A 53,504-nucleotide genomic window follows, 5' to 3' on the forward strand; every position below is an offset into this window, starting at 1 on the left:
ATGGCCACCTGCCGGGTGAGCTGCGCAAGCAGCCGCACCGTGCGGCCGACGAGGTCGTCGATGTCGGCGGTGCCGTTCATGAAGCTCGTGATGGCGACGCGCTCGGCCTGCGAGAGGGGCTTGATCTGGGCCAGCCGGTCGACGAACAGCCGGTAGCCCTTGTCCGTGGGGATGCGGCCCGCGCTGGTGTGGGGCTGCGTGATGTAGCCCTCCTCCTCCAGCGCGGCCATGTCGTTGCGGACGGTCGCCGCGGAGACCTTCAGCCGGTGACGCTCCACCAGCGCCTTCGAGCCGACCGGCTCACGACTGGAGACGTAGTCGGTGACGATGGCCTTCAACACCTCGAGCTTGCGGTCGTCGAGCATGGTCACCTCCTCATCCCTGCTGCTGGCACTCACAACTGCCGAGTGCCAGTGTAGTCCCATCTAGGATGGAGTCCATGACGCCCGAATGGACCCCTGTCACCCCGTCGATCTTCGTCACCACCGTCGAGCCGCACGGAGTCAACGTCGGCCTCGTGGTCGGGAGCGAGGCCGCGCTGCTCGTCGACTCGGGCAACACTCCGGAACAGGGACGCGAGCTGCTCGCCTCGGCCAGGGCGCTGCTGAACGTCCCGTGACCCACGTCGTCGTCACCCACGACCATGACGACCACAGCGGAGGCGTCCCGGGCATGGAGGGCGTGGTCAGCATCGCGCACGAGAACCTCACCGCGTTCGCGCCGACCCGGCCCTTCTCGATGGCCCTGGCCATCGACCTGGGGGGCAGCGGGTGGAGTTCGTCAACTTCGGCGACGCACACACCCGGAGCGACCTGATCGTCTTCGTGCCCGGCGAACGGGTCGTCTTCGCGGGCGACCTGCTCGAGGAGGGGGCGACCCACAGGTCGATGGGACGAGCTCGCTCAGCAACTGGCCGACCGTGCTCGACGGGGTGCTGGGCGCCTCGACCGGCTCGACCCTGTTCGTGCCGGGCCACGGCAGGGTGGTGGACCGTGACTTCGCGTTCGTGCAGCGGGCGGAGATCGCCATGATCTACAGCCAGACCGAGATGCTGATCCAGCAGGGCACCCGCCTCGAGGACGCCGCCGCCGCCACCGAGTGGCCGTTCACCGCCGAGACCCTCGCCGTCGCGCTCCCCAAGGCGTACGCGGAGTTGAAGGCGAAGGGCATCGAGCCGAAGACGCAGCTGCCGATTCTCTCCCTCTGACACCCGGAGGCGACCCGTCACCAGGGAGACGGACGAACCCCGGCCGTGGCCGGGGTTCGGTCTCATTCAGCGGGTCAGCGGAGGCCGTCGGTGAACTTGTGGACGACAGCGTTGTAGCGCAGTTCGTTCATGAAGCCGCGCGTCGTGGTGTCGTTGTCGATCACCGCGAGCTCGATGTCGACGAGGTCGGCGAAGTCCCGGAACTCCTCCAGCCCCGCACCGGTCGACATGACGGTGTGGTGGGCGGCACCGGCCGCGATCCAGCATTCGGCTGAGGTCGGCAGGTTCGGCTGCGGCGTCCAGACGGCGCGGGCCACGGGCAGGTTCGGCAGCGGCTGGTCGGGCTCGACGATGTCGACCAGGTTGGCCGTCATGCGGAAGCGGTCGCGCAGGTCCGACAGGGCCACCACGATGCCGGGGCCGGAGTCGGTGTTGAACACCAGCCGCACCGGGTCCTCCCGGTCGCCGATGCCGAGCGGGTGGATCTCGAGCGTGGGCTTCGCCGTGGTGAGGGAGGGGCAGACCTCGAGCATGTGGGCGCCGAGGATCTTCTCGCTGCCGGGGTCAACTCGTAGGTGTAGTCCTCCATCAGCGACGCGCCGCCGGAGAGGCCGAAGCCCATCACCTTGGCGAGGCGCACGAGGACGGCCGTCTTCCAGTCGCCCTCCGCGCCGAAGCCGTAGCCGTCGGCCATCAGGCGCTGTACGGCGAGGCCGGGGAGCTGACGCAGCCCGCCGAGGTCCTCGAACGTCGTCGTGAAGGCCTTCGCGCCCACCTGGTCGAGGAAGGCGCGCAGCGCGAGCTCCTGGCGCGCGCCGTAGCGCAGCGACTCGTGGCGCTCCCCGCCGATCCGCAGCTCGGCCGCGACGTCGTAGAGCTCCTCGTACTGCGCGACGAGGGCGTCGATGTCGGCGTCCCGGACGGCCTCGACGGCGGCCACGAGCTCGTTGACGCCCCAGGTGTTCACGGAGACACCCAGCTTGTGCTCGGCCTCGGTCTTGTCGCCCTCGGTGACGGCGACATTGCGCATGTTGTCACCGAATCGGGTGAGCTTCAGCGTGCGGAGCTCGGCGTAGCCGGTGGTGGCGCGCGCCCAGACGGCGACCTTGTGGCGCACGTCGGCGTTGGTGGCGTGGCCGACCACGATCTTGCGCTGCTTGCCGAGGCGGCTGACGATGTAGCCGAACTCACGGTCGCCGTGGGCGGCCTGGTTCAGGTTCATGAAGTCCATGTCGATGGTGTCCCACGGCAGGGCCTGGTTGGCCTGCGTGTGGAGGTGCAGCATCGGCTTGGTGAGGGCGTCGAGCCCGAGGATCCACATCTTCGCGGGCGAGAAGGTGTGCATCCAGGTGATCACGCCGATCACGGAGGCATCGGCGTTGGCCTCGAGCATCGCGCGTTCGATGGAGGCGCGGTCCTTGAGGATGGGCGCCACTCGATCTCGACCGGGATCTCGGAAGCGGCGGACAGGTCGGCGACGACCTGCTTCGACTGCTCCTCGACCTGGGCGAGCACCTCGGGCCGTAGAGGTCCTGGGATCCGGTGAGGAACCAGATCCTGCGGTTGGCGAACGGGGATTCCATGATGGCTGAGTCCTTACTTCCTGGGCTGTCCGTAGACGTTCTGGTATCGGTCGAAGAGGGAGTCGACCAGCTCCTGTGCGATCGGGAGCGGTTCGCCGAGCTGGCGGAGATGTGCACCGTGCGGGCGACCTCCTCACACATGACGGCGGCCTTGACGGCGTCGCGGCCGTCCGTTCCGATGGTGAACGGGCCGTGGTTGCGCATCAGGACGGCGCGGCTGCGCGAGTCCTTCAGCGTGTCGACGATGCCGCGGCCGATGGAGTCGTCACCGATCAGCGCGAAGGGGCCGACCGGGATCGCGCCGCCGAACTCATCGGCCATCATCGTCAGGACGCAGGGGATCTCCTCGGCGCGGGCGGCCCATGCGGTCGCGTAGGTGGAGTGCGTGTGCACCACACCGCCGACGTGGTCCATGTGGCTGTAGACGTAGGCGTGGGCGGCGGTGTCGCTCGAGGGCTGCAACCGGTCGGGGGTGCCGTCGACGATCTTCCTGCCGTCGAGGGTGCACACGACCATCTGGGTGGGCCGAGCTGGTCGTAGGAGACCCCGAGGGCTTGATGACGAAGAGGTCCTCACCGATGACGTCGGCGCAGCGGATGCGCTGCGAGACGTTCCCTGCGGTCCAGACCACCAGTTCCCAGCGCGGCAGGTCGGCGTGCAGGTCGGCGACGATCCGGCGGGTCTTGGCCACTTCGTCCTGAATGTCGGCGGGCAGCTCGGTAAGCGTCAGCGTCATCGCATCCTCCATGGTTCGGGGCGCCGGGTTGCGCACCCCAATGTGACCGGTCACACAAGATTATGCCCGATGGGCACCGGTGTCAACGGCTCGGGCTCCCGATGCGCCCGGCGGACTCCCTCCAGATGAACTCCGGCAGCACCCCCTCTCGCCTGGCTTCCCGCCCTCGACGAGGTCGAACAACAACCCGATGGCCGCCGATCCGACGGCGGTGAAGGGCTGCCTCACCGAGGCGAGCGGCACGGCCAGGTACGGGGCGAACTCGGTGTCGTCGTACCCGACGAGGGCGACTTCGTCGGGTACCGCGACGCCCAACTCCCCAGCCTCCGCAGCGCCCCCATGGCGACCGCATCGTTTGCGGCGACGACGGCGTCGATGCCGGGATCCAGCTCGAGCAGCGGGTCGATCCCCCGGTATCCGCCGGGGGCGTCCCAACCGACGGTGACGACCGGCCCGCGGGCATCCCCGGCGGCAGCCTCCCACCCTGCCGTCGCACGCGGGCCTCCAGCCAGTCGTCCGGGCCCGCCAGGTGCGCGATCCTGCGTCTCCCCGACGTCAGAAGCGCCTCGACGGCCTGCCGTACTCCCCCTGCGTTGTCGCCGTGGGCCCGCGCGAGGCCGTCCGGCACGGGGCCCTCGGCCACCACCGCCGTCGGCAGTTCGGAGGCGAACTCGCGCGCGAGCCCCAATGAGGGCTCCGACCATGCGATGACGACCGCGCCGTCGACACCGAGGCCGAGCAGATGTTCCCGGGCCGCGTCGAGGGTGGCCTGCCGGTCGTCACGGACGGTCACCGTCGCGGTCGTGTACCCGCGGCTGACGGCCCCTCGTCGATGGCGAGCGAGGTCAGGTGCGGGCCGACCAGTGCCGCATGCACCCGGACGACGCCGATCATCATGGAGTCGTTGCGGGCCAACGATCTGGCGGCCCGGCTGGGTCGGTAGCCCAGTTCATCGATGGCGGCCAGTACGCGTCGGGCGGTCTCCGCCCGCACGAGCGACGGCTCGTTCAGGACGCGCGAAACGGTCTGGTAGGAGACGCCGGCCGCGGCCGCCACGTCCCGGATCGAGGGTCTGGCGTGTGCCCTCGGCATGTCAGGACACGGGCCAGGTCTGCTGGGCGGTCATCCAACTCATCGTGTCGCGCGCCACCAGCAGCCCGCGCGACCTCGACAGGAGCGTGTACCCGACGCCGTCGAGTGTCCGCGCGACGCCGCCGTTCTCGGTGACCATGAGCGATCCCGCCAGGTGGTCCCAGGGACGCACGTGGTTGTAGTAGATGAAGTCGAACTCGCCCTCCAGCACGGACGGGTAGTCGAAGGCGCAGCAGAAGTGGCTCTTCACGACGGGGCTCAGGCGCCCACCCGCGTCGAACCCGGTCAGCTTCGAGCGCGACGTCGCGCCGAGCGGCGGCCGGTCCACCCTCACCCTTCGGATGGGTTCTCCGTTGCAACGCACGCCCGCGCCGCGCTCCGCGACGTATCCGCGGCCCGTCATGGGCTGCCAGATCCATCCACGGGTGGTGACGCCGCCGCGCACCTCTGCAAGCATCACGCCGTGTTCATCCTTGCCGGAAACGAAGTTCCTGGTGCCGTCGATGGGATCGATGATGAAGGCGTGGTCGGCGTTGGCGACGCCCTTGAGCAGCGAAGGATCGGCGAACACACCCTCCTCACCGATGACAAGCGCGGAGGGGTGGGCAGCCTTGAGCAGCCGGGTGAGGAACGCCTCCGCCTCCCGGTCGGCCACGGTGACCAGATCACCCGGGCCCTTCTCCTCGATGTCACCACCGGACAACTGCCGGAACCTCGGCGTGATCACCTCGGCGGCGGTGAGCTGCAACAGGCCCAGGATGTCGTCGGTGTCCATGGCATCCACCTTAGTGGCGAACGTCGCGGAGCTCAGTCGTCGGGCAGGTGGTCCTGGGTGACGAAGTCGATCAGGGTCTCAACCTTGGTGTTGAGCTGCGGCTCCAGGTCGCGCCAGGAGGTCACCCGGGCCAGGATGGACTGCCAGCCGCGGGCGATGTCGGCCTGGTCGGCGTGCGGAAGCCCCAGCGCCTGCAGCGTGCCGAGCTTGAAGTCGACGTCACGCGGCACCGACGGCCACGCCTTCCTGCCGACGCGCTGGGGCGGACGGCCTGCCAGATGTCGATGAACTCGTGCCCCTCGATGAGTACCGTGTCGCGGTAGCCGGCCTGATAGACCTGCCTGGCGATGCGCGACTCCTTGCTGCCGGGAACGAGGTGGTCGACGAGCACACCGAGCCGGCGACCCGGCCCGGGAGCGAATTCCGCGACGATCGCGGGGAGGTCGTCGATGCCGCCGAGGAACTCGACGACAACCCCGACGTGGCGCAGGTCGTCACCCAGACCTTCTCGATCAGTTCGGCGTCGTGGCGGCCCTCGACGTAGATGCGGCTGGGAAGCGCCACCTTCGCCTTCACCGGCTGCTCGGACACCCGCGACCCGGAGGCTGTGTACCGCGGCTTGGCCGCACCGCCCGGAGCGGGGGCCGCAGCGCGACGGGCTCCCCTCCAGGAGGAAGCCGGCGCCGAGCGGCGCCCCCTGCGCTTCCCCTACGGTCCTCGAGGAGGACGATGCCGTTCTCCCAGCCGACGACCGCGCCGCAGAAGTCGTCGAACTCGACGACGAGGTCGAGTTCGACCGGCACGTCACGGGTCTGCTTGAGATGGGCCTTCTGCCAGCCGGCCGCCAGCACGTCCTTTGCGTATCGATCCACGGTCAGCGAACCTATCAGCGCAACTCGAGCTTCCGGCTGTACGACACCTGCGCCCAGCACATACCGGCGATCGCGACCGCGAACAGGGCCACGAACACGGCCAACGGCAGCACCGCGGCGTCGTTACCCATCGTGAAGATCGCGCCTAAGCCCCAGGTGAGGCTCACATCGGGGAACCGGCTGAGGTCGGCCATCGGCGGGATGAACAGAGCGATGACACCGATCACCTGCGTGGCGCCGTAGTACAGGAACCAGGTGAGCACCACACCCCGACGCCGGCCCGGTTGATCCAACTCTGGGAGCCGACGGTCGCGGCGAAGTAGAAGGGCGCGATCATCGAGAGCGGGTAGAGCAGGAGGGTGGCGACGATGAGCACGAGCAGCCAGGGGGCAGGGAGCCCAGAGCACGCAGGGCCTCCCCAGGGCGGCCATGGTCTCGGCCGGGGATGCGCCGCTGGTGGCGCCGGTGGCGATGTTGCCGGGGATCAGCAGCAGGAGCCCGAGCAGGACCCCAGCAGCGAGACCAGGTAGCTGTAGGTGGCCTTGACCCGGAAGATCGTGGCCGCCTTGACCGGCAGCGACGCCGTGAAGTATCCCGTGCGGGAGTAGCAGGAACGGTAGAAGTCGAGCGAGGTCAGCAGCGGCACGGCGAACATGAAGATCATCGCGGCCAGCACCGCCAGGACGGCCAGCACCATGTCGGTCGGCGCGGGCAGCAGCAGCGAGGCGCCGGTGAACGTGCCGACCAGCAGGGCGGCCCCAGCGTGAGCACGGCAGCCCAGCGCCAGGTGCGGAGCCATTCGTGCTTGAGGAGCATGGTGATCATCGGTAGACCTCCCGGAAGAGTGCGTCAATGGACAGGCCGTGCTCCGCGCGCAGGTCGTCGACCTCGCCGCTGAGCTGGATGCGGCCGTAGCGCATGAAGGCAACGCCGTCGAGGATGGGCTCCAGGTCGTGGATCAGGTGCGTGGAGATCACGACGAGGGCCTCGGGGTCGAGGTCGCGGATGATGGCCTGCAGCAGCACCTCGCGGGCCGCGGGGTCGACGCCCGAGATGGGCTCGTCGAGCAGGTACACCTTGGCGCGGCGCGACATGGCGAGCGCGATCTGCCCTTCTCCCGCATCCCCTTCGAGAGGGTCGAGAGCTTGCGCGCGGGATCGAGCCCGAAGAAGCCGATCAGGTCGCGGGCCTTGTCCTCCGAGAAGTCGGAGAAGAAGTCGCGGTACATGCCGATGCAGGCGTCGAGGCTGGCGCCGTCGGGGAGGAAACTGGCGTCGGCAGGAACGACACCTGCGCCTTCGTCTCCGGCCCAGGGGTCGACCCGTTGACTAGGACCGATCCCTGGTACCGGGTCAGCGCGCCGGCGATGACCTTGAGCAGGGTCGTCTTCCCGCAGCCGTTCTCGCCGAGCAGGCCGACGATCTGGCCGCCGCCGAGCTCAAGGTCGAGTCCGTTGAGGGCCCTGAACTTCCCGTAATCCTTCACGAGCCCGCTGATCGCGATCGCGCTCATGCGATTCCTCCTTCCGTGGCGGTGTGCCACTGCGTGCCAAGAAGTTCCCTGGCTGCGCCGAGGCTCATACCGAGCCCCTGTGCGCGACGTGCGTACTGGGTGGCGACCTCTGCCGCGAGGCTCGCCCGTGCCTCGTCGATGACGTCGGCCTCGTCTGTGACGAACCGCCCGGTGGTGCGTTCGGACCGGCTGAGGCCCATGCGGTCGAGTTCGGCGAGTGCCCGTTGGACCGTGTTGGGGTTGACCCTCAGGTCGAGGGCGAGGTCGCGGACGCCCGGGATGCGGACCCCGGGGGCCCAGTCCCCACGACGATGCGGCGCGTGAACTCGTCGACGAGCTGCAGCCAGATCGGACTGCTCGGATCGAACTCCATCCCACCGCCTCCTGTGTCGTTGTATTAGGTGCTTAATACATTAGGACAATAGGGGAGGCCGTCAAGGAGTCGGGAGCGACGGCGGAGGAGGGACCGCTCAGTCGAGCAGGTCGCGGATGACGCCGTCGGCGAGCAGCCTCGCGCCGGGGGTCACCCGGAGCCGGTCGCCGGCACGTTCGAGCATGCCCTCTGCGATGAGGCCGGGGACGCGACCGGCCTCCGACGCGGTGAGCACGTCCGCGGGCATCCCTCGCGTAGGCGCAACTCGAGCAGCACGCGCTCCACCCGCCGCTGATCGAGGTCCAGGACCTCGCGCGCCAGCGCGGGCGAGTGCCCCTCGGCCAGGGCGGCCGCATAGCTGCGGGGATGCTTGCGGTTCCAGAACCGCACCCCGCCGATGTGCGAGTGCGCTCCGGGCCGATCCCCCACCAGTCGGCTCCCCGCCAGTAGGCGAGGTTGTGCCTGCACTCCCCACCCGGGCGGGCCCAGTTGCTCACCTCATAGTTGTCGAACCCAGGGAGGCGAGCACCCTCTCCGCCATCAGGTACTTGTCGGCCAGGTCGTCGTCATCGGGCATCGGCACCTCACCTCGACGCACCTGCATGGCGAGCCGTGTGCCCTCCTCGACGATCAGGGAGTAGGCGCTGACATGGTCGACCGGGGTGCCGGTGACCGCGTCGAGGCTTGTGGCCCAGTCGTCGAGGCTCTCCCCGGTGTTCCGTAGATGAGATCGAGGCTGACGTGTTCGAAGCCCGCGTCGCGGGCCCAACCGGCGGCCGCCAGGCCGCGTTCGGGCTGTGTCCGCGTTCGAGGACCTGCAGCACGCGCGGCACCACCGATTGGAGGCCGAGCGAGATCCTGGTGAAGCCATGCTCACGCAGGGCAGTGAGGTAGGCGGGGTGACCGTCTCGGGGTTGGCCTCCGTGGTCACCTCCGCGCCGGGGGCCAACTCGAAGCGCTCGGAGATGGCGGCGAGGATGCCCGCGAGGTCGGGTTCGGGCAGCCACGTCGGGGTGCCTCCACCGAAGAACACGGTCTCGACAGGCCTCGAGCCGAGCTGCGCCGCGGCGAGGTCGAGCTCGGAGCGGACGGCCTGCAGGTATGAGGAGGAGGCCCCGTCTCCTGCCTCCCCGGGGTGTAGGTGTTGAAGTCGCAGTAGCCGCAACGGATGCGGCAGAACGGCACATGCACATAGAGGGACAACGGTGCCTCCGACACGAGCGCCTCCCGGGGAGGGCTCCGTCGAGGGGGCGGGTTCGCCGTCTGGAAGTTGGGCCACCCCGCAAGCTTACGGGGGCACCGGGGAAGGCGCCCCTCGCGTCGGGAGCCGGATCGTGCGAAGGTAAGGTCCATGAACGTATCGCGGCGCACGCTGCTGTGCACCGGCGGCGGCCTCGCTGCGGCGGCGACACTGGCCGCCTGCGGTACCGCGGGCCCGTCCCGGGTGCCGCGCCACTCGTGACGCCTTCGCCCGGCGTCGAGGTCGCGGCCGGGCAGGCCGCGGTGGGCAAGCTGGCCGCGTCGGCGCCGCTTCAGAGCTGGTACCACGAGTACGGCGAGGTGGGTGTCCGGGCCGCCGTCGAGCGCTACGCCGCCACCTACCCCGGTTGTGATGTGTCGGTGCGCTGGACCCGGGCGACTACGACTCGGTCCTCGCGGCCCAACTGCTCACAAACGAGGCGCCCGACGTGTTCGAGGTGGAGCAGGGCGGCACGCTCGACATGATCCGCTCCGGGCAACTGGCCGACCTGACCGAACTGATCGGCGACCGCGTCTCGGAGTTCAATCCGTCGGTGATGCAGCGGTTCACCTTCGAGGGCAGGATCTACGGGATCCCCCAGACGATCGACACCCAACTGCTCTACTACCGGCCTTCGCTGCTCGAGGCCGCCGGGGTTGCGCCCCCGTAACCTTCGAGCAGTTGGTGACGGCGGCGACCGCCGTGACCAGGTCGACCGGGGTGGGCGGTTTCTTCGCCGGGAACGACGGCGGTGTCGGCGCGCTCGGCCCGCTGCTCATCTGGGCCTCCGGGAGCGATCAGCTCACGGCCGACCGGAGCGCCGTCGCGTTCCTCGGCGACCCTTCTACGCGGCGCTGACGGCGTACCGCGACTTCCTCCAGTCGGGTGCGATGGTCCGCACCGCGTCGGGTGACTGGCACGAGGGCACCGCGTTTGCGGGCGGTGAGGCGGCCATGCAGTGGGGCGGCCTCTGGTCGCTTCCCGACATGCAGACCGCATGGGGAGACGACGTCGCGGTGCTGCCCTTCCCCGCGATCGGCCGCCACGGTAGGCCGGCCGTTCCGTTCGGCGCGTTCGGCGCATGCGTCGCAGCGAGCGGTACCAACCTCGAGGCGGCGAAGGACTACGTCCGCTGGCTCTGGATGGACCGCGAGGACTACCAACTCGACTTCTCCGATTCCTACGGCACCCACATTCCAGCCAAGCCCTCATTGGAGGCCGATGCGACGAAGCTCGCGGCGGGCCCGGGCAGGGCAGCGGCCCGATTCGTCTCCGATCACGGTTTCGCGAGCAACATCATGTGGTCGGGCGCGCTCGGCGACGCCTACGCGACTGCGGTGGGCGCCGTGCTCCTGGACGGCGCGGAGCCGGTGGCCGCGTTCGCCGAGTTCGAGGCGGCGGCCGGGATCGAGCTGGCACTCCTCAAGGGTTGACCCGCCCACGGGCGCCTCACGCTCCGATCGACGACGATGGCGACCGCCGCAGCGGTAGAGATTCATGGCCCGCGGAAGGCCGTCCCCGAAGAGCAGAAGACGCCTGACGCTGGGTCCTGTCATGTGCAGGGACATCGCTGACAGTTCTGGGGGTCTCGGTCCTGACGCTCGGGCTCGATCCTCTGGGTCGGGGTGATCGTCGGGAGGGCCACCTTCGGGCGCGTGCGGCAGACTTGGGTCGTGCCAGAACTCGGAGAGCTCGTCGCGGACGGCTGCGGCCTCCCCTTCGCCGCGGCGACCGGCGCGCTCCGGGAGGCTCTGCTCACGCGGGGCGTGGCCGTGGTCGAGGCGCCCCCGGAACGGGAAAGACCACCCTCGCCCCGCCGTTGGTGGCCGCCACCCTTCCCGGGCGTGTGATCGTCACCCAGCCGCGGCGGGTCGCCGCACGGGCCGCCGCCCGGCGGCTCGCGACCCTCACCCGGACCCGGCTCGGGGACGTGGTCGGGTTCACCGTGCGCGGCGAGCGGGTGCTGGGGCCCGACGCCCGGATCGAAATGGTGACCCCAGGCGTGCTGCTGCGTCGCCTCCTGCGCGACCCTGCCCTCGACGGCGTCGGCGCCGTCATCCTCGACGAGGTGCACGAACGCGGGCTGGACACCGATCTGCTGGTGGGGCTCCTGGGAGAGGTGCGGGAGCTCCGCGATGACCTGGCCGTCGTCGCGATGTCGGCCACCGCTGACGCGCAGCGTTTCGCCGCGCTGCTCGGCACCGCCGACGATCCGGCCCCGTGGTCGGGGTGCCGGCCGTGGCGCATCCGCTTGAGGAACGATTCTCCCCGGCCCGTTCCCCCTCGATGCCGGCGGCGTCACGCGACCCTTCCTCAGCCACGTCGCCGAGGTGGCCGCCGGGCCTTCGAGGAGCGGCCGGGCGACGGCGACGTGCTGGTGTTCCTGCCGGGCGTGCACGAGGTGCGCGTCGTGGCCGAGCGGCTCCGCGGGTCGGTGCCGGCCGAGGTACTCGAACTGCACGGTCAGGTTGGACCACGTGAGCAGGACCGCGCCATCGCGGGCCGCGGTGCGGGAGAGCGGCCACGGATTGTGGTGTCGACCAACCTGGCCGAATCGTCCGTCACCGTCGACGGGGTGCGGGTGGTCGTCGACTCGGGGCTGTCCAGGGAACCCGCCGCGATGCGGCACGCTCGATGACCGGCCTCGTGACGGTGCGGTGTGCCCGGTCCTCCGCCGACCAGCGGGCCGGTCGCGCCGCCCGCCAGAGCGCCGGAGTGGTGTGGCGCTGCTACGACGATCAGACCTACGCCGGGCTGCGCCCGCAGGTGACCCGGAGTTGCAGGCCGCCGACCTGACGGGGGCGCTGCTGACCCTTGCGGCATGGGGGCTCCGCGTGGAGAGGGCCTCGCTCTGCCCTCTCCACTGCCTGCGGCGGCGGTCCGGGACGACGAGGATGTGCTGCGCGCGCTCGGGGCCGTCGACGCGACTGGCCGGGTGACCGCCGCGGGCCGCCGGCTGGCCGACATCCCTGCCGCCCCGCGGTGGGCGAGGGCGCTGTTGGACGCCGCGCCCCTCGTCGGTGGTCGCGCCGCGGCCGAGGCTGTGGCGGCCGTCGAGCTGGGCATCCGGGGCGACCTGGCGCGCGAGCTCTCCACGCTCCGCCGGGGCGGCACGCCGGAAGCCCGACGCTGGCGTCGGGAGGCGGACCGGCTCGGGCGGCTCACCCCACCGGGCGGGGCCGCTCGGCCCCATCGGCGCGGTCGTCGTGCTCGCGCTTCCCGAGCGGGTCGCGAGGAGGGTCGGCAACGCGTACCTGTTGGCCTCGGGCACCCGCGCGGCCGCTCCGGCTGAGCTTGCCGACAGCGAATGGCTCGCGGTGGCGGAGGTGGGCAGGGCGTCCGGGAACTTGGCGGCCGGGACCGGCGCAGTGATCCGTTCGGGCGCCCCGATCGACGAGGCGACCGCGAGGCTCGCGTCCCACCTCCTCATCGATGAGGTGAGAGGCGAACTCGTCGACGGCAGGCTCCGCGCCCGTCGCGTCACCGCGCTCGGTGCCATCGAGTTGACCTCGACGCCCGTGCCCGCGCGGGAACTGGGCCCCGGCGCCGTGCGCGCGGTCGTCGACGAGCAGGGCCTCGGGGTGATCGGCTGGTCAACCGCCGCGGACGCCCTGCGCCGCAGGATGGCCCTGCTACACCGGGTGCTGGGAGTGCGCTGGCCCGACGTGTCCGACGGTGCCCTGCTGGCCCGCCTCGACGAGTGGCTCGGGCCCGAACTGGCGGCGGCAGCACTGAGCGGCCGGTTGGCTGGCATCGAGCTCACCACGCCGCTGCGCAGGCTGCTGCCCTGGCCGGAGGCGGGCCGCCTCGACGAGCTGGCACCCGAACGGCTCACCGTGCCGAGCGGCTCGCGGATCCGGCTCGACTACCCGCACCATGACGGGGACGGGCCGGTGGTCGTGGCGGTGAAGCTGCAGGAGTGCTTCGGGCTCGCGGCCTCGCCCGGCTGGCCGACGGAGCGGCCGAGGTGGTGTTCCACCTGCTCTCGCCCGCGGGCGGCCGTTGGCGATCACCGCAGACCTGGCGTCGTTCTGGTCGGGGCCGTACGCCCAGGTGCGCTCCGAGATGCGCGGACGCTACCCGAAGCACCCATGGCCGGAGGATCCGTGGACGGCACCCGCCACGGCGCGGACCAGGCCGCGCCGCTAGCACTACTTCTTGGGCGGCTCGTTGGTGGACAGCGCCGCGACGAAGGCCTCCTGCGGCACCTCGACCCGTCCGACCATCTTCATCCGCTTCTTGCCTTCCTTCTGCTTCTCGAGCAGCTTGCGCTTGCGGGAGATGTCGCCGCCGTAACACTTGGCGAGCACGTCCTTGCGGATGGCGCGGATGGTCTCGCGCGCGATGACGCGGGAGCCGATGGCGGCCTGGATGGGCACCTCGAAGTGCTGGCGCGGGATCAGTTCCTTGAGCTTGGCCGCCATCGACAGGCCGTAGGAGTAGGCCTTGTCCTTGTGCACGATGGCGGAGAACGCATCGACCGGCTCGCCGTGCAGAAGGATGTCGACCTTGACGAGGTCCCCGCCTCCTGGCCGTCTGCCTCGTAGTCGAGCGACGCGTAGCCCTTGGTGCGGGACTTGAGGGCATCGAAGAAGTCGAAGACGATCTCGGCCAGGGCAGCGTGTAGCGGATCTCGACCCGGTCCTCACTCAGGTAGTCGAGGCCGCGCTGGACGCCGCGGCGCGTCTGGCAGAGCTCGAGGATCGTGCCGATGTACTCGGCAGGCGCAAGGATCGTCGCCCGCACGACCGGCTCGCGCACCTCGGCGATCTTCCCTCCGGGTACTCGGACGGGTTGGTGACGTGGTGCTCCGACCCGTCCTCCATCAGGACGTCGTAGACGACGTTGGGCGCCGTCGAGATCAGGTCGAGGTTGAACTCGCGCTCGAGCCGCTCGCGGACGATCTCCATGTGGAGCAGGCCGAGGAACCCGATGCGGAAGCCGAAGCCCAGCGCGCTGGAGCTCTCCGGCTCGTAGGTGAGCGCCGCGTCGTTGAGCTGGAGCTTCTCGAGCGCCTCGCGCAGGTCGTTGAACTGGTCACCGTCGATCGGGTAGAGGCCGGCGTAGACCATCGGGTTGGGGTGCTGGTAGCCACCGAGGTCCTGCTCGGCGGGGCGGCTCTCGAGCGTGACGGTGTCGCCGACGCGGGACTGGCGCACGTCCTTCACGCCCGTGATGAGGTAGCCGACCTCGCCGACGCCGATCGCGGTCGACTTGACCGGCTCCGGCGAGATGACGCCGATCTCGAGCAGCTCGTGGGTGGCCTTGGTCGACATCATGCGGATGCGTTCGCGGTGGTTCAGTTCACCGTCGACGACGCGCACGTAGGTGACGACGCCACGGTAGGTGTCGTAGACCGAGTCGAAGATGAGCGCCCTGGCAGGGGCGTCCGGGTCGCCGACCGGAGCCGGGATCTGGTCGACGACGGCATCGAGCAGCTCGGACACGCCGACGCCGGTCTTGCCCGACACCCGCAGCACGTCGTCGGGGTCGCAGCCGATGATGCCCGCCAGTTCCTCGGCGTACTTCTCGGGGTTCGCCCGGGCAGGTCGATCTTGTTGAGCACCGGGATGATGTGGAGGTCGGCCGCCAGCGCGAGGTACAGGTTCGCCAGCGTCTGGGCCTCGATGCCCTGCGCCGCGTCGACGAGCAGCACCGCGCCCTCACAGGCCTGCAGCGAACGGGAGACCTCGTAGGTGAAGTCGACGTGCCCGGGGTGTCGATCATGTTGAGGACGTGGATGACCCCGTCCCTGGTCCAGGGCATCCGCACAGCCTGGGACTTGATGGTGATGCCGCGCTCACGCTCGATGTCCATCCGGTCGAGGTACTGGGCGCGCATCTGACGCGCGTCGACGACCTCGGTGAGTTGGAGCATGCGGTCGGCAAGGGTCGACTTGCCGTGATCGATGTGGGCGATGATGCAGAAGTTGCGGATGATCGCCGGATCGGTCTTACCTGGGCGGGGAGTGGGCATCGTGTCCTCGGGGCTGGCGCTGTCGACCCCAAGTCTCTCACGGATTTCAGGGCCGGGCTAACCCGTGGATTTGGACGCACCGGCCCGAACAGGTAAGGTTGATCGTCGCGTGCAAACGCATGACCGAGTCAACCAACTTTAGACAAAAGAGGCTTGCCCAGTGGCGAACATCAAGTCCCAGAAGAAGCGCAACAAGACCAACGAGATCGCGCGTCAGCGTAACAAGGCCGTGAAGTCTGGCCTTCGCACCCACGTCCGCGCCGTCCGCGTGGCCGTCTCCGCCGGCGACAACGCCAAGGCCGTCGAGGCTGCCCAGGTTGCCAATCGCGCTCTGGACAAGGCCGTGAGCAAGGGTGTCATCCACAAGAACCAGGCCGCGAACCGCAAGTCGGCCATCTCCGCCGCCGTCGCCGCTCTCTGAGCCGGTTGACGCAGCAGCTCCCACGCTTCAGGAAGCGGTAGCTTCCACGCTTCACGAGAACAGCGCCTTGGCCCTCGGTCGTCAAGGCGCTGTTTTCTGTGCCCTCGACCGGGATCACGCGCACCCACAGCTGGCCGGCTACGACGCCGTCAGCGGCGGGCCAGAGCCAGCACCCCAACACCATCCGCTCCAGCGCGAACGCCGGATCGGTCGCCGCACCCTTGACCTCGGCGTCACCGACGGCGATCAGCTGGATCGCCCCGGCGATCGACGCGGGCCCCCAATACCGCGACGTGCGGGCGTATTCCTTCATCTTCCACGGCGGAAGGCCGATCTGGCGGGCCAGATCGTTGCCGCTCATCCTGCTGCCCTGCGCGTCGACGTAGCGGCCCATCCCCGGAAGGCGCCGGCCATGGCGCTGGTGACGAGCACCGGGGCGGCCCCGTGCCGAGCGCCCACCGCAGCCGCTCCATCGCGAGGGTCGCATTGGCGGCCAGCACCGCGTCGGCGACTGCAAAGGACGTCACCTCGGCACGGCCCGCGAAGTAGCGGCGGATGAGATCCGCGTCGATCTGCCCCTGATCGGAGTCGGCCGCCAACTGTGCGACCGCCGCGGCCAGCGCACGCAGGTCATTCCCGACGGCCGCGACCAGTTCGCCTGCGGCATCCGCAGACATGCGGATCTTCAGCCGCCTCGCCTCCTCCGCCACGAACCTTGGCAGTTCCCACGGCTTGAGGCCGGCGACGGTCTCCGTGCGTACCTTCGCCTTCTTCAGCTTGTCGATCAGGCCCTTGCCCTTGTTGCCGCCCTGATGGACCAGAACGAGACAGAGGTCCGTCGGCGGGTTCTTCGCGACCTCGACGAGTTGGTCGACCACCCCAGCGGGGCAGGCGCCGACGTCTTCGATGACGGCGATGATGTCGGTGGAGAACAGCGAACCGCCCACCACCTCGGAGAGCATGGTGTCCTCCAACTCCCCGGCGGTGATCTCGTTGAAGTCGGCCTCCGGGCGCTCGGCGCGGGCCTCCGCGACGGTGGCCGTCACGATGCGCCGCGCGAGCAGGGTCTCGGGCCCGGTGATCAGGAGCGATGATCCGAAGGCAGGCATGGGGTCAAGCTTGCCAGCCATGGGGGACGGTGTGGTAGTCGGGAATATCCGCGCCCGATATTGGTTGAATGTTGCATCACCGAGGCCCGGGCAACGGGCCGGCCAAGGAAAGGAGCCGCAGGTGACCACCCTTCTGACCTACAACCTGGGAGTCCGGGCGTTCGAGGAGCGCGACTACCGCACGGCCGTCGAGCGCTTCGCCGAGGTGCTCGAGGAGCAGCCCGGCAACAGGTCGGTGCGCGAATACCTTGCGCGGGCACACTTCCACCGTGCCTCGTTGGGGCCGGCCGAGGAGCAGTGCCGCAGGATCCTCGATCAGGACCCGACCGACGAGTACGCCACCCTGCTGCTCGCGCGCACCCTCGAACGGCAGAACAAGATCGATGAGGCGGCCGGCGTGCGGCGCAGGCTGGCGGCCCTGACCGGCGACCCGGCGCACCTGCGCTCCGGGAGCCTGACCTGAATGCCACCTCCTGACCGGATTCGACCCCTGGGGCCCGGCGCCCCGGGGTCGCTCCGTTCCTCGGCGGGGATCGCGTCTGTAACCTTCTGCACACCTGGAAGGAGTTACAGGAGTAGGACATACGGGAAGGCGGCGCAGCCGTGGAGGCAGAGGGCATACCCACAGAGGGCGAGGACGTCCCGGTGGAGTCTCTGCTGCCCGGCGACACCCATTCGGTGGTCGAACGCTACGAGTCGATGGTCTACGGCATCGCCGTGACGCATACGCGGTGCCGCGGCGACGCAGACGACGTCTACCAGGAGGTCTTCCTCACGTACCACCGGCGTCAGCCGGAGGTCAACGATGAGCAGCACCGCAGGGCCTGGCTGATCACCACGGCGCTCACCTGCGCCCGACGGGTCCGGCTCAGCTCGTGGCGCACCCGCGTGGTGCCGCTCGACCCGGGCGACACCGCGGCCGCCCCGGAGGAATTCACTCTCGCCTCGGACGAGCAGAACGTGTTGTTCAGGGCGCTCCGCTCGCTCAGCGAGACCTACCGCACCGTGCTGTACCTGTTCTACTTCGAGGACCTGTCCATCGCGCAGATCGCCGACCTGCTCGACCTGGGTCCAGGCACCGTGAGGGTGCGGCTTTCCCGCGGCCGCGCCCAGATGCGAGAAAAGCTCCTGGGAGGGCTGTTTGATGAATGACAACGACATCTTCCGTGAGATCGCCGCCCAGTTGCGGCCCTCCCCGAGGTCAGGGCCGCGCTGGCGACCCGGATCGACGCGCAGCCGACCGCCTCGACCCCGAACCGGCTCCGGAGCCGCCGGTTCGGCGTCACCGTCGCCTGCCGGCCTGGGGTGCCGCCGTCGCGGCCGTGGCGCTCGCGGTGGCCGCCGCGTCCATGCCGGGTCTCCTCGGCCGGGAGGTGGGCAGCAGCGACCGGTCCCCCGGCCTGAGCGTCGCGTCCCCGCATGGGAGCCGGTACGTCGGTGGCTCGGGCGACTATGCCCGGTGTGCGGGCCGTGACCGCCGCCCCGCTGCAGAACCCGTGGGAGATCTCCTACCCGTTGAGCTTCGCGGCCGGACAGGGCAGGCTGACATCGCCGTCGGGATGCAGAGCGACAGTTGGGACACCAACGTGCAGGTCGAGGGAATCGACGAGGGCGACCTGGTCAAGAGCGACGGTCGCACGATCTTCATCGCCTCAGGCTCGACGGTCCGGCTCGTCTCGGCTGACGGCGCGGGCTCCCGGGAACTGTCGAGGATCGAGACCTCCGAACTGGCCGTGGCTAACACCGACGGCACCGTCCAGGGAGCAGTGTCCGACCTCATGCTCCACGGCACCACGCTGGTGGCACTCGTGACCGACTTCACCCCACGGCTGGAGGCCGGGACGCCGAACCATCGACCCTTCGGGTTCACGCCCTACCTCGCCAGGGAGACGAAGGCCCTGGTGTACGACGTCTCCGACCCTGCCGCGCCCCGCTTCCTGACCTGGCTCGGGCAGAGCGGGGCCCCGTCTCCTCGCGACTGAGCGGCGACATCGTCTACCTGGTGACCAGTTACATGGTCGACGACGCCGACGCCGTCCGGGCAGACGATCCGTCCACGTTCGTGCCGCTGGTGAGCGACGCGCTCGGGACCGCACCACTGAACGCTGCCGACATCATGCTGATGCCGGAGCCGCAGGCGGCCGCCTTCACGGTGATCAGCAGCATCGATCTCACCGACCGGCAGCGCATCGACGCCCAGACCGTGTTCGGAGGCGCGCAGGACGTCTACCTCACCCGGGACAGCCTCTTCCTGACCTCGCCGTCCCACGTCACCAGCCCGATCACCGACTTCCCCGACACGCGAACCCCCTTCACGAGCGTGGCGGCCACCACGGACCTGACGCGCATCGCGCTGGATGACGGCCAGCTCACCGCGGCGGCGCAGGCACGCATCCCGGCACCGTCCTGAACCAGTTCGCTCTCGACGAGTTCGGCTCACACCTGCGGGTCGCCGTCACCATGACCGGCCCCACTGCTTCCGGTTGGCTCACCAGCCCGGCGCTGCTCGTGCTCGACCAGACCCTGGAGACGGTGGGGATGCTGCCCCAGTTGGCGGTCAACGAGTCGATCCAGTCGGTGCGGTTCTCCGGCCCGACTGCCTACGTGGTGAGCTTCCGGCAGGTCGACCCACTGTTCGCGATCGACCTGAGCGACCCGACTGCCCCGGCCATCATGAGCGAGCTCAAAATCCCGGGCTTCAGCACCTACCTCCACCCGTGGTCCGACGGGCTCCTGCTCGGCCTGGGCATCGACGGCACCGAAACCGGCCCGACGTCCGACCTGAAGCTCACCATGTTCGACACCTCCGACCCCTTCGATGTCACGGAGACGGCCACCCTCAAGGTGTCACTGAACCAGGCTGAGGCCCTCCGCAACCACAAGGCGGTGCTGATCGATGAGAAGTCGGGACTCATCGGGTTCGCCGCTTCCTCGTACGATGCCGACGCCACGGGGTGCACTACCTGGTCTACCGCTGGGACGACGGCGCCTTCAGCCTCGTGGAGGACCTGTCCGTGGACAGGGTGACCAGGGACCAGATGACCGGCCAGGTGCAGGGCGTCCGGGGCCTCACCGTCGGCAACCACCTGTACGTGGCCTCCGGCTCCGGGGTCGACGTGTACGCCGCGGACTCCGCCCCGGCGGTGGCCTGGTGCGGGTGGCGGTCGAGCGGTTCGACGGGAGGTAGGGCCTCCGGGCCCGCGGGCCCCCGGCCCGGACGGGAACACTAGACTCTCCGAGGAGACGTACTCGAAGGAGAGCAATGACCACCCCAGTCCGCTTCGGCATCCTCGGAGCAGCAGGCATCACCCCCTCGTCACTGATCAGGCCCGCCGCCGCGAACCCGGAGGTCGAGTTGGTCGCGGTGGCCGCCAGGAGCCGTTCGCGGGCCGAGGCGTTCGCTAAGGCCCACCACATCGGCCGGGTGGAGGACAACTACGAGGCTCTCCTCGCCGCCGATGACATCGACGCCATCTACATTCCGCTGCCGAACTCGGAGCACGCCAGGTGGACGGTGGCCGCGTTGGACGCCGGCAAGCATGTCCTCGTCGAGAAGCCGTTCGCATCGAACGCCGAGGAGGCCATGCGGGTAGCCGCCCGGGCCGCGCTGTCCGACAAGGTGGTGATGGAGGCCTTCCACTACCGCCATCACCCGCTCATGGCCGAGGTGCTCGGGCTCATCTCCGATGGCGCGATCGGCGACCTCGTCGACGTCAGCGCGACATTCGACATCCAGCTGCCCGACCGAACCAACATCCGCTACATCCATGACCTCGCAGGCGGTGCAACCATGGACCTCGGCTGCTACTGCCTGCACTTCGTGCGCAGCATCGTCGGAGAGGAGCCCGAGGTCGTCTCCGGCAGTTTCCGACCCTCACCAGAGGATGACCGGATCGATGAGCGGCTCACCGCGGAGCTCCGCTTCCCGGGCGGGGTGACGGGCACCATCTCGAGCTCGCTGCTCGAGGAGGTGGAGCGCCAGTCGGCCACCATCACCGGCACCCTGGGCAGGATCAGGGTTGAGGGCTTCGTGAAGCCGCACGAGGGCAACAGCGTCACGCTGTTCACGGACGGCGACGCCACGGAGATCGAGGTGCCCCTGCACCCACGAGCTACGAATGCCAGCTCGGGGTGTTCGTCGAAGCCATCCGGGAGGGGTTGCCGGTGATCTCCGATCCTGCCGATTCGGTGCGCACCATGACCGCGATCGACGCCATGTACCGTGCGGCCGGGTTGTCGCCGCGGGTCTGACCGGCGAGTTCACCTCCTCTCGGTCGTCACCGTCAGCCCGTCATCGGTACGGGCGACGGCGACGGCCCCCTGCCGGTCGGTGCGCGCCACCGCCATGCCCAACCCGGTGGCCAGGTCGAGGGCCGCCTGCGCCGGATGGCCGTACCCGTTGTCCTGCCCCGCACTCGCGACCGCGAGGGAGGCTCCGCAGGCCCGGAAGAACCGCTCCTCCTGACGGGCCGAACCGTGATGGGGCAGCTTCAGCACCGCCACCGACAGGTCGAGCCCGAGGCGTCGGGCGGACCGCAGTGCGCGCGCCTGGCCCGACGGCTCCGCGTCCCCGGCCAGCATCACGCGCACCCCGCCGACCTCCGCGATCCCCACGACCGAGGCGTCGTTCTCGGGTGAGCCCTCCGCGTCCGTCAGCTCAGTGGCCCGGTTCTGTGGTTGCGGGGCCGACACCGTGACCCACCGTGCCTCGCCCGCCGCGACCTCCTCTCCCTCCACGGCAGAACGCAGTTCGCCTCCCACCCGCCTCACGGCATCGGCCAGCCAACGCGGCGGGTCACCGCCACGCACCAGTACCAGAGATGGGGAGAACCTGTCGATCAGCGCCGGCGCGCCACCCGTGTGGTCGGCGTGGTAGTGCGTCAGCACGAACATCGGCACCTCCCGGACGCCGAGGTCGGACAGGCAGCCAAGCAGATCCACGGCATCAGGCCCGGAGTCGACCACCACCGCGGCCCCGGCCCTGCCCGGATCACCGTCGCGTCGCCCTGCCCCACGTCGCAGAAGACCACCTCCCACGGGCCCGGCCAGCCGAGCGACACCGGCCGCACCAGCGCCGACGCCACCATCACCACCACGAACGCGACCCCACCGAGTGGGGTTCGCAGGAGCCACACCAGCCCGAACCCGAGCAGCACCACCGCCACCGTCAGCACCGTGACACCAACCGCTCCCGTGGGCCACCCCGGGTCGCAGAAGGCACCGCGGCCCCGGCCCGCGCCACCCACAGGATCGGCTGCGCACACCAGCCCGCCACCCACCCCGGCACGACCGCGACCACCGGCAGCCCACTCAGGACGGCGGCGCTCAGCCCGACCACCGTGGTCGGCCCCACGAACGGCGCCGCGACGACGTTGGCCGCGACCCCACGACCGAGACCTCCTCGCTGATGGCCGTCACGATCGGCTGCGTCGCGAGCTGGGCCGCCAACGTCACCGACAGGGCGTCCGCCACCCACCGCGGGCACCACCGGAGCAGGGCCGCGCGGAAGACGGGGCCGATCAGCACGATCCCCGCGCAGGCACACACCGACAGGGCGAAGCCGACCGATCGCGAGAGCCACGGATCGCACCACACCAGCAACGTCACCGCGAGGCACAGCGATCCCGTGCTCCTGCTCCCCGAGCCGATCCCGGTCGCCGCCAGCGCCACCAGCCCATCGCGGTGGCCCGCAACACCGAAGGCTCCTGGCCGCACACCAGCACGAACAGCCCCACACCACCGACCGCGGCCACCCTCACCCACCAACCCCGCACCCCCACCGCCCGCACGAACGCGAGCAGCACGCCGAGCATCAGCGTCAGATTCGCGCCGCTGACCGCCATCAGGTGGGTCAGGCCGGTGGCCCGGAAGTCGGCCTTCATGTCGTCGTCGACGCGGCTGGTGTCGCCGACAACGAGGGACGGCACCAGCGCGGCCTGATCGGGCGGCGAGTGGCTGACGGCATCGCGGAGCCCCGCCCGCATCGAGTTGGCCAGGGCACGGAGCGGGCCCGGGCCCCCGTGCGGCGGGCCACGGCCCGCAGTGACAACACGGCGGCCTCCGGATCCGCCGGGTCGGGCGTGCCGAGCCTGGCCCGCCCTCGTATCGGGATCCCGGTTCGAGGGCCGCCAACTGTCCGCCCAGGCTGCCGCTTGCCAGCACCACCACCGGCACCGCGGCCCGGACCTGGATCCCCGTGACTCCACCCGCAGCAGCCGCGCCGGCGCCACCACGACGCGGGCGCCGGGTACCGGCTCCGCGAGCACCTCGAACTCCACCGTCGCCACCGCTCCCGCGGCAGCGAGCCCCGCCACCGGAGACGTGTGGAGCTGCCAGGAGCGGGTTCCGGCGGCGAGCAGGGTGACGGCCAGGACGGCGAGCACCATGGCGACCCAGATCCGCCCGGCCCGCCAGGCGATGACGGCCAGCAGCGCGACCCCGACCAGGCCCGCCATCCAACCGGCCCGTTCCGGCGCCCAGCCGGAGGTTCCGATCCACGCGGCCGCCCACGCGGCGGCCGCGATGGGACGAGGCGGAGGTCGTGGCGTCTCATGTCGTCACCAGCGGGGCGAGCTTCTCGAGGGTCCTCGGGCCGATACCGGCGATCTCCTGCAACTCGTCGACCGCGGTGAACGGGCCGTTCTCCTCCCGCCAGGCGAGGATCGCCGCAGCGGTCACCGGCCCGATCCCAGGCAGCGCCTCGAGCTGCCCCTGGGTGGCGGTGTTGAGGTTCAGGGGCCGCCCGACCCCTCACCGGTCGCGCCCCCGACGGGCGTCGAGATTGTTCCCTCCGGCGCGTCCCCGACCCGATGAGGATCTGCATGCCGTCGCCGACCGGGCCGCCAGGTTCAGCTGGGCGGGGTCGGCGTCCGCCGCGAGCCCCCGGCTGCCGCGATCGCGTCGCGGACGATCGACCCGGCCGGAAGCACGACCACCCGGGGGACACGACCGACCCCGCCACGTGGACCCGCACCGTGGGCGCCGGCGTCGGGGACTCCGGGCGTGGTGGGGCCGACGTCACCGCCACGGGCGCGATGGGCACCTGGGTGGCGGAGCTCTGGCTGAGGGCGAACACCGTCACGGCGGCCGCCGCCACCAGCAGCACGGCCACGACGAGGGCGTGTTTCAGGGTGATCGCGTGGGCGGCACGGAGACCACGCGCGAGCGGCGGCTCCGCGGTGTCGGCCGGTGCCCCGGGAACGGTCGCGGCCGGGGCCCCTGCGCGGCGCCACCCTCCTCCCGGCGCGCCTCGGACGCCCGTCGCGGCGCACCCAGAGGGGCCGCCCGGCGCTGATGAACGCGAGCCGCGCCCTCGCCACTTCCTCGGACTCCTGCATGCCCGACACTTTCCGGCGGCGCGACGGGAAAGCTGCACGGAACCTCGACGCTGTGGAGAACCTCGACGCTGTGGAGAACCGCGGACAGGGGACGGGGCCCCGGACCGTCAGGTCCGGGGCCCCGTCGGCCCGGCTACTTCCCGGGCACCAGACTCAGCATCTTCGGCAGCCGGGCGATCACCTTGACCACCTCGCGGCCGGCGAGCGAGCGTTGCACGCCGTCGTCGGCAAGGGCGAGGGCCAGGGCCGCCTCCTCGTCGACGTCGGCGGGCACCTCGATCTTGGCGCGGATCTTGCCCTGGATCTGGACCACCATCGTCGCGGTGTCGTCAACGGTCAGAGAGGCGTCCCCCACCGGCCAGGCGCTGTTGGCCACCGACGGCGGGAGCCCGAGGGCCTCCCACATCTCCTCCGCCACGTACGGGGCGACCAGGCTCAGCGATTGCGCGACGAACATGACGGCCTCCCGCACCGCCGGGTCGGCGCCGCCCGCGGCACCGTCGATCGCCTTGCGCGTGGCGTTGACCAGCTCCATGGTGCGCGCCACGGCGACGTTGAAGCGACCCGAGTCGAGCAGCTGGCCCACCTCGATGATGGCCTTGTGGGTGGACTTCCGCAGGTCTGTATCGCCGGCCGCGAAGTCGGCGTCCGGGCCGGAGGTCACATCGGTGGCCAGCCGGTAGGCGCGCTGCAGGAACTTCAGGCTCGAGGCGGGCGACAGGTCGGCCCAGTCGATGTCGTCCTCAGGCGGGCCGGCGAAGATCATCGTCAGGCGGACGGCGTCCACCCCGAACTCGTCGATCTGCCTACCCAGATCGACGCCGTTGCCGAGCGACTTGCTCATGGCCTTGCCGCCGTTGATCACCTGGCCCTGGTTGAGCAGGCGCAGCATCGGCTCGTCGAAGTCGACCATGCCCATGTCGCGCAGCACCTTCGTGAAGAAGCGCATGTACAGCAGGTGCAGGATCGCATGTTCGACGCCGCCGACGTACTGGTCGACAGGCATCCAGCGGGCGACGTCGTCCAGGTTGAACGGGCCGTCCTGGTAGTCGGGCGAGCAGTAACGGAAGAAGTACCACGACGAGTCGACGAACGTGTCCATCGTGTCGGTGTCGCGCTTGGCGGGGCCGCCGCAGGTGGGCAGGTCGTGGCGACCCAGTCGGTCACGGACGCCAACGGTGAGGTGCCCTTGGGCGCCAGCTCCTGGCCGCGCAACTCGGGCAGCCGCACGGGCAGCTGCTCGTCGGGCACCGCCACCTCGCCGTGCACCTCACAGTGCACGATCGGGATGGGGCAGCCCCAGAAGCGCTGCCTGGACAGCAACCAGTCGCGCAGGCGGAACTGGATGGTCCCGGTGCCGAGGCCGTCAGCCTCCAGCTGCCCGGTGATCCTGGCCACACCGGATGCCTTGTCGGTCAGCCCGTCCAGTGCGCCGGAGTTGATGTAGGCGCCGTCGCCGCTGGTCGCGACGCCGGTCTCCGCCGGATCGGTGCCGTCGACGTCGAGGACGGTGCGCACCGGCAGATCGTAGGTGCGGGCGAAGTCGAGGTCACGCTGATCGTGCGCCGGCACGGCCATGATCGCACCGGTGCCGTAGTCGGCCAGCACGTAGTCGGCGGCCCAGACGGGCACACGCTCACCGTTGACCGGGTTGACGGCGTGACGCCCCAGCCAGACGCCCGTCTTCGCGTGCTCGGTCGACTGGCGCTCGATCTCGGTGGTCTTCTTGACCTCGGTCAGGTACGCGTCGAAGGCCTCGCGCTGCCCGTCGCTGACCAGTTCCTGGGCCAGGTCGGAGTCGGGGCCACCACCATGAAGGTGGCGCCGAACAGAGTGTCGGGGCGGGTGGTGAAGACCGTAACCGGCTCGTCACGGCCCTCGACGGCGAACTTCACGTTGGCGCCCTCGGAGCGGCCGATCCAGTTGCGCTGCATCGCCAGCACGTGATCGGGCCAACCACCCTCGAGCTGTGACATGTCGTCCAGCAGTTCCTGGGCGTAGTCGGTGATCTTGAAGTACCACTGGTTCAGCTTGCGCTTGGTGACCTCGCTCTTGCAGCGCTCACACAGGCCCCCGACGACCTGCTCGTTGGCCAGCACGGTCTGGTCCTTCGGACACCAGTTGACGTAGGAGTCCTTGCGGTAGGCCAGACCGCGCTCGAAGAAGCGCAGGAACAGCCACTGGGTCCAGCGGTAGTAGTCCTCGTCCGAGGTGTGCAGGCGTCGGCTCCAGTCGAGGCTCAGACCGTAGCGCTTGAAGGAGCGCACCTGCGTCTCGATGTTGGCGTAGGTCCAGTCGGACGGGTGACTGTCGGCCTTGATGGCCGCATTCTCGGCGGGCAGGCCGAACGAGTCCCAGCCGATGGGATGCATGACGTCGAAGCCCCGCAGGCGCCAGTAGCGCGACACGACATCGCCCATGGCGTAGGCCTCCGCGTGGCCCATGTGCAGGTCGCCCGACGGGTACGGGAACATGTCGAGGACGAAGCGGCGCTCGCGTGATCCGTCGTCGAGTGGCTTGAAGGTCTGGTCCTTCTCCCAGAAGGCCTGCCACTTCTCCTGGCCTGCACCTTGTCGTAGTGACCCGGCTCTTGGCTCACGCTCATTGAACTCCGCTTTCGATCCTTCCGTGCGCGACCGCGCACGGAAGGCCAAATATACCGCCCGCTGCAGTGGGGCCGCTCAGCCCCGAAGGCGTCCAGCTCGGCCCGCGTCGGCGGCTTCGCGCCCTTGCCGGTCACCACGACGGCTGCGGCAGCCGCGCCGCGCGCGAGCGCGGCTCGGAGGTCGGACGGATCGGCGGTGTAGGCGGAGAGGAAGCCCGCCATGAACGTGTCGCCCGCGCCGACGGTGTCCACCACGTCGACCTTGTGGCCCGCGACCTGCACCACGCTGCCGTCGCGGCGCACGGCCGCGACGCCGTCGGCCCCGAGCGTCACGATGAACAGCGACAGGTCGTACTCCTCGGCCCAGGTGGCCGCGTAGCCGAGGACGTTGTGCTCGTCGTCCACCAGCCACGCGATGTCCTCGTCGCTGGCCTTGACGACGCCACCGTTGCGGCCGACGGCCCGCATCAGGTCAGAGACGAGGGCGAAGTACTCGGCGCGGTCGGGCAGGCAGGATGGGCGCACGTTGATGTCGAAGCTCGTGACGGCCTCGGTGCGGTTGACGAAGTCCAGCACCTGCCGGGCTCCGGGGCCGATGACCGACCCGATCGACCCGAAGTGCAGCCAGTCGTCATCCTCGAGGGTGGGGAATTCGTCGGCGGCCCAGTTGAAGTTCGACGTCGAGTCGAAGTGGAACGTGTAGCTGGCCTTTCCCTCCTCATCCAGCGACACGACCGCGACCGAGGTGGGGTCGTCGGTGGTCACCGCCAGATCGAGGTCGACCCCGGCCGCCGCCAGATGGCTGCGGAGCTGGCGCCCGAACGAATCGGTGCTCAGCCGGCCGAGGAAGTGGGTGTCCTCGCCGAGCTTTGCCAGCGCGACGGCGGTGTTCATGGGTCCACCACCCGAACGGGCGATCCAACGGCTCTCCTCGGGGAGATCTCCTCTTCCGGCATCAGGTCGATCAGGGCCTCGCCGCACACAACAAAACGCATGACCGACACCCTAGGGCACGCCGGGCAGGAGGTTGCGCGCGGCCGTGCCTCAATCGTCCCACCGGCTGGGCGGAATGCCGAAGCTGTGGATGCGTTGGAGGAGCCCGACGACGGGGTGCTCCGGTGCGAGGGCCGTCAGCTGCTCGAGGCAGGCCGTCTGGGCCGCCCTCTCCCGCTCAGCCAGGACGCGACCGCGAGCAACGCCAGCACGTTGGGTTCGGCGTCGGCCGGGCAGATGGCACGGACCCTCACCAACCGTGACCAGTACCGCTCGGCGCTGGTGGTCCGCAACCGGGTCAGCACCTCGACGAAGCGTTCCTCGTCCTGCAACAGCACGGCCAGCAGCACGGCGTCGGCATCGGTGAGGGCGTCCGACCCGGCCAACTGCCCGGTGCGGCGCATGGCCGCGGAAGCCGTCATGCGGCCCGCCCGCCTCCGCTCGCGGACCACCGCCGCCCCGTCCGGCCGGGTGACCACCGTGACGGGGCTACAGCGGTCGCCCGGTCGGGGCTGACGTTGAGCCCCTGGTAGACGGCCTGTGCGGCGACGGCGCTCGTGTCGAAGCGGTAACCGACCGGGTCATCGGGCCTGAGGACGCTCCAGAACCGGTTGCCGTCGGAGACCAGGGCCTCGACGACGGAGGCCTCACCGAAGCCGGCGACCAGTGCGGCCACCGCACGCCGGGTGTCCTCCTCTTCCCGTACCCGACGAGCACGAACTCCCGGGCACCCGCGTTGAAGGCGGCGCGACGGATCATCGCGACGATCCGGTCGAGCTCGGTGGCAACCGCGGGGGTGTCGATGCGGATGCAGAAGCGGACGGTCCTGCCGTCCAGGGCGAGGGCGACGCACGAGTCGGTGGGGTGGAACCCCAGCATGATGGCGGGCAGCGCCAGCAGGTCGGCACGGGTTGTCCCGCGGATCAGTGGTGTCTTCATGCCCCATTCATCCGGCGGCCGGCCCCCGATGTTGCAGCCCCGCGGTGCCCTGTGGACAACCCGGTGGACCGGGCCCGGTGACGGCTCAGCCGGCCGGCACCCTCCGGTGTGCTCCGGAACCTCGGGCGGGACGCCGGTCGCTTCGCGCGTGACACTACGCTGGGACGCATCATGAGCAATCCGCAGTGGCCGCAGAACAACTCGCCGTGGGCCTCCCAGGACCCGAACTGGCATCCCACCCAGTTCCATGACGCCCAGGGCAGGAACCCGAACACGCCCTTCGGCCAGCAACCGCAGACCCCGCCGTCCTACCGGGATCTGGAGCCGCCGAAGCGCCCGAACCCGACGCTGTGGATCGTCGTGGGTGTCGTGGCGCTGGTTGCCGCCGTGATGCTCGGCATGATCTTCCTGGGCGGGAGCCCCGCCGAACCCGGCGCCACGTCGAGTCCCGGCGCGGTCGTCTCCGCCGAGCCGAGCCCCGAGCGGACAGGTAACTTCATCCCGTTCGAGGGCAACGGTGACGGGATCTTCGAGATCGTCAGCTACACGTGGTCGGGCGACACGCTGACCGCGCGGATCCGGGTCGAGGTGGAGGAGGGCGAGTACGGGTTCGCGGTGTTCGCGTTCGCGAACGAGACGCGCGCCGCCTACGATCCGGTCGATCCCTACGGCTTCACCGTGCGTGGGGCAAGCCGTACGAGGGCGATGTCGTGTTCCACATGCCCAACGCCGACTCCACGATCGTGCTGGCGACCCCGTCGGGCGCACCGCGCTCAACGCGCTGCCCGTGAAGGCGGGTTAGGCCTCCTCGGTCTCGGCCGCCCGTGCGGCCTCGGCCGCGGCCTTCTCGCGTTCCTCCACCGCGTCCGGGTGGTCCTTCGACAGGAGCACTACCCCGTAGACGGCGATGGCGCCGGTCACGGCCATGCCGAGCATGGGCAGGATGCCCATGTCGCCGCCCTCCCGAGGACGATCAGGCCGAACAGCACGGCGACGAACGGGTCGACGGTCGTCATCGTGCCGACCGTGATCTCTGCCGGGCCCGAGGCGTAGCCCTGCTGGATCATCCAGACACCCAGGCCGTAGCAGGCGAGCATCATGACGACCGAGGCCAGGAACGTGAAGTCGAGCAGGCCGGAGTCGTGCTTCTGCACGAGGTCCATGGCGTGCTTCATGAGCCCGGAGGCGAGGCCGTAGAACGTGGCTCCCACCGCCGACCACAGCGTGGCCTTGGCCCAGGGGCCGCCCGGTTCGCGAAGAACGACAGGATGGCACAGATGCCGCACACCACCACGAACGAGATGAGCACGGGCGTGAAGGTCACGAGGCGGTCGCCCTTGGCGAACAGGGACGAGAACACCGTGAAGCCGACCACGCCGGACACCGTGATCGCGACGGCCGTCCACACGTTGCGGGTGATGTGATGCTTATGGATCCGTGCCGCGAGCAGCACCGACCACGGCACCGCGAGGATGCCGACCGGCTGTACGACCGAGACAGGCGCGAAAGACAGCGCCGTCAGGTGGATGGCCGCCCGAAGAACACAAACAGGAGGCCGAGCAGCCACTTGCGGATCCGGAAGAGGCTGAGGAGCCCCTTGATCGTGAGCTGGTTCGACGAAGCGACCCCGCTGGGATCGAACGTCGACTTCACGCCGAGGCTCTGCAGGATCGCGCCACTGGCGAACAGGAACGACCCGACCACCTGCATGGCGATGGCGAGCGCGATTTCGAACGTCACGTGGATCCCTTCCGGAGCATCTTCGGGATGGAGCCTAACCTAGTCGCGGCGCGGGCCGCCTGCGACCCGGGTCGCTCCCTGGTCGGCCCCGGGTCAGGGTGTCCCCCGACCCGGGTGGCGACCCGTGTCATGTCATCCGGCGTAGACGACCACCTTGTCTCCCTCGCTGACGGCGTCGAACAGGCGGCGACCGCCTTCTTGTTCCGGACGTTGACGCAGCCGTGGGACGAGCCGTTGTAGCCCCGCGCCGCGAAGTCCGCCGAGTAGTGGACCGCCTGCCCGCCGCTGAAGAACAGCGCATAGGGCATCGGGGTGTTGTACAGCTTCGAGACGTGGTTGCGCGACTTCCAGTACACGGAGAAGACGCCGTTGCGGGTCGGGGTCAGCTCCGAGCCGAAGCGCACATCCATGGTCGACACGATCGTGCCGTCGACTACCAGAGCGAGCTTGCGCTGCGCCTTCGAGATGCAGATCACCCTGCCCTGCAGGCACCGGTCGTCGAGCGTCATCGTCGACGTCGCGGGCTTGGGCACCACGTTGTTCAGCTCATCGGTGGTCGGCTTGCGGGTCATCGACCGCAACCGGTCGAGGGTCCGCTGGTCGACCTCTCCGGTGACGGGGATCTGACGCTTGCCCTGGAAGCCCTTGACCGCCTCGACGGTCTTGGCGCCATAGAGGCCGTCGATCAGCGGTGAATACCAGTCGAGCTGCTTGAGGCGGGCCTGCAGGTCCTTGACCTCGGCGCCCTTGGCCCCTCGGCGAGCAGTGCCGGCCCGGGCACCATGATGTTGTGCATCTCGTCGGAGGTCGGCTGCCTTGTCATGTCCACCAGCCGGTCCCAGGTCGCCTGGTCCACCTCGCCGGTGGCGGGAGGCCGCGCTTGGCCTGGAAGCCCTCCACCGCGAGCCGCGTCGCGTCGTCGTAGTCGCTGTGGATCTTCCCCTCGAACCACTGCAGTTGCAGGAGTCGGTGCTGCAACTCCCGCACCCTCTCACTGTCGTCGCCCTGTTTCAGCAGGGCGGGCGGTCGGTTCGGGTTCGGGAACCTCCGTCTCGATGGGCCCAGCCGGAACCGAGGGTGCCTCGGACGGCTCGGGCAACGGCTCAGCCGAGGGCTCGGGTTCCGGGGTCGGTGGGAGCGACACGATCGGCGTCGCGGTCGGCCGCTCCGCGGTGGGCCGACGGCAAGGGACTCGGGTGCGCAGGCCCGAGTCCGAGGGTCGCGACGGCGAGCAGCGCGACGAGCGCGCGTCCGGCCTGGCTCATGGGCACGGGTGACCTCACAGGGGAAGGAGCGGTCTCGGTTCGCTTCCACCTTACGGCGGGGTGGAGCCGTGGGGTCTGGCGGTGCGGGGTGTCGCCTCATTGGGCCTCCTCTGGTCTCCTGTTCTACGCGCGGGAGGGCACTCCGGTTGCGCCGGAGACCGGGTGGGGCTTCCCGGCTCCGGCCGGCCTGTCACCGCCCCCCCTCACACAACCGTCGTTCCTTGTCACCCGACGTGGCAGACGGGTCACGTCGGTCGGGGCGGGAGTCGACGGCTACCGGCCCGGTTGACGCTCGAGCGCGTCGATGACGGCGATGAGCCCGGCGCGAAGAGGGGCGGCGCGCTCGGCGAAACCGCGCTGGTGCGCTGCGTACTCGGCGCGGCCGGTCGGCGTCTCGACCCGGATGGGCTCAAGGCCCCAGTCGGTCAGGTCGTAGGCGCTCGCCGCCATGTCGACCTCGCGGATCCGCCGTGCGAGCAGGAATGTGTCGAAGAGCAGGTCGGAGGGCACCGCCGGCGACAGCTTGCCCGCCCATCGGTAGAGGTCCATGTTCACGTGGAGACACCCGGGCTGGTCGAGTTCCACCTGCCGCTCCCTGGTCGGCTCGAGGAGGTTGAGCGGCCGTGCGGGTTCGGTGAAGAAGCGGAAGGCATCGAAGTGGGTGCAGCGGCAGCCGACGTCCAGGACGATGGCGGCCAGCTCGTCGGGAGGGAACCTCAGCCGCAGGTACGGGTGCCGGGTCTCGCCCTCCCTGAGCCGGTAGACCATGGCCCACTCATGCATCCCGAAGCAGCCGAACCTCGGGGCCGCCGCAGCGGCCGCCCGCAGAAGCGTGCCCGCGGTCCGCACCGTCGTGGCCCGCTTCGCCATGAAGGCCTGCGGGTCGAACCCGACCCGGCCTCCGTCGCGGCGTAGAACTGCAGGCTCCCGTATTCCGATGCGTCCTGCAGCTGCACCCCGATGCCGGGGTGCCACCTGGCGAGCCGACCGGGGCGGAGGTTGTAGTAGTGGAACAGGAAGTCGTCGATGGGGTGTCGGGCCCGCGAGCGCGCCGCCGCACGACGTCGGCGAGTTCCGCCTCGACCCGCCCGGTGTACGCCTCCGCCACCGGGGTCCAGACCTCACGGCCCAGCGTCGTCATGCCGCGCCCCGCAGTGCGGCCTTCCGGCTGCGCCAGTCGGGCAGGTGGGCATCCATCCGCGCAGTGAACGCCGGGCCGTGTCCCCGCTCCCAGAGGTGCACGAGTTCGTGCACGACCACGTACTCCAGCATTTCCGGCCGGTACTCGGCCAGCGCCACGTTCAGGGTGATCGCACCGGTGCGCGTGTTGCAGGTGCCCCAGCGCGTCGTCATCCGGCGGAGCCTCACCAGGGATGCCTCCCTGCCGATCCTGCCCTGCCACACGCCGAAGAGCCCTGGGATTGCGGCGTCGAGTTCGCGCCGCTTGAGCGCCTCGAGCGCCCCGCGCGGGAGGCGTCGTCACGGCCCCGAGGACGATGGTGTCGCCCTCCAGGCGCGCGGACGCCCTTGCCCCGTCCACCACCCGGAGTTCATGCCAGCGGCCCAGAGGCGTGTGCGGCCGCCGTCGACGATCGGCTCGACGACCGGCTGGGCCATCCGGACCTTCTGCTGCGTGGTGAGGATCCAGCCGGACTGGATCTCGATGAAGTCCCTGACGTGTCTCTCATCGACGCGCAACGGCACCGTCGCCGCGACCCGGCCCTCCGGCGCGAGCACCCGCAGACGCAGGTGTTTGACGTCCTTGTACGTCACCTCGACGGGGATCCCGACATGGGTGATCTCGTACCTGAGCGCTCTTCCTGCCACCCGATACATCGTAGACGCGACCACAGACAGGATCGCTGCCGTCCTTGTCAGAGTGATTCGGTGAGGTTTCCTCGGCGTTTGGTCGACCCCGATGATGCGTTTTCTGCCGGTTCAGAGCAGACTAGAGGGTGCCCCCGAACTGGTCGTGCTCTGTCTCGTCGTCGTCACCGCTCTGGCTTTCGACTTCACCAATGGTTTCCATGACACCGGCAATGCGATGGCTACGTCCATCGCCACCGGTGCGCTGAAACCCCGAACCGCGGTAACGCTGTCCGCCGTACTCAATCTCGTCGGTGCGTTCCTGTCGGTGGAGGTCGCGTTGACCGTGACCAACGCCGTGGTGAAGATCCAGGACGCCAATGGCGCCCCCGCCCCGAACTCGTCGCAGACGGCGGCTCCGCCCTACTGCTGATCATCCTGGCGGGCCTTGTCGGCGCCATCGTGTGGAACCTGCTGACCTGGCTTCTCGGGTTGCCGTCCAGTTCCTCGCATGCGCTGTTCGGTGGCCTGATCGGCGCCACCATGGCCGGTCTCGGCCCGTCCGGCGTGAAGTGGGTCGGTGACGGCACCAAGCTCGACGGCGTCGTGGGCAAGGTGATCCTCCCGCCCTGCTGTCGCCCGGCATCGCGATCGCCGTGGCGGCCGTCGGTACCTGGATCATCTACAAGATCACGCAGAACGTCGCCGCCAAGTACCGCGACTCCGGCTTCCGTTGGGGCCAGATCGGTTCCGCCTCGCTCGTCTCCCTGGCGCACGGCACCAACGACGCGCAGAAGACGATGGGGTCATCACCCTCGCACTCATCGCGACCGGCTCATGGACGAACCTGCACCAGGTGCCGTTCTGGGTGAAGCTCGCCTGCGCCCTCGCCATCGCGCTGGGCACCTACATCGGCGGCTGGCGCATCATCCGCACCCTCGGTAAGGGGCTCGTCGAGATCAGCTCGCCCCAGGGCATGGCCGCCGAGTCATCCTCCGCCGCGGTCATCCTGGCCTCCAGCCACCTCGGCTTCGCCCTGTCGACGACGCACGTCGCGACCGGGTCGATCCTCGGTTCCGGCATCGGCAAGCGCGGCGCGAAGGTCAACTGGGGCGTCGCCGGTCGGATGGTGCTCGCCTGGGGCATCACGCTTCCCGCGGCAGGCGCCGTCGGCGCCGCGACGTGGTGGCTCGCCCACACCATCGGAGGACTGGCAGGCGCGATCGTGATCTTCGTGATCCTGCTCGTGGCCTCCGGCGCGATGTACCTGCACTCGCGCAAGCAGCCGATCGACCACAACAACGTCAACGACGAATGGGTCGAGGGTGTCACCAACCGCACCCTCCCCCAGCCCGAGATGGCCGGCGCCTCGAAGGGTGAGAAGCGATGAACAACCTCTGGCTCGCCCTCGAGGGCGCCTGGCAGGTGCTGCTCGTCGGCCTCGTTCTCGGCGCAGGGCTCCCGACGATCTTCGCCCTCGGCATCCGGGCCCTGTCCTACGGGGTCGGCGCGGACGTCGACGCCACCGACCATGAGCCGCATCCGTTTGCGAAACTCGTGGCCTACTTCTGCTTCGCCCTGGTGATCCTGGCCATCGCGATCGGCATCGGCACCATCGTGGCCAGCGGCATGGGGATGCGCGTCGAGTTCAACGGGATCATCCCCACCTTCGTTCCGAAGTAGCGCTCAGGTTCGGGCCGCCGCAAGCAGCGCGGCCGCTGCGGCCGTTGGACGCCTGCCGCGCCACACGGCCCTCAGCTCTCGGTCCAGCGTGAGACCGGTGACCGGCACCACAACCAGTTCGCCCCGCATCACCGACGACGCCACCGCCAGTTCGCTGAGCACGGCTGGTTCACCCCCCACGCGCGCCCCGGCCATGACTGCGGCGTTGCTGCCCAGCTCGAGCGCGGGCGAGACCGGGTCCCAGGCGCGGAGGGCATCGTCGAGCGTCAGCCGCGTCCCTGACCCCGTTTCGCGGACGATCAGCGGTGTCGACGCGAGCGTGCCCGGGCTGATCGCCCCGCCCCGGCCCACGGATGGTGTGGGCCCACCACCGCGACCAGCCGGTCCAACGCGACGATCCGGGAGTGCAGCCCCTGCGGATCTGAGGCGTCTCGACGAACCCGACGGCGCAGCGCCCGCTGGCCACCTCGTCGAACACCTCCTCGCTGTTGCACACCCGGACCCGGATCTCGAGGGCCGGATGTTCCCTGCGCGCGGTCGCGAGCCACGCAGGCAGGAGGTGTTCGGCGATCGTGAGCGAGGCGGCGACGTCGAGGTGGGAGCGGAGCGCGGCGCCGGCCGCGTCCGCCTCCGCGGCGAGGGCCTCCGCGGCCAGCAACACCTGCCGTGCACGTTCGACGATCGCCTCGGCCCGATCGGTCAACTGAGCTCCCCGCGGGTGCCTGATCAGGAGCACGACGCCGAGTTCCGACTCGAGCGCGGCGAGGGCCCTGCTCGCGTTCGGCTGCGCCATCCCGACGGCGCGGGCGCCGGCCCCGATGCCGCCGTGATCGGCGACGGCCACCAGGAGTTCCAGGGTCGACAGCTCCGGCCATGCCTTACTCATACCGGAATGATATGCCCCAATGGGGAACCCGCCTCTACCCGACCGACCGGGATGAGGGTTCACTTGGTTCCGTGTTCGTCCCCTCCGCAGATCCCCGCCGTCTCACTCGTCCCTGGCGTCGCCGTCACGGCCGTGGCCGTCTTGATCTCACTGGCCCTCAGCCGCTTCGGCGTCAGCGCGCTGCTGATCGCCATAGTCCTCGGCCTCGTCGCCGGCAACGTCAAACCCCTGCCCGCATCGCTGACCCCGGCCTCGGCTTCGCATCCAAGAGACTGCTCCGCGCCGGCATCGTCCTGCTCGGGCTCCAGTTGACCCTCGGGACATCTGGGCGCTCGGCCCCGGCATGATCGCCGTGGTGGTCGCCGTCGTGACCATCAGCCTCCTGGCCACCCTGTGGATGGGCCGCCTTCTCGGCATCGCGCCCGACCAGCGCCTGTTGATCGCATGCGGCTTCTCGATCTGCGGGGCGGCCGCCGTCGCGGCGACCGATGGCGTGATCGACGCCGACGAGGAGGACGTGGTGACCGCGATCGCACTCGTGGTGGCGTTCGGCACGGCCATGATGGCCGTGGTACCCGCCATCGGTGCGCTGCTCGGCCTGTCTCCCGAGGTCACAGGCCTCTTCGCGGGGCGGCGACCCACGAGGTGGCCCAGGTGGTGGCCATCGGTGGGTCGCTCGGGGCAGCTGCCCTCAGTGGCGCCGTCGTGGTCAAGCTGGCCCGGGTGCTGCTCCTCGCGCCGGTCATGGCGGTCATCTCGCTGCGGCAGCGCCGTCTCGGTACCGGAACGGGCAAGCGCCCCCCGGTCGTACCCCTGTTCGTCGCGGGGTTCATCGCGATGGTGGTCCTGCGGTCCACGGGCGTGGTGCCTGCGGTCGTCGTGTCCGCGGCCTCCACCGCACAGACCGCACTCCTCGCTGCCGCCATGTTCGCCCTCGGCACCGGGGCCCGGCTCAGCGCCTTCCGGAAGCTCGGGCCCCGCCCGCTCGTGCTGGCCGCGGCCTCGACCGCGGTGGTCACCACGGTTGCGCTCACCGGCACGCTGCTGGCCTCCTGACGCCGGAGATCAGTGCGTCGCACCTTCGTGCCCTGCCGCGGACATGTCGAGGAGATGCTGCACCCTCCTGATGGTCGATGACCGGTGGACCCCCAGCGCACGGGCATCCAGCAGCCGGGCCTGGCCCACGTCGGAGACCATCCGCCGGAGCTCGATGCGCTGGTGCAGCTTCCCCGAGGCCTCGTCCCAGTCACGCCCCGCGGTCGCGATGCCCGGCAGCGACGTGTCGCGCACCCACGCCACGACGTCCTCGTCGAAGGCGGTGCCGTCGTCCCGGCGGAGCTCGCCCCTGTCGAGCCGCACCTTCACGTCCGCGGTGATCTCCCCAGGAGCGCCGCGACCTCGCGGGCGGACTCCTCCTCGGAGCCCCCACGCACGCCGAGCCGGCCGATCAGCACAGGCAGGGTGCTCCCCTGGCCGACGAGGGTCAGGATCGCGACGGTGAATGCGATGAGCATCAGCCCCGGCCGGTATGCGACGTCAGCGGGCAGCGACTGCGCGGCCGCGATGGTGACGGCGCCGCGCATGCCCGACCACGCGAGGACGGCGCCGCCCCGCCAACCGAGCCCCTCATTGGCGTGGAAGGAGGCATCGGCATGCCTGCGGCCGAGCATCCGTCGCGCGACGCGGCGGCTCCGCTCGTCCCGGAACTCGTGGTCTTCGATCTTCTCGAGCGCCCCTTCGATCGTCTGTACCCGCTCCGCGCCGCGTCGCTGCGCCCGCCTCAGCGACAGCACGAGCGGCACCACGAAGGCCACCCGCACGAGGATCAGCAGGGCCGTGACGAGCGCCCCGATCCCGACCGCGAGCCACACATCGAGACCGTCATCGAGCGCGTCCTGCACCAGGGCATGGATCTGGTAACCCATGAGGAGGAAGACGCCCGACTCGAGGAGGTGCGAAAGCGTGCGCCAGTTCGTCCGGTCGGTCACCCGGTCGTGCGGGCCGAGCCTCCTCGCGCCCCACGTGCCCGTGATGATCCCGCCACCACCACCGCGAGCACACCGGAGGCCCGAGTTCCTCCGCGGGAAAGTAGGCCAGGAAGGGCACCACGAAGGAGACCGACGTCGTCAGCACCGGGTCGTCGAGCCTGCCACGCACCCACACGCCGGCGACCCCGATGCCGACACCGACGGCCGCCCCACGGTGACGGCGAACGCGAAGTCACCCACCAAGCCCCACAGGGAGACGGCGCCGGCCGTGGCGCCGATAGCGGAGCGCAGGAGCACCAACGCGGTGGCGTCGTTGACGAGGCCCTCCCCTCCAGGATCGTCACCAACCTCTCGGGAGGCCGAGCCTGCGCCCGATCGAGGTGGCTGCGACGGCGTCGGGCGGGCTGACGACGGCCCCGATGGCGATGGAGGCTGCCAGCCCGACCTGGGGACGAGCAGGTGGATGAGGAGACCGCTGGCGAAGGTGGAAACCAGCACCAGCCCGACGGAGAGGGCGCCGATGGTCTTGAAGTCGCGTCGGAAGTCCGTGGCAGGCATGTTCACGGCCGCGGCGTACAGCAGAGGCGGCAGCACGATCGTGAGGAACCACTCGGGTTCGAGCTCGAGCTCAGGCATTCCAGGCAGGTAACTGGCCGCCAACCCGACCACCACCAGCAGCACGGGGCTCGCCACCCCCACCTTCGGGCGAGCGCCGACACCGCAACGACCACCAGGATCGCGGCAACGGCCAACAACATGGCGCTCTCATCCATGGGCACCTCCTCCGGCACCGACCATTGTGCACCGGCGGCGGATGCGGGAATGCCGCACTTCCACGGTGAACCTCCGCCGGAGGAGATTCCGGAGTCCGGCCGTGGACAACCGTTGGGGTGTGGGTCGGCCTCCGGATTGTCGGGGCATGAACACAGTCAACGGCGACCACGACGCCACCGATGCACTCCTCGCCTACGCGAACCTGAACCGCACGGTCGACGCCTCCATCCTCATGGTGGTACACGATCTGCACGCCCACCTCGGCACCGATCCAGACGACCTGATCGCTCTGATGTGCGGGTCACGGCCCCCGCAGCACCTCACCGGTCTGCCTCCCCGCGAGGCCGACCGGTTGCGCGGCATCCTGGTGGGCAGACACGCAGGGGCGCTGAAGCGTGACTACGCGTCCAGGTACCGGCGGTGCCGGGCAACCCGCACTCCCGATCGCGTGGCCCGCGTACGGGCGATTGAAGGATCGCAATGACTTGACGATAGGATGAAATCCTTATATCGGAGGTTTGGTGGAAGAGTACCTGGGTGCGCAACGGCCGCTCTATGAAGTGAAGGCGAATCTTTTCAAGGGGCTGTCACATCCCTGCGGGTGCGGATCCTGGAGGTGCTGGCCGACGGGGCGAGGTGCCGGTCGGTGACCTGATCACCGACACCGGCCTTGAGCCCTCCCATCTCTCGGGCCACCTCGCCGTGCTGCGGAGGCACGGGCTCGTGCGATCGGAGCGCCGCGGCAGCCAGGTGTTCTACCGGCTCGCCTACCCGGAGATCACCGAGTTGCTGCGCGTCGCACGCACCCTGCTCGGGAGGTGCTGCGGGACACCCGTGAGCAGCTCGACGCGAGCGCCGGCCTCAGGCCGATCGGGGGCGCGGACCGGTGAGCTCCGTCGTCGCACGGATCAGGGCTCTGCTGCCCACCCATCGTGACTACAGGGAGGTCCCACGCACGTGGCGCGGGGATCTCCTTGCCGGCGTGACGGTCGGCATCGTCGCGCTGCCCCTCGCGCTCGCATTCGGCGTCAGCTCGGGGGCGGGCGCGGAGGCGGGACTCATCACGGCGATCGTCGCCGGTATCGTGGCGGCCGTGTTCGGCGGCTCGAACGTCCAGGTGTCCGGCCCACCGGAGCGATGGTCGTGGTGCTCGCCCCGATCGTCGCCCACCACGGGTGGCGGCGCTCGCGGTGGTCAGCATCATCGCGGGGGTGATCGTCATCGCGGCGGGTGCGCTGCGACTGGGGCAGGCGGTGGCCCTCATCCCGTGGCCGGTGATCGAGGGGTTCACTCTCGGGATCGCCGTCATCATCTTCCTGCAGCAGGTGCCTGCCGCGGTGGGTGTCGCCGCCGGGGCTCGGACAATGCCCTGGTCGCCGCGGTGCTCGCGCTCGGCAGGATCGACCCCGCGACCGCTGCCCTGACCGTCGGCATCGTCGGCGTGGTCGCCGCAGTCATGGTGCTGCTCCCGCGACTCCACCCGTCACTACCGGGTTCGATCATCGCCATCGTGCTCGTGACGGTGGTCGCAGTGGTGCTGCGCCTCCCCGTTGAGGCCATCGGTTCCCTCCCGCACGCGCTTCCCACGCCGAGCCTCCCCGAGGCATCGCCCGAGGTCTGGCTGTCGCTGCTGGGCCCGGCATTCACGGTCGCCGCACTTGCCGCGATCGAGTCGCTCCTGTCGGCGCGGGTGGCGTCCGCCGTCTCGGACACCGGCTCCTACGACGCCGACCGGGAGTTGGTCGGGCAGGGACTCGCATCGATCGCGGCGGGATTCTTCGGCGGCATGCCCGCCACCGGCGCCATCGCACGCACCGCCGTCAACATCCGTTCCGGTGCCCGCACCCGGCTGGCCGCCATCGTGCACGCGGTGTTGCTGATCGGGTCATCTACCTGGCAAGCTCGGCGGTGTCGACGATCCCGCTGGCAGCCCTGTCCGGTGTGCTGATGGTGACAGCCGTCAAGATGGTCCCCTGCGCACCGTGGGCATCATTCTGCGTTCCAATCGCTCGACGGCCGCGATCTTCGTGTTGACCGCGCTCGTGACGATCAGCGTCGACCTGATCTACGCCGTGCTGATCGGCGTCGTGGCCACGGCCTTCTTCGCCCTGCGGGTGATGGCGCGCACCAGTGGCGTACACAGGCAGGCGCTCCCCTCCCCGCGACGCCCGGAGACGAGCGCATCGCGCTGCTCAGGCTCGATGGCGCCCTCTTCTTCGGGCGGCGGAGCGCGTGATGAGCCGGGTGGAGGCCGTCGACGGCGTGAGCGTCGTGATCCTGCGGATGTCGCAGGTGCAGTACCTCGACGCAACGGGCGCCCAGGCGCTCAGCGAGTTGGTCACCACGCTGGAGCGCCGCGGCATCACGGTCCTGATCAAGGGCATCCGGGCCACCCAGCTCCGGCTTGCGGACAGGGTCGGGGTGGTCGATTCCCTGCGCACCAGCGAGCATCTGTTCGAGACCCTGCCCGACGCCGTCGAGCACGCCCGCAGTCACATCCTGCGGGAAGAGGCTCTCAGCGCCTGAGCATGCGGCGAGCGGCCGCCCCTGGGGCGGCCGCTCGCCGACGCGGGCGTGGGTCAGCGCCCGAGGAGGCGCGAGAACAGCCCACCGGTGGCGCCGCTCTTCTCATGGCCGTCGCACCACTGGCCGGCGGGACGGTGCGCTTCACGTCGGCGACGTGCTGGCCGCACCCAGCCCAGGTTGTCTTGCCGCACTGCTTGCAGTTGACCGGTCGACACATGCTTGATTCTCCTTGGATTGTTGGTGAGGTGGTTTCGCCGTCAGGGATCAGGCGAGGCTGAGGAAGAGCTTCTCGAGCTCGTCGGTGGTGATGTCTCCGGAGCGGCCATCGGGATCGATGACACAGTCCTTCATGGCGGTGGCGATGATCGCGAAACCCGCCTTGTCGAGCGCCGATGTGACGGCAGCCAGCTGGGTGACGACGTCGCGGCAGCTTCCGCCGTTCTCGACCGCGTCGATCACGCCGTTCAGCTGGCCGCGGGCCCGCTTCAGGCGGTTGAGGATCCGGCGCTGGGCGTCGGGTCAGGGGTGGCCATGACGGGGCTCCTTGTCAGTCGGTGACGAGAACGTCTGCTGCGCGGTCGCCGAGTACGGCCCGCATGGTGAGCATGCCGCCTGAGAGCGACGCGGAGTCGAAACCCTCCTGGGTCAGCACGCGGTGGGCGATCGCGGAGCGGACGCCGGACTGGCACAGCACGCGTACCGGACGGTCGGCTGCCGCCTCGCGCACCTCGAAGAGGCGCTCGCGCAGTTCGGTGTGCGGGATGTTGAGCGCCCCCGGGAGTCGTCCGGTGGCGAACTCGGCGCGGCTGCGGGTGTCGAGAATCAGCGCCTGCCCGGCGACGGCGTCGAACTCGGTTGCGTCCCAGATCCGCAGGACGCCGTCGATGACATTCGAGGCGACCATTCCGGCGAGGTTGACCGGGTCCTTCGCGGAGCCGTAGGGCGGAGCGTAGGCGAGGTCGAGGTCGATCAGCTCGGGTCCTGTGAAGCCCGCCCGGATCGCGGTTGCCAGCACGTCGATCCGCTTGTCGACACCGTCGGGTCCGACCGCCTGGGCGCCGAGGATGAGCCCGTCACCCTCGCGGATGTGGATGATGAGGTGGATCTGGCTCGCACCCGGGAAGTAGCCTGCGTGCTGGTTGGGGTGCAGGTGGATGGAGCGGTAGCCGATGCCCGCCGAGTCGAGCGCGGCGCGGTTCGCACCGGTCAGGGCGGCGGTCAGCTCGCCGAAACGGACGATCGCGGTGCCCAGCGGCGCCGGGATGGGGCGGGCGGAATCCGGGCGCACGATGTGGTCGGCCACCTGACGTCCCGCCCGGTTGGCGGGGCCGGCGAGCGCGACGGGACGGCGGATCCCGGTGACGGCATCGGTCGAGACGACCGCGTCACCCACGGCCCAGACACCCGGCACGGACGTGCGGCCGTGTTCGTCGACGACGATGGCCCCACGCTCACAGGCGATTCCCGCGGCCTCAAAGGGCTCGGTGTCCGGCCGGACACCGACCGACAGCACGATGAGGTCGGCGGGCACGCTGGTCCCGTCCGCGAGCACCACGGTGTCGGAGTCGGCCGCGTGTTCGATCCTCGTGGCGGCGACGCCGTCACGCACGGTGATGCCGAGCCGACGGAGCTCGAGCGTGACGAGATGGGCCATCTCCGGCTCGAGCGGGGGCAGGACGTGCGGCGCCAGTTCGACGACGGTGACGTCGAGGCCGCGCATCGCAAGTGCCTCGGCGGCCTCGAGTCCGATGAAGCCCGCGCCGAGGACGACGGCGCGCCCGGCACCCTCGTCGACTCCGGCCTTCATGGCGATCGCATCGTCGACGGTGCGGAGGGTCGTGACCCGCGGCGAGTCGATCCCATCGACGGCGGGCCGGATGGCCTTCGCCCCGGGAGAGAGCACCAGCGCGTCGTAGCCGATCGCCTTCTCGCCCTCAGCGGTGCGGACCCTCACGGTGCGGGCCGCAGGGTCGAGACCGATCACGTCGTGGCCGGTACGCACATCCAGGTTGAGGGCCGCCTTGAGGAGGCCGGGGTCTGCACGAGCAGCTTCTCCTCCTCGACGATCTCCCCGCCGACGTGGTAGGGAAGGCCACAGTTGGCGAACGAGACGTGCTCGCCGCGCTCGAGGACGATGATCTCGGCGGACTCGTCCAACCTACGGGCGCGTGCCGCGCAGCTCATTCCTCCGGCGACACCGCCGACGACCACGATGCGCATCAGGCGTTCTCCGCATTCTGCTTGGCGATCTCGGCGTGCACCTCGGCCATGTCGAGGGACCTGACCGCGTCGATCAGTTCCTCGAAGTCGGGCCACGCAACGCGCCGGGCTGGGAGAACACGATGACGTTGTCGCGGAAGGCCATCAGGGTGGGGATCGACTGGATCTCGAAGGCGGCGGCGAGCTCGCGCTGCGCCTCGGTGTCGACCTTGCCGAACACGATGTCGGTGTGCTTCTCCGAGGCCTTCTCGAACACCGGCGCGAACGCGCGGCACGGGGGCACCAGTCGGCCCAGAAGTCGACGAAGACGATGTCGTTGTCGGACACGGTGTCGTTGAACGTGTCCTTGGTGATCTCGATGGTTGCCATACCCCCTAGGGTATATACCCCGGGGTATATGCAAACCGGCATCCGGCGCCGCGCCTGCCGGGTCCCACACGTGCCGGGTCGCTCAGGCCGAATCGCCGTCATCGCGGACAGGACGACGCTCGAGGCGAGGGTGCTTCCCCTGGCCCCGCAGTAGCGTGCAAGCCCGACAACGGTAGAGGAGCGGGCCATGCGCTACCCATGGATCGACACTTTGCACCGCCTGCACGCCTGCGGCAGCTCCGTGATCCACAACCCCTGCTGACCGCGCGTTCGGAGGGCTTCGTGTGGGGCTCGACGACATCGACGAGACCATCCGGCGGCTGCGTGCCTACGCCGGCGCCGACGCGGACTGCCTCTATGCGCCGAGGATCACCCGCACCGGGCGCATCACGATGAACGTGGAGGCGGTCGCCCCGACACCGGTCAACCCGCTCATCACCTCCCCTTCATCACCCTAGACGGCGCTGCTGCGCTCAGCGTCCGCCGAATCAGCGTGGGCGGAACCCTCGCCCGCACCGCCTGGGGTCGTTGGCCACCTGCCGCCACCGAGAACGCCGAACACGGCACCTTCCGGCACGTCGACGGCCTGCCCAGACGTGGACGGGCTCATCCCGAAGTGACGGCGCACGGCGGGTCCATTCACCCCTGAAAATACGAAAACCCCCCGAACAAGTTCGGGGGTTTTCAAAAGAAGTCCGGCGGCGTCCTAGTCTCCCACAGCGTCCCCGCTGCAGTACCATCGGCGCTGAGAGGCTTAACTTCCGGGTTCGGGATGGGACCGGGTGTTTCCCTCTCGCTATGGCCACCGAAACACTATAGAGATAGCGTCAGGGCACAAACTTCAATCATTCTTCAATTATGAAGCGTGCTCCCGACCGTACCTCGGGAACTTCACAGTGGACGCGTAGCATCTTTGTAGTAAAAAACAAGCCCTCGGCCTATTAGTATCGGTCAGCTCCATGCATTACTGCACTTCCACATCCGACCTATCAACCCTGTGGTCTACAGGGGCCTTACCAGATTATTCTGTGGGAGCCCTCATCTTGAAGCGTGCTTCCCGCTTAGATGCTTTCAGCGGTTATCACTTCCCAACGTAGCCAACCAGCCGTGCTTTTGGTAAACAACTGGCACACCAGAGGTTAGTCCGTCCCGGTCCTCTCGTACTAAGGACAGCTCTTCTCAAGACTCCTACGCGCGCAGCGGATAGGGACCGAACTGTCTCACGACGTTCTAAACCCAGCTCGCGTGCCGCTTTAATGGCGAACAGCCCAACCCTTGGGACCGACTCCAGCCCCAGGATGCGACGAGCCGACATCGAGGTGCCAAACCATGCCGTCGCTATGGACGCTCGGGCAAGATCAGCCTGTTATCCCCGGGTACCTTTTATCCGTTGAGTCCTGGCGCTTCCATGTGCCACCAGAAGATCACTAGTCCCGACTTTCGTCCCTGCTCGAGATGTCTCTCTCGCAGTCAAGCTCCCTTGTGCACTTACACTCAAAACCTGATTGCCAACCAGGCTGAGGGAACCTTTGGGCGCCTCCGTTACCTTTTAGGAGGCGACCGCCCCAGTCAAACTACCCATCAGGCACTGTCCCTGATCCAGATAATGGACCTAGGTTAGATAACCAGAGTGACCAGAGTGGTATTTCAACGATGACTCCACCTGAACTGGCGTCCAAGCTTCAAAGTCTCCCACCTATCCTACACAAGTCACACCGATCACCAATACCAAACTATAGTAAAGGTCCCGGGGTCTTTCCGTCCTGCTGCGCGTAACGAGCATCTTTACTCGTAATGCAATTTCGCCGAGTTCGTGGTGGAGACAGCGCCCAAATCGTTACTCCATTCGTGCAGGTCGGAACTTACCCGACAAGGAATTTCGCTACCTTAGGATGGTTATAGTTACCACCGCCGTTTACTGGGGCTTAAGTTCAAGGCTTCGCCGAAGCTAACCCTTCCCTTAACCTTCCAGCACCGGGCAGGAGTCAGTCCGTATACATCGTCTTTCGACTTAGCACGGACCTGTGTTTTTAGTAAACAGTCGCTTGGGCCTGGTCTCTGCGACCCTCAACGCTTTCACAGTAAATGCTATACGTATCAGGTCCCCCTTATCCCGAAGTTACGGGGGTATTTTGCCGAGTTCCTTCACCACGATTCTCTCGATCGCCTTGGTATTCTCTACCTATCCACCTGTGTCGGTTTGGGGTACGGGCGGCTAATATCTCGCTCACGAAGATTTTCTAGGCAGCATAGGATCACTCTAACGACGGTCCGTAGACCGCCGACACGTCATGTCTCAGGCTCAATGAAACGCGGATTTGCCTACGTCTCGCCCTACACACTTGACCCGGTATAACCATAACCGGAAGAGCTACCTTCCTGCGTCCCTCCGCAGCTTGCCTAATACAAGATTGGGTCACAGACTCAGTCAGGATCCATCCGAAGACATCACCAGACCTTGCATGTTTAGCATCACTCGCCTCAGCACGGACGATATTTCGCCGGTACGGGAATATCAACCCGTTGTCCATCGACTACGCCTGTCGGCCTCGCCTTAGGTCCCGACTTACCCAGGGCAGATTAGCTTGACCCTGGAACCCTTGGATATTCGGCGGACGGGTTTCTCACCCGTCTTTCGCTACTCATGCCTGCATTCTCACTCGTGTGCTCTCCACGGCTGGGTCACCCCGCCGCTTCAACGTGCACACGACGCTCCCCTACCCATCCACACGACGTTACCGTCACATGTGTGAATGCCATAGCTTCGGCGGTTAACTTGAGCCCCGCTAAATTGTCGGCGCAGAATCACTTGACCAGTGAGCTATTACGCACTCTTTCAAGGGTGGCTGCTTCCAAGCCAACCTCCTGGTTGTCTCCGCAACTCCACATCCTTTTCCACTTAGTTAACGCTTAGGGCCTTAGCTGATGATCTGGGCTGTTTCCCTCTCGACAATGAAGCTTATCCCCACTGTCTCACTGCCGCGCTCTCACTTACCGGCATTCGGAGTTTGGCTGATTTCGGTAAGCTTGTGGGCCCCCTAGACCATCCAGTGCTCTACCTCCGGTAAGAAACACGCGACGCTGCACCTAAATGCATTTCGGGAGAACCAGCTATCACGGAGTTTGATTGGCCTTTCACCCCTATCCACAGCTCATCTCCTCGGTTTTCAACCCAAGTGAGTTCGGTCCTCCACGACGTCTTACCGTCGCTTCAACCTGGCCATGGATAGATCACTCCGCTTCGGGTCTAGAGCATGCGACTCAAACGCCCTATTAGGACTCGCTTTCGCTACGGCTACCCCACACGGGTTAACCTTGCCACATACCACTAACTCGCAGGCTCATTCTTCAAAAGGCACGCCGTCACCCCCAAAAAGGAAGGCTCCGACGGATTGTATGCGATCGGTTTCAGGTACTATTTCACTCCCTCCCGGGTACTTTTCACCTTTCCCTCACGGTACTTGTCCGCTATCGGTCACCAAGGAGTATTTAGGCTTAGCGGATGGTCCCGCCAGATTCACACGGAATTTCAGGGGTTCCGTGCTACTTGGGGTAACGCCAAAGAGTGATCAACTTACGTCTACAGGAGTATTACCTTCTATGCTGTAGCTTTCCGCATACTTCGACTTCACTGATCATTTTTTACTCTCTGACTGCTCGACAGCGCAGCCCAGGCGGCCCACAACACCCCACTTGCAACGCCTGTCAGCTATCACACAAGTGAGGTTTGGCCTCTTCCGCGTTCGCTCGCCACTACTGACGGAATCACTATTGTTTTCTCTTCCTGTGGGTACTGAGATGTTTCACTTCCCCACGTTCCCTCCAACTGCCCTATATATTCAGGCAGAGGTTGCCGGACATGACTCCGGTATTTCAAGGTTTCCCTATTCGGAAATCCACGGATCAAAGCTCGTTTACCAGCTCCCCGTGGCTTATCGCAGGTTACAACGTCCTTCATCGGCTCTTGGTGCCAAGGCATCCACCGATCGCACTTAGTAGCTTGTTAAAATTACTACAAAGATGCTCGCGTCCACTGTGAAGTTCTCAAGATACGGGCGGGCTCAGACCCAACACAACCCAACCGGGCCACATCAGACACTGATCCGCTAGAGAGCGTCACCCCAAAAGGCAACCGACCCCTCAGGACCCAACAGCGTGCTCAGGCCACACCAGACACCCACCAGACTTTCCACTCCCCCGAAAGAGGCTGTACTAACCGGCAGACACCAGCATGACTTAACATCAATGTTCCACATTTCCGGTGCCGGCCCGACCAGGAACACTCGCCCTGGAACCAGGCCACATGAACAAACACCCCACAAAGGAGGCGCCTGCCAATAGCTCCTTAGAAAGGAGGTGATCCAGCCGCACCTTCCGGTACGGCTACCTTGTTACGACTTAGTCCTAATTACCGGTCCCACCTTCGACGGCTCCCTCCACAAGGGTTAGGCCACCGGCTTCGGGTGTTACCGACTTTCATGACTTGACGGGCGGTGTGTACAAGCCCGGGAACGTATTCACCGCAGCGTTGCTGATCTGCGATTACTAGCGACTCCGACTTCATGGGTCGAGTTGCAGACCCCAATCCGAACTGAGACCGGCTTTTTGAGATTCGCTCACCCTTACAGGTTCGCAGCTCTTTGTACCGGCCATTGTAGCATGCGTGAAGCCCTGGACATAAGGGGCATGATGACTTGACGTCATCCCCACCTTCCTCCGAGTTGACCCCGGCGGTCTCCTATGAGTCCCCGGCATTACCCGCTGGCAACATAGGACGAGGGTTGCGCTCGTTGCGGGACTTAACCCAACATCTCACGACACGAGCTGACGACAGCCATGCACCACCTGTAAACCGACCATAAAGGGCACCTATCTCTAGGTGTTTCCGGCATATGTCAAACCCAGGTAAGGTTCTTCGCGTTGCATCGAATTAATCCGCATGCTCCGCCGCTTGTGCGGGGCCCCGTCAATTCCTTTGAGTTTTAGCCTTGCGGCCGTACTCCCCAGGCGGGGTACTTAATGCGTTAGCTGCGGCACGGAGAACGTGGAATGTCCCCACACCTAGTACCCACCGTTTACGGCGTGGACTACCAGGGTATCTAAGCCTGTTTGCTCCCCACGCTTTCGCTTCTCAGCGTCAGGAAAGGTCCAGAGATCCGCCTTCGCCACTGGTGTTCCTCCTGATATCTACGCATTCCACCGCTTCACCAGGAATTCCAATCTCCCCTACCTTAAGAACTTTAGTTTCCCGGAAATTCGCTGTCAAATCTGCTTTATTCCGATTACCGTTTCGCATTCCTACCGCCGAGGCGATGACCAACTTTAGTTCCCCGGCTCCGGACTGTCAAATCCGTCGTGACCCGGGTGGCCAGGCTGATCGCCTGTCATCCTAGGATGACGCCGCCGAGTTTCAACCAGTCACGCTCGGCGCGCGGACCCCTGTGGCCATGGTCATCCCGCGATCTAATCGTGGATTTCCGGTGGACACGGGGATCAGGAAAAGATCCCTGATTGGTGGAGCTAAGGGGATTCGAACCCCTGGCCTCTTCCATGCCATGGAAGCGCGCTACCAACTGCGCCATAGCCCCGCTGCCGCCCTGCGGCGACTCGGAAAACAATAGCGCATGTTCTGTCGGTTTGAAAAATCGGGCCCGGCGTAATGCCGGACCCGATCTCTGACTAGGGGTTTTGCCACCTCAGCGGCGTTTGCGCTGCTTCACCAGGCTGCGCGCCAGGCCGGCCACCCCGAAGTGGTCCTTCGACATTGCGACGTCGAGGACCGGGACGCCGAGGTCCCCAGCGCCGCCGCGGTGGGCTCGTCCCACGCAAGGACGGAGACGTCGTCCCTGTGGCCGAGCAGGTTGACGTAGGCCGCTGCCAGTGACGGCTGGCTGAGCAGGATCGCGTCCCAGGTGCCGTCGGCCCACTTCTGCTTCAGCTCGGGGTCCACGGTGGGCACATCGGCCATCGTGTAGAGCTCCAGACGTTCGACGGTGTACCCCTTTGCGCGGAGTCCCACCTCCAGCTTGGTGGAGAGCTGATCGGCGCACACGATCACGACGCGCTCCTCGCCCTCCGCCACCGGGAACTCGTCGACCAGCGCGGCTGAGCTCGCGGTTCCTTCGGGCTCAGGTCGACTCCGTGGCCGGACTCCTCGACCACCTGCCTCGTGGTCGAGCCCATCGCGGCCACCTTCTTGGATTCAGGGATGTCCCAGCCCCGCTCCCGCAGGGCCCACATGCTCTGCGCGGCCGGGATCACGATCCAGTCGCCCCACGCCATGATGTTGTCAGCCGGAAGCAGCTTCGCCTCCTGCAGCGTCGCCGGGTCGACCCTGAGCCCGTTCTCGCGCAGCGTCTGTGCGAGTCGTCCCTCCTGCCGGGGAAGGAGGACCCGGATGCGGTCATCGTCCTCGGGCCCCTCGATGAAGATCGACTCGTCGTCGTGTTCCTTCGAGAAATCGATGTTGTCGAGGATCTCCGGTGCGAAGAAGCGGTCTGCCCTGCGCTGCAGCAACGCGTTGGCGACGTTGTGCCCGGTGCGCTGCGCATGGAGTTCCGACGTCGGCAGCCCGATCTCCAGGACGACCCGCTTGGTGCCGTCGAGCGAGTACACCCCGCCTTGAGGCCGAGGACACCCGCCGGGATGCCAGCGCCCCCACCGGAGCGACATAGGTGGTGCGGAGCCCGGTGAGGACGGCACGCTCCGCATCCACGCAGATCCGCGTCTCGATGTCGTCGAACTCCTTGAGCGCTGCCACGAGCTCGGCATCGTCTGCACGGCACTCGAACGCGAGAGCACCCTGACCGGGCGCCGGAAGGATCGGGAGGTACTCGGCGACGCGGTCGTCCAGCCCGAGCGCCTTCAGGGACGCGGCCGACAGCACCACGGCGTCGAGGTCACCCGGATCGAGGCGACGGAGCCTCTCCTCAGCGGTTCCCCCAGGTCGATGAACGTCAGGTCGGGGCGGAGCGCCCGCACCTGGGCGACCCTCCGCAAGCTCGTCACCCCGATGCGCGACTTCCTGGGCAGTGCCGCCAGCGTCACACCCCTGAGGCTCACCAGTGCGTCACGGTGGTCGCCCCGCTTCAGCACCGCGGCAACCGTCAGGCCGTCCGGCTCATCCGTGAGTGGGATGTCCTTGACGGAATGCACCACAAGGTCGCAGGTTCCCTCGCGGAGCGCCTGGCGCAGCTCCTTGGCGAAGGCCACGACGGAGTAGCCCTCAGGCAGATGGCTCGAGTCGGTTACCGATGTCGCAACCCGGAGTACCTCGACCTCGTGGCCGGCGGCGCGCAGCCCCGCCGCGACCTCCTCCGAGCGTGCAAGCGCCAGCGCCGATCCGCGCGTCCCCAACCGAAGCTTCACCTTTGATCCTTCTTCCTGTTCGACGGCCACAGTCTTTCACGGATGGACGACGCTCGCCGCCCCGGGCAGTGCCTCAGCACATTCCCGGCGTCCACGTCGCCGGCCGACCTGGGCGGAGGGTGGGCCGATCCCCTCAGCGCAGCCAACCACAGAGTTCCTCGGCCCAGTAGGTGAGGACTATGTCGGCGCCGGCCCGCACGATGGCGGTGACCGACTCCTCAATGGTGCGCCGCCGGTCGATCCAGCCGTGACCTGCGGCCGCCTCGATCATCGCGTACTCCCCCGACACCTGGTAGGCGGCGACGGGCACCTCGCTGACGGCCGCGACGTCGGCGAGGACATCGAGGTAGTACCCGGCCGGCTTGACCATCACCATGTCGGCACCCTGTGACAGGTCGAGCCGCGCCTCCCGCAGGCCCTCGCGCCGGTTGGCCGGGTCCTGCTGATAGGTCTGTCTGTCCCCCTGCAGCGTGCTCTCGACGGCCTCCCGGAACGGTCCGTAGAAACCGGATGCGTACTTGGCGGCGTAGGCGAGGATCGAGACGTCCTCGTGGCCGGCGGCGTCGAGGGCATCCCGGATCCTGGCGACCTGGCCGTCCATCATCCCGAGGGAGCGACCACGTGGGCCCCGGCGGAGGCCTGGGCCACGGCCATCTCCGCGTAGGCGACCAGCGTCGAGTCGTTGTCGACGCGGCCGTCTTCCATGAGGAAGCCGCAGTGGCCGTGCGTCGTGAACTCGTCCAGGCAGGTGTCGGCCATGATGACGGTGCCGTCGCCCACCTCGTCGCGGACCGCCGCGATGCCACGCTGCAGGATGCCGTCCAGGGCCCAGGCCTGTGAGCCGAACGGGTCCTTGTCGTGGTCGTCGGGGACACCGAACAGCATGACGCCGCCTACCCCGGCTTCGACGGCCCGGCGGGCCGCGGCCCCGACACCCGCCACGTCGTGACGCCTGACACCGGGCATCGACGCGATGTCGCCGGCACGCTCGGCGACGAACATGGGCAGCACCAACTGCGAGCCGCGGACCTCGACCTCCCTCACCAGCCTGCGCATCGCAGGGGTCGTGCGCAGCCTCCTGGGGCGAACCGTGTCCATGTCCTTCTCCTATCCGCGGCCTTCAGCCTATCCGCGTCGCGACCCGACCCGATCGGAGCGGCTCAGGCGATCACCCGGTGGATGCCCGCCATCACGTTGCTGATCCCGTTGCCGTCGAGCCAGGCGCCGACCACGTCGGCTCCGACCCGGGCGGCGAGCCCGACGAGGTAATCGCGGTTGGCGGCCTCGACGCGGGTGGGAAGCGCGTCCCACCCGATCGAGGCCAGCCCCACCAGTTCGGAGTCGCTGATCCTGACCCCGGTGAGGCGTGACACGTCGGAGAGCACCTCGGCTCGCGTCGGGAAAACATGCTCCGGATAGGCGATCCGCATGACCTCGAGCCCCGTCTCAGCGGCCCACGGCCACTTCACGGAGTAGTTTGTCAGTGCCTTGCAGCGGACAGAGTCCTTGGCAGCGACCAGGACGCCCGTGCCGACGGGGTGTTCCTTCAAGGCCGGCGTGGTTGCGGCGGCCACCACCATGCGCAGCTTCCCGACCGCGGGCGCCTGGATCTCCTGACCCAGCCCACCGAGGAGGCGTGCCGCGACCGCCGCCGGGGTCGCGAGTACCAGTTTGTCTGCGGAGAGGTCCTCGCCGTCATGGGTGTGGACCTGCAGCCCGTGGGTCGTCCGGCGGACGGAGGTCACCGAGGCTGCGGCCCGCAGGTCGGCGCCGTCCTCCTCGAGCCGGTACACCAACTCCTCGATCAGGCGGAACATGCCGCCGATGGGCTGCTCGACGGCCGACATCGCGCTCGCGTTCAACTTCGCGACGGCGCGGGTGAGGGATCCCTCGCTGCGCATGGCCTGCAGCAGCCCCGGTGCGACCGCACCGATGGCAGGTGGTCGGGGTGGTGCCGTAGATGCCGGAGGCCACGGGCGCGACGAGCTTGGCCAGCGCCCTGTCCCCCAGCCGCAGCCGCGCGAGTTCGCCGAAGGTGTTGGCGCCCATGCCGACGTCGGGCCCCATGGCGAGGTCCTGGTCGAAGCGGGCCCGCTCCTCGGGGTGAGG

Annotated in this window: 63 protein-coding genes, 1 tRNA gene, 3 rRNA genes and 19 pseudogenes (2 of these 86 running past the window's edge); 32 read left to right on the forward strand and 54 right to left on the reverse strand. The window is 68.5% G+C overall.

The window, feature by feature from the left end:
• Positions 1–365, reverse strand: a pseudogene (hrcA, locus tag G7085_RS01450) (heat-inducible transcriptional repressor HrcA) (it extends 636 nt beyond the left edge of the window).
• Between the two features lie 74 nt (positions 366–439).
• Between hrcA and G7085_RS31790 the strand changes: the two are divergent.
• The 4 genes and pseudogenes from G7085_RS31790 (at position 440) to G7085_RS01465 (ending at position 1,207) form a co-directional block, all read left to right on the forward strand.
• A complete protein-coding gene (locus G7085_RS31790) occupies positions 440–619 on the forward strand; it encodes an MBL fold metallo-hydrolase (RefSeq protein ID WP_231979113.1) in 180 nt (59 codons plus the stop codon).
• Positions 616–816, forward strand: a complete 201-nt coding sequence (locus tag G7085_RS31795; protein ID WP_231979114.1) for a hypothetical protein — start codon at positions 616–618, stop codon at positions 814–816. Before G7085_RS31790 ends, G7085_RS31795 begins: the two co-directional genes overlap by 4 nt.
• Positions 765–1,031: pseudogene (locus G7085_RS33780) on the forward strand (hypothetical protein); the annotation flags it as partial. The gene G7085_RS31795 and the pseudogene G7085_RS33780, both read left to right, overlap by 52 nt.
• Positions 920–1,207 (forward strand): hypothetical protein, encoded by a 288-nt coding sequence (locus tag G7085_RS01465; RefSeq protein WP_197509737.1) that lies wholly within the window; start codon positions 920–922, stop codon positions 1,205–1,207. The pseudogene G7085_RS33780 and the gene G7085_RS01465, both read left to right, overlap by 112 nt.
• Positions 1,208–1,281: 74 nt before the next feature.
• Here the strand turns inward: G7085_RS01465 and G7085_RS23190 are convergent, their stop codons facing one another.
• The 16 genes and pseudogenes from G7085_RS23190 to hemW form a co-directional block, all read right to left on the reverse strand.
• Positions 1,282–1,740, reverse strand: coding sequence for a hypothetical protein (locus tag G7085_RS23190; RefSeq protein WP_456300385.1), 459 nt, complete (start codon positions 1,738–1,740; stop codon positions 1,282–1,284).
• A gap of 140 nt (positions 1,741–1,880) precedes the next feature.
• Positions 1,881–2,600, reverse strand: a pseudogene (locus G7085_RS01470) (L-arabinose isomerase family protein); the annotation flags it as partial.
• Positions 2,570–2,722: a hypothetical protein gene (locus G7085_RS23195; protein WP_231980808.1), complete on the reverse strand. Its 153-nt coding sequence runs from the start codon at positions 2,720–2,722 to the stop codon at positions 2,570–2,572. The pseudogene G7085_RS01470 and the gene G7085_RS23195, both read right to left, overlap by 31 nt.
• A 245-nt stretch (positions 2,723–2,967) precedes the next feature.
• Positions 2,968–3,306 (reverse strand): annotated as a pseudogene (locus G7085_RS33785) (class II aldolase/adducin family protein); the annotation flags it as partial.
• 280 nt (positions 3,307–3,586) lie between these two features.
• On the reverse strand, positions 3,587–4,009 hold the full coding sequence (locus G7085_RS33790; RefSeq protein WP_408647018.1) for a substrate-binding domain-containing protein: 423 nt from the start codon (positions 4,007–4,009) through the stop codon (positions 3,587–3,589).
• A gap of 306 nt (positions 4,010–4,315) precedes the next feature.
• Complete coding sequence (locus G7085_RS01485) at positions 4,316–4,582, reverse strand: LacI family DNA-binding transcriptional regulator (protein ID WP_331715405.1); 267 nt, start codon at positions 4,580–4,582, stop codon at positions 4,316–4,318.
• 37 nt (positions 4,583–4,619) lie between these two features.
• Positions 4,620–5,393, reverse strand: coding sequence for an inositol monophosphatase family protein (locus G7085_RS01490; protein WP_197509740.1), 774 nt, complete (start codon positions 5,391–5,393; stop codon positions 4,620–4,622).
• A gap of 32 nt (positions 5,394–5,425) precedes the next feature.
• A pseudogene (locus G7085_RS01495) lies at positions 5,426–6,280 on the reverse strand (DUF3097 family protein).
• Positions 6,280–6,528, reverse strand: coding sequence for a hypothetical protein (locus G7085_RS01500; RefSeq protein WP_197509741.1), 249 nt, complete (start codon positions 6,526–6,528; stop codon positions 6,280–6,282). The pseudogene G7085_RS01495 and the gene G7085_RS01500 overlap by 1 nt, the downstream one beginning before the upstream one ends.
• Positions 6,489–6,641: a hypothetical protein gene (locus G7085_RS01505; protein WP_197509742.1), complete on the reverse strand. Its 153-nt coding sequence runs from the start codon at positions 6,639–6,641 to the stop codon at positions 6,489–6,491. Before G7085_RS01505 ends, G7085_RS01500 begins: the two co-directional genes overlap by 40 nt.
• Before the next feature lie 108 nt (positions 6,642–6,749).
• The gene (locus G7085_RS01510; protein WP_197509743.1) at positions 6,750–7,064 is read right to left on the reverse strand and encodes a hypothetical protein; all 315 of its coding nucleotides are present in this window, start codon (positions 7,062–7,064) and stop codon (positions 6,750–6,752) included.
• A gap of 22 nt (positions 7,065–7,086) precedes the next feature.
• Positions 7,087–7,359: an ATP-binding cassette domain-containing protein gene (locus tag G7085_RS23210; protein WP_231979117.1), complete on the reverse strand. Its 273-nt coding sequence runs from the start codon at positions 7,357–7,359 to the stop codon at positions 7,087–7,089.
• A gap of 82 nt (positions 7,360–7,441) precedes the next feature.
• Positions 7,442–7,777 (reverse strand): ATP-binding cassette domain-containing protein, encoded by a 336-nt coding sequence (locus tag G7085_RS23215; RefSeq protein ID WP_231979118.1) that lies wholly within the window; start codon positions 7,775–7,777, stop codon positions 7,442–7,444.
• On the reverse strand, positions 7,774–7,977 hold the full coding sequence (locus G7085_RS23220; protein ID WP_231979119.1) for a hypothetical protein: 204 nt from the start codon (positions 7,975–7,977) through the stop codon (positions 7,774–7,776). The genes G7085_RS23215 and G7085_RS23220 overlap by 4 nt, the downstream gene beginning before the upstream one ends.
• A 47-nt stretch (positions 7,978–8,024) precedes the next feature.
• Positions 8,025–8,150, reverse strand: a complete 126-nt coding sequence (locus G7085_RS29020; protein ID WP_269451744.1) for a GntR family transcriptional regulator — start codon at positions 8,148–8,150, stop codon at positions 8,025–8,027.
• A 97-nt stretch (positions 8,151–8,247) separates the two neighbouring features.
• A pseudogene (gene hemW / locus G7085_RS33795) lies at positions 8,248–9,436 on the reverse strand (radical SAM family heme chaperone HemW).
• A 172-nt stretch (positions 9,437–9,608) separates the two neighbouring features.
• Here hemW and G7085_RS23240 point away from each other — a divergent pair.
• From G7085_RS23240 to G7085_RS29030, 9 genes and pseudogenes are all read left to right on the forward strand, one after another.
• Positions 9,609–9,875: a hypothetical protein gene (locus G7085_RS23240; RefSeq protein ID WP_231979122.1), complete on the forward strand. Its 267-nt coding sequence runs from the start codon at positions 9,609–9,611 to the stop codon at positions 9,873–9,875.
• On the forward strand, positions 9,839–10,060 hold the full coding sequence (locus G7085_RS23245) for an extracellular solute-binding protein (protein WP_331715406.1): 222 nt from the start codon (positions 9,839–9,841) through the stop codon (positions 10,058–10,060). The genes G7085_RS23240 and G7085_RS23245 overlap by 37 nt, the downstream gene beginning before the upstream one ends.
• Positions 10,061–10,074: 14 nt before the next feature.
• Positions 10,075–10,248 (forward strand): hypothetical protein, encoded by a 174-nt coding sequence (locus G7085_RS23250; RefSeq protein ID WP_231979123.1) that lies wholly within the window; start codon positions 10,075–10,077, stop codon positions 10,246–10,248.
• Between the two features lie 32 nt (positions 10,249–10,280).
• Positions 10,281–10,823 carry a type 2 periplasmic-binding domain-containing protein gene (locus tag G7085_RS23255; RefSeq protein ID WP_231979124.1) on the forward strand — a complete coding sequence of 181 codons (543 nt, stop codon included), beginning with the start codon at positions 10,281–10,283 and terminating at the stop codon, positions 10,821–10,823.
• A gap of 389 nt (positions 10,824–11,212) precedes the next feature.
• Complete coding sequence (locus G7085_RS23260; protein WP_331715900.1) at positions 11,213–12,028, forward strand: helicase-related protein; 816 nt, start codon at positions 11,213–11,215, stop codon at positions 12,026–12,028.
• Positions 12,025–12,186 (forward strand): hypothetical protein, encoded by a 162-nt coding sequence (locus G7085_RS23265; RefSeq protein WP_231979126.1) that lies wholly within the window; start codon positions 12,025–12,027, stop codon positions 12,184–12,186. The genes G7085_RS23260 and G7085_RS23265 overlap by 4 nt, the downstream gene beginning before the upstream one ends.
• Before the next feature lie 100 nt (positions 12,187–12,286).
• Positions 12,287–12,682, forward strand: a complete 396-nt coding sequence (locus G7085_RS23270; protein ID WP_331715407.1) for a hypothetical protein — start codon at positions 12,287–12,289, stop codon at positions 12,680–12,682.
• A gap of 331 nt (positions 12,683–13,013) precedes the next feature.
• Positions 13,014–13,277 (forward strand): annotated as a pseudogene (locus tag G7085_RS29025) (ATP-dependent helicase C-terminal domain-containing protein); the annotation flags it as partial.
• Between the two features lie 115 nt (positions 13,278–13,392).
• On the forward strand, positions 13,393–13,539 hold the full coding sequence (locus G7085_RS29030; RefSeq protein WP_269451745.1) for an ATP-dependent helicase C-terminal domain-containing protein: 147 nt from the start codon (positions 13,393–13,395) through the stop codon (positions 13,537–13,539).
• Between the two features lie 2 nt (positions 13,540–13,541).
• Here the strand turns inward: G7085_RS29030 and lepA are convergent.
• Positions 13,542–15,366: pseudogene (gene lepA / locus G7085_RS01540) on the reverse strand (translation elongation factor 4).
• A 160-nt stretch (positions 15,367–15,526) separates the two neighbouring features.
• On the opposite strand from lepA, the gene rpsT reads away from it, so the two are divergent.
• On the forward strand, positions 15,527–15,787 hold the full coding sequence (rpsT, locus tag G7085_RS01545) for a 30S ribosomal protein S20 (protein WP_197509744.1): 261 nt from the start codon (positions 15,527–15,529) through the stop codon (positions 15,785–15,787).
• Between the two features lie 233 nt (positions 15,788–16,020).
• On the opposite strand, the gene holA is transcribed toward rpsT, so the two are convergent.
• Positions 16,021–16,917 carry a DNA polymerase III subunit delta gene (holA, locus tag G7085_RS01550; protein WP_197509745.1) on the reverse strand — a complete coding sequence of 299 codons (897 nt, stop codon included), beginning with the start codon at positions 16,915–16,917 and terminating at the stop codon, positions 16,021–16,023.
• Positions 16,918–17,017: 100 nt separating this feature from the next.
• Here holA and G7085_RS01555 point away from each other — a divergent pair, with 100 nt between their 5' ends.
• From G7085_RS01555 to G7085_RS01585, 6 genes and pseudogenes are all read left to right on the forward strand, one after another.
• Positions 17,018–17,359, forward strand: coding sequence for a tetratricopeptide repeat protein (locus G7085_RS01555; RefSeq protein ID WP_197509746.1), 342 nt, complete (start codon positions 17,018–17,020; stop codon positions 17,357–17,359).
• A gap of 182 nt (positions 17,360–17,541) precedes the next feature.
• On the forward strand, positions 17,542–18,048 hold the full coding sequence (locus G7085_RS01560) for an RNA polymerase sigma factor (RefSeq protein ID WP_197509747.1): 507 nt from the start codon (positions 17,542–17,544) through the stop codon (positions 18,046–18,048).
• Between the two features lie 170 nt (positions 18,049–18,218).
• Positions 18,219–18,878 (forward strand): beta-propeller domain-containing protein, encoded by a 660-nt coding sequence (locus tag G7085_RS31805; RefSeq protein ID WP_197509748.1) that lies wholly within the window; start codon positions 18,219–18,221, stop codon positions 18,876–18,878.
• 32 nt (positions 18,879–18,910) lie between these two features.
• Positions 18,911–19,923 (forward strand): annotated as a pseudogene (locus tag G7085_RS23275) (beta-propeller domain-containing protein).
• Positions 19,920–20,126, forward strand: coding sequence for a hypothetical protein (locus tag G7085_RS01580; RefSeq protein ID WP_197509750.1), 207 nt, complete (start codon positions 19,920–19,922; stop codon positions 20,124–20,126). The pseudogene G7085_RS23275 and the gene G7085_RS01580 overlap by 4 nt, the downstream one beginning before the upstream one ends.
• Before the next feature lie 32 nt (positions 20,127–20,158).
• Positions 20,159–21,064, forward strand: a complete 906-nt coding sequence (locus G7085_RS01585; RefSeq protein WP_197509751.1) for a Gfo/Idh/MocA family protein — start codon at positions 20,159–20,161, stop codon at positions 21,062–21,064.
• Between the two features lie 92 nt (positions 21,065–21,156).
• Here the strand turns inward: G7085_RS01585 and G7085_RS01590 are convergent, their stop codons facing one another.
• From G7085_RS01590 to G7085_RS01625, 9 genes and pseudogenes are all read right to left on the reverse strand, one after another.
• Positions 21,157–21,837, reverse strand: a complete 681-nt coding sequence (locus G7085_RS01590) for a ComEC/Rec2 family competence protein (RefSeq protein WP_197509752.1) — start codon at positions 21,835–21,837, stop codon at positions 21,157–21,159.
• Positions 21,777–22,070, reverse strand: coding sequence for a hypothetical protein (locus tag G7085_RS01595; protein ID WP_197509753.1), 294 nt, complete (start codon positions 22,068–22,070; stop codon positions 21,777–21,779). The genes G7085_RS01590 and G7085_RS01595 overlap by 61 nt, the downstream gene beginning before the upstream one ends.
• A gap of 151 nt (positions 22,071–22,221) precedes the next feature.
• Entirely contained in the window at positions 22,222–22,611 is a 390-nt protein-coding gene (locus tag G7085_RS29040) for a ComEC/Rec2 family competence protein (RefSeq protein WP_331715408.1), read from the reverse strand.
• Positions 22,500–23,351, reverse strand: coding sequence for a ComEC/Rec2 family competence protein (locus G7085_RS29045; protein ID WP_197509755.1), 852 nt, complete (start codon positions 23,349–23,351; stop codon positions 22,500–22,502). Before G7085_RS29045 ends, G7085_RS29040 begins: the two co-directional genes overlap by 112 nt.
• Positions 23,352–23,445: 94 nt before the next feature.
• Positions 23,446–23,631, reverse strand: coding sequence for a ComEA family DNA-binding protein (locus tag G7085_RS01610; RefSeq protein WP_197512694.1), 186 nt, complete (start codon positions 23,629–23,631; stop codon positions 23,446–23,448).
• Between the two features lie 735 nt (positions 23,632–24,366).
• Positions 24,367–26,887: pseudogene (leuS, locus tag G7085_RS29050) on the reverse strand (leucine--tRNA ligase).
• 71 nt (positions 26,888–26,958) lie between these two features.
• A pseudogene (locus G7085_RS23295) lies at positions 26,959–27,819 on the reverse strand (PfkB family carbohydrate kinase); the annotation flags it as partial.
• Positions 27,820–27,968: 149 nt separating this feature from the next.
• Entirely contained in the window at positions 27,969–28,310 is a 342-nt protein-coding gene (locus tag G7085_RS01620) for a hypothetical protein (RefSeq protein ID WP_197509756.1), read from the reverse strand.
• A 10-nt stretch (positions 28,311–28,320) separates the two neighbouring features.
• Positions 28,321–28,770 carry a DUF4192 family protein gene (locus G7085_RS01625; RefSeq protein ID WP_197509757.1) on the reverse strand — a complete coding sequence of 150 codons (450 nt, stop codon included), beginning with the start codon at positions 28,768–28,770 and terminating at the stop codon, positions 28,321–28,323.
• A gap of 171 nt (positions 28,771–28,941) precedes the next feature.
• Here G7085_RS01625 and G7085_RS01630 point away from each other — a divergent pair, with 171 nt between their 5' ends.
• Positions 28,942–29,823, forward strand: coding sequence for a hypothetical protein (locus G7085_RS01630; RefSeq protein WP_197509758.1), 882 nt, complete (start codon positions 28,942–28,944; stop codon positions 29,821–29,823).
• Positions 29,824–29,941: 118 nt separating this feature from the next.
• Here the strand turns inward: G7085_RS01630 and G7085_RS01635 are convergent, their stop codons facing one another.
• The 7 genes and pseudogenes from G7085_RS01635 to G7085_RS23305 all read right to left on the reverse strand — a co-directional run bounded on the left by G7085_RS01635 (position 29,942) and on the right by G7085_RS23305 (position 33,611).
• Entirely contained in the window at positions 29,942–30,235 is a 294-nt protein-coding gene (locus G7085_RS01635; protein ID WP_197509759.1) for a hypothetical protein, read from the reverse strand.
• Positions 30,236–30,288: 53 nt separating this feature from the next.
• Complete coding sequence (locus G7085_RS01640; protein WP_197509760.1) at positions 30,289–30,510, reverse strand: hypothetical protein; 222 nt, start codon at positions 30,508–30,510, stop codon at positions 30,289–30,291.
• On the reverse strand, positions 30,507–31,352 hold the full coding sequence (locus tag G7085_RS23300; protein WP_408647163.1) for a L,D-transpeptidase family protein: 846 nt from the start codon (positions 31,350–31,352) through the stop codon (positions 30,507–30,509). Before G7085_RS23300 ends, G7085_RS01640 begins: the two co-directional genes overlap by 4 nt.
• Positions 31,330–31,497 (reverse strand): peptidoglycan-binding domain-containing protein, encoded by a 168-nt coding sequence (locus G7085_RS33800; protein WP_408647164.1) that lies wholly within the window; start codon positions 31,495–31,497, stop codon positions 31,330–31,332. The genes G7085_RS23300 and G7085_RS33800 overlap by 23 nt, the downstream gene beginning before the upstream one ends.
• Positions 31,498–31,613: 116 nt before the next feature.
• A complete protein-coding gene (locus G7085_RS01650) occupies positions 31,614–31,775 on the reverse strand; it encodes a hypothetical protein (RefSeq protein WP_197509761.1) in 162 nt (53 codons plus the stop codon).
• Positions 31,776–32,048: 273 nt separating this feature from the next.
• Complete coding sequence (locus G7085_RS01655; RefSeq protein ID WP_197509762.1) at positions 32,049–32,645, reverse strand: hypothetical protein; 597 nt, start codon at positions 32,643–32,645, stop codon at positions 32,049–32,051.
• A gap of 267 nt (positions 32,646–32,912) precedes the next feature.
• Positions 32,913–33,611: pseudogene (locus tag G7085_RS23305) on the reverse strand (M48 family metallopeptidase).
• An 85-nt stretch (positions 33,612–33,696) separates the two neighbouring features.
• Between G7085_RS23305 and G7085_RS23310 the strand changes: the two are divergent.
• Both G7085_RS23310 and G7085_RS01675 read left to right on the forward strand, forming a co-directional pair.
• Positions 33,697–34,971: pseudogene (locus G7085_RS23310) on the forward strand (anion permease).
• Complete coding sequence (locus tag G7085_RS01675) at positions 34,968–35,264, forward strand: hypothetical protein (protein WP_197509764.1); 297 nt, start codon at positions 34,968–34,970, stop codon at positions 35,262–35,264. The pseudogene G7085_RS23310 and the gene G7085_RS01675 overlap by 4 nt, the downstream one beginning before the upstream one ends.
• A gap of 3 nt (positions 35,265–35,267) precedes the next feature.
• Here G7085_RS01675 and G7085_RS29055 read toward each other — a convergent pair whose 3' ends face one another.
• Together G7085_RS29055 and G7085_RS29060 are read right to left on the reverse strand one after the other, a co-directional pair.
• Positions 35,268–35,615 carry a LysR substrate-binding domain-containing protein gene (locus G7085_RS29055; protein ID WP_331715410.1) on the reverse strand — a complete coding sequence of 116 codons (348 nt, stop codon included), beginning with the start codon at positions 35,613–35,615 and terminating at the stop codon, positions 35,268–35,270.
• An 82-nt stretch (positions 35,616–35,697) separates the two neighbouring features.
• Positions 35,698–36,150, reverse strand: a pseudogene (locus G7085_RS29060) (LysR family transcriptional regulator); the annotation flags it as partial.
• Positions 36,151–36,282: 132 nt separating this feature from the next.
• Here G7085_RS29060 and G7085_RS01690 point away from each other — a divergent pair.
• Both G7085_RS01690 and G7085_RS23320 read left to right on the forward strand, forming a co-directional pair.
• Positions 36,283–36,462, forward strand: a complete 180-nt coding sequence (locus tag G7085_RS01690; protein WP_197509766.1) for a hypothetical protein — start codon at positions 36,283–36,285, stop codon at positions 36,460–36,462.
• Positions 36,463–36,493: 31 nt separating this feature from the next.
• Positions 36,494–37,206 (forward strand): annotated as a pseudogene (locus tag G7085_RS23320) (YeiH family protein).
• Positions 37,207–37,215: 9 nt separating this feature from the next.
• On the opposite strand, the gene G7085_RS01700 reads toward G7085_RS23320, so the two are convergent.
• The 3 genes from G7085_RS01700 to G7085_RS01710 form a co-directional block, all read right to left on the reverse strand.
• Positions 37,216–37,509 carry a hypothetical protein gene (locus tag G7085_RS01700; protein ID WP_197513023.1) on the reverse strand — a complete coding sequence of 98 codons (294 nt, stop codon included), beginning with the start codon at positions 37,507–37,509 and terminating at the stop codon, positions 37,216–37,218.
• A 2-nt stretch (positions 37,510–37,511) separates the two neighbouring features.
• On the reverse strand, positions 37,512–38,138 hold the full coding sequence (locus G7085_RS01705) for a cation:proton antiporter domain-containing protein (protein WP_197509767.1): 627 nt from the start codon (positions 38,136–38,138) through the stop codon (positions 37,512–37,514).
• Between the two features lie 138 nt (positions 38,139–38,276).
• Complete coding sequence (locus tag G7085_RS01710; RefSeq protein ID WP_197509768.1) at positions 38,277–38,831, reverse strand: cation:proton antiporter domain-containing protein; 555 nt, start codon at positions 38,829–38,831, stop codon at positions 38,277–38,279.
• Between the two features lie 226 nt (positions 38,832–39,057).
• Between G7085_RS01710 and G7085_RS01715 the strand changes: the two genes are divergently transcribed.
• The 6 genes and pseudogenes from G7085_RS01715 to G7085_RS01730 all read left to right on the forward strand — a co-directional run bounded on the left by G7085_RS01715 (position 39,058) and on the right by G7085_RS01730 (position 41,438).
• A complete protein-coding gene (locus tag G7085_RS01715) occupies positions 39,058–39,396 on the forward strand; it encodes a hypothetical protein (protein WP_197509769.1) in 339 nt (112 codons plus the stop codon).
• Between the two features lie 152 nt (positions 39,397–39,548).
• The gene (locus tag G7085_RS01720; RefSeq protein WP_331715411.1) at positions 39,549–39,848 is read left to right on the forward strand and encodes an ArsR/SmtB family transcription factor; all 300 of its coding nucleotides are present in this window, start codon (positions 39,549–39,551) and stop codon (positions 39,846–39,848) included.
• 46 nt (positions 39,849–39,894) lie between these two features.
• Positions 39,895–39,981 (forward strand): annotated as a pseudogene (locus tag G7085_RS29065) (hypothetical protein); the annotation flags it as partial.
• Positions 39,982–40,087: 106 nt separating this feature from the next.
• Positions 40,088–40,336 carry a SulP family inorganic anion transporter gene (locus tag G7085_RS29070; RefSeq protein WP_331715901.1) on the forward strand — a complete coding sequence of 83 codons (249 nt, stop codon included), beginning with the start codon at positions 40,088–40,090 and terminating at the stop codon, positions 40,334–40,336.
• Positions 40,294–40,860, forward strand: coding sequence for a SulP family inorganic anion transporter (locus G7085_RS29075; RefSeq protein ID WP_331715902.1), 567 nt, complete (start codon positions 40,294–40,296; stop codon positions 40,858–40,860). The genes G7085_RS29070 and G7085_RS29075 overlap by 43 nt, the downstream gene beginning before the upstream one ends.
• Before the next feature lie 287 nt (positions 40,861–41,147).
• On the forward strand, positions 41,148–41,438 hold the full coding sequence (locus G7085_RS01730) for an STAS domain-containing protein (protein ID WP_231979129.1): 291 nt from the start codon (positions 41,148–41,150) through the stop codon (positions 41,436–41,438).
• 264 nt (positions 41,439–41,702) lie between these two features.
• Here the strand turns inward: G7085_RS01730 and G7085_RS01735 are convergent, their stop codons facing one another.
• The 4 genes and pseudogenes from G7085_RS01735 to G7085_RS33805 all read right to left on the reverse strand — a co-directional run bounded on the left by G7085_RS01735 (position 41,703) and on the right by G7085_RS33805 (position 44,216).
• Positions 41,703–41,939, reverse strand: coding sequence for a metal-sensitive transcriptional regulator (locus G7085_RS01735; protein ID WP_197512697.1), 237 nt, complete (start codon positions 41,937–41,939; stop codon positions 41,703–41,705).
• Positions 41,940–41,985: 46 nt separating this feature from the next.
• Positions 41,986–43,422 (reverse strand): FAD-dependent oxidoreductase, encoded by a 1,437-nt coding sequence (locus G7085_RS01740; RefSeq protein ID WP_197509772.1) that lies wholly within the window; start codon positions 43,420–43,422, stop codon positions 41,986–41,988.
• Positions 43,419–43,658, reverse strand: coding sequence for a hypothetical protein (locus tag G7085_RS01745; protein ID WP_197509773.1), 240 nt, complete (start codon positions 43,656–43,658; stop codon positions 43,419–43,421). The genes G7085_RS01740 and G7085_RS01745 overlap by 4 nt, the downstream gene beginning before the upstream one ends.
• A 73-nt stretch (positions 43,659–43,731) precedes the next feature.
• Positions 43,732–44,216: pseudogene (locus tag G7085_RS33805) on the reverse strand (thioredoxin family protein).
• A gap of 95 nt (positions 44,217–44,311) precedes the next feature.
• On the opposite strand from G7085_RS33805, the gene G7085_RS01755 reads away from it, so the two are divergent.
• Complete coding sequence (locus tag G7085_RS01755; RefSeq protein ID WP_197509774.1) at positions 44,312–44,485, forward strand: isocitrate lyase/phosphoenolpyruvate mutase family protein; 174 nt, start codon at positions 44,312–44,314, stop codon at positions 44,483–44,485.
• Positions 44,486–44,720: 235 nt separating this feature from the next.
• Here the strand turns inward: G7085_RS01755 and rrf are convergent.
• The 10 genes and pseudogenes from rrf to G7085_RS23330 all read right to left on the reverse strand — a co-directional run.
• Positions 44,721–44,837: ribosomal RNA gene (gene rrf / locus G7085_RS01760) — 5S ribosomal RNA — on the reverse strand.
• A gap of 111 nt (positions 44,838–44,948) precedes the next feature.
• Positions 44,949–48,033 (reverse strand): 23S ribosomal RNA (locus G7085_RS01765).
• A gap of 343 nt (positions 48,034–48,376) precedes the next feature.
• Positions 48,377–49,387 (reverse strand): 16S ribosomal RNA (locus G7085_RS01770).
• Together the 16S, 23S and 5S rRNA genes with 1 tRNA gene alongside form the textbook arrangement of a ribosomal RNA operon.
• 152 nt (positions 49,388–49,539) lie before the next feature.
• A tRNA-Ala gene (locus G7085_RS01775) sits at positions 49,540–49,615 on the reverse strand.
• Positions 49,616–49,743: 128 nt separating this feature from the next.
• Positions 49,744–50,109, reverse strand: coding sequence for a uroporphyrinogen-III synthase (locus tag G7085_RS01780; RefSeq protein ID WP_331715412.1), 366 nt, complete (start codon positions 50,107–50,109; stop codon positions 49,744–49,746).
• Positions 50,082–50,807, reverse strand: coding sequence for a hypothetical protein (locus tag G7085_RS23325; RefSeq protein ID WP_231979130.1), 726 nt, complete (start codon positions 50,805–50,807; stop codon positions 50,082–50,084). The genes G7085_RS01780 and G7085_RS23325 overlap by 28 nt, the downstream gene beginning before the upstream one ends.
• Before the next feature lie 40 nt (positions 50,808–50,847).
• Positions 50,848–50,916, reverse strand: a pseudogene (locus G7085_RS33810) (hypothetical protein); the annotation flags it as partial.
• On the reverse strand, positions 50,892–51,383 hold the full coding sequence (locus G7085_RS01790) for a hypothetical protein (RefSeq protein ID WP_197509775.1): 492 nt from the start codon (positions 51,381–51,383) through the stop codon (positions 50,892–50,894). The gene G7085_RS01790 and the pseudogene G7085_RS33810, both read right to left, overlap by 25 nt.
• Positions 51,384–51,528: 145 nt before the next feature.
• A pseudogene (hemB, locus tag G7085_RS01795) lies at positions 51,529–52,451 on the reverse strand (porphobilinogen synthase).
• 104 nt (positions 52,452–52,555) lie between these two features.
• Positions 52,556–53,504: the 3' portion of an FAD-dependent oxidoreductase gene (locus G7085_RS23330; RefSeq protein ID WP_331715413.1), read on the reverse strand. The gene runs 77 nt beyond the window's last position; the window shows 949 of its 1,026 coding nt (coding positions 78–1,026); the start codon falls outside the window, past its right edge; its stop codon occupies positions 52,556–52,558.

It is taken from the genome of Tessaracoccus coleopterorum (assembly GCF_011174705.1).
Classification (GTDB): domain Bacteria; phylum Actinomycetota; class Actinomycetes; order Propionibacteriales; family Propionibacteriaceae; genus Arachnia; species Arachnia coleopterorum.

What these genes read in the sequence shown, in the direction of transcription:
- G7085_RS29020 (WP_269451744.1), bottom strand. Translation starts at nt 8,150, where the DNA reads ATGGAGTTCGATCCGAGCAGTCCGATCTGGCTGCAGCTCGTCGACGAG.
- G7085_RS23215 (WP_231979118.1), bottom strand. Translation starts at nt 7,777, where the DNA reads ATGAGCGCGATCGCGATCAGCGGGCTCGTGAAGGATTACGGGAAGTTC.
- G7085_RS01510 (WP_197509743.1), bottom strand. Translation starts at nt 7,064, where the DNA reads ATGGCTCCGCACCTGGCGCTGGGCTGCCGTGCTCACGCTGGGGCCGCC.
- holA (WP_197509745.1), bottom strand. Translation starts at nt 16,917, where the DNA reads ATGGCTGGCAAGCTTGACCCCATGCCTGCCTTCGGATCATCGCTCCTG.
- G7085_RS01585 (WP_197509751.1), top strand. Translation starts at nt 20,159, where the DNA reads ATGACCACCCCAGTCCGCTTCGGCATCCTCGGAGCAGCAGGCATCACC.
- G7085_RS01490 (WP_197509740.1), bottom strand. Translation starts at nt 5,393, where the DNA reads ATGGACACCGACGACATCCTGGGCCTGTTGCAGCTCACCGCCGCCGAG.
- G7085_RS01650 (WP_197509761.1), bottom strand. Translation starts at nt 31,775, where the DNA reads ATGAGCCAGGCCGGACGCGCGCTCGTCGCGCTGCTCGCCGTCGCGACC.
- G7085_RS23220 (WP_231979119.1), bottom strand. Translation starts at nt 7,977, where the DNA reads ATGGGCCTCAGCCGGTCCGAACGCACCACCGGGCGGTTCGTCACAGAC.
- G7085_RS29045 (WP_197509755.1), bottom strand. Translation starts at nt 23,351, where the DNA reads ATGGCGGGCCTGGTCGGGGTCGCGCTGCTGGCCGTCATCGCCTGGCGG.
- G7085_RS01625 (WP_197509757.1), bottom strand. Translation starts at nt 28,770, where the DNA reads ATGAAGACACCACTGATCCGCGGGACAACCCGTGCCGACCTGCTGGCG.
- G7085_RS23265 (WP_231979126.1), top strand. Translation starts at nt 12,025, where the DNA reads ATGACCGGCCTCGTGACGGTGCGGTGTGCCCGGTCCTCCGCCGACCAG.
- G7085_RS01730 (WP_231979129.1), top strand. Translation starts at nt 41,148, where the DNA reads ATGAGCCGGGTGGAGGCCGTCGACGGCGTGAGCGTCGTGATCCTGCGG.
- G7085_RS23255 (WP_231979124.1), top strand. Translation starts at nt 10,281, where the DNA reads ATGGTCCGCACCGCGTCGGGTGACTGGCACGAGGGCACCGCGTTTGCG.
- G7085_RS01630 (WP_197509758.1), top strand. Translation starts at nt 28,942, where the DNA reads ATGAGCAATCCGCAGTGGCCGCAGAACAACTCGCCGTGGGCCTCCCAG.
- G7085_RS01715 (WP_197509769.1), top strand. Translation starts at nt 39,058, where the DNA reads ATGAACACAGTCAACGGCGACCACGACGCCACCGATGCACTCCTCGCC.
- G7085_RS01745 (WP_197509773.1), bottom strand. Translation starts at nt 43,658, where the DNA reads ATGCGCATCGTGGTCGTCGGCGGTGTCGCCGGAGGAATGAGCTGCGCG.
- G7085_RS01655 (WP_197509762.1), bottom strand. Translation starts at nt 32,645, where the DNA reads ATGGCGAAGCGGGCCACGACGGTGCGGACCGCGGGCACGCTTCTGCGG.
- G7085_RS23190 (WP_456300385.1), bottom strand. Translation starts at nt 1,740, where the DNA reads ATGCTCGAGGTCTGCCCCTCCCTCACCACGGCGAAGCCCACGCTCGAG.
- G7085_RS01675 (WP_197509764.1), top strand. Translation starts at nt 34,968, where the DNA reads ATGAACAACCTCTGGCTCGCCCTCGAGGGCGCCTGGCAGGTGCTGCTC.
- G7085_RS23210 (WP_231979117.1), bottom strand. Translation starts at nt 7,359, where the DNA reads ATGTCGCGCCGCGCCAAGGTGTACCTGCTCGACGAGCCCATCTCGGGC.
- G7085_RS31790 (WP_231979113.1), top strand. Translation starts at nt 440, where the DNA reads ATGACGCCCGAATGGACCCCTGTCACCCCGTCGATCTTCGTCACCACC.